54 protein-coding genes, 1 other RNA gene, 1 pseudogene and 1 riboswitch are annotated in these 57,671 nt (G+C 52.2%); of the genes and pseudogenes, 22 read left to right on the plus strand and 34 right to left on the minus strand.

The genetic code is table 11. The features are described from left to right. Positions 1-265: 265 nt before the first annotated feature. The 17 genes from TJ79_RS12020 to rpoE all read right to left on the minus strand — a co-directional run bounded on the left by TJ79_RS12020 (position 266) and on the right by rpoE (position 17,274). Complete coding sequence (locus TJ79_RS12020) at positions 266-529, minus strand: pro-sigmaK processing inhibitor BofA family protein (protein WP_040950561.1); 264 nt, start codon at positions 527-529, stop codon at positions 266-268. After that, a complete protein-coding gene (locus TJ79_RS12025) occupies positions 529-789 on the minus strand; it encodes a DUF2508 family protein (protein WP_052339525.1) in 261 nt (86 codons plus the stop codon). The genes TJ79_RS12020 and TJ79_RS12025 overlap by 1 nt, the downstream gene beginning before the upstream one ends. 234 nt (positions 790-1,023) lie before the next feature. Then, positions 1,024-2,454, minus strand: a complete 1,431-nt coding sequence (locus tag TJ79_RS12030) for an MFS transporter (RefSeq protein WP_040950562.1) — start codon at positions 2,452-2,454, stop codon at positions 1,024-1,026. A 122-nt stretch (positions 2,455-2,576) separates the two neighbouring features. After that, on the minus strand, positions 2,577-3,119 hold the full coding sequence (locus tag TJ79_RS12035) for a TetR/AcrR family transcriptional regulator (protein ID WP_238322983.1): 543 nt from the start codon (positions 3,117-3,119) through the stop codon (positions 2,577-2,579). A gap of 153 nt (positions 3,120-3,272) precedes the next feature. Next, positions 3,273-3,872: a recombination mediator RecR gene (gene recR, locus TJ79_RS12040; protein ID WP_040950564.1), complete on the minus strand. Its 600-nt coding sequence runs from the start codon at positions 3,870-3,872 to the stop codon at positions 3,273-3,275. A 46-nt stretch (positions 3,873-3,918) separates the two neighbouring features. After that, the gene (locus tag TJ79_RS12045) at positions 3,919-4,230 is read right to left on the minus strand and encodes a YbaB/EbfC family nucleoid-associated protein (protein WP_040950565.1); all 312 of its coding nucleotides are present in this window, start codon (positions 4,228-4,230) and stop codon (positions 3,919-3,921) included. 21 nt (positions 4,231-4,251) lie between these two features. Beyond that, positions 4,252-6,066 carry a DNA polymerase III subunit gamma/tau gene (dnaX, locus tag TJ79_RS12050; RefSeq protein ID WP_040950566.1) on the minus strand — a complete coding sequence of 605 codons (1,815 nt, stop codon included), beginning with the start codon at positions 6,064-6,066 and terminating at the stop codon, positions 4,252-4,254. A 309-nt stretch (positions 6,067-6,375) separates the two neighbouring features. After that, positions 6,376-7,809, minus strand: coding sequence for a PAS domain-containing sensor histidine kinase (locus TJ79_RS12055; RefSeq protein ID WP_238322985.1), 1,434 nt, complete (start codon positions 7,807-7,809; stop codon positions 6,376-6,378). Positions 7,810-8,139: 330 nt separating this feature from the next. Further along, positions 8,140-8,406: signal recognition particle sRNA large type (gene ffs / locus TJ79_RS26665), an RNA gene on the minus strand. Positions 8,407-8,540: 134 nt separating this feature from the next. Beyond that, positions 8,541-8,738 (minus strand): 50S ribosomal protein L31, encoded by a 198-nt coding sequence (gene rpmE / locus TJ79_RS12060; protein ID WP_040950567.1) that lies wholly within the window; start codon positions 8,736-8,738, stop codon positions 8,541-8,543. 141 nt (positions 8,739-8,879) lie between these two features. Next, the gene (locus tag TJ79_RS12065) at positions 8,880-10,172 is read right to left on the minus strand and encodes a radical SAM family protein (protein ID WP_040950568.1); all 1,293 of its coding nucleotides are present in this window, start codon (positions 10,170-10,172) and stop codon (positions 8,880-8,882) included. A gap of 27 nt (positions 10,173-10,199) precedes the next feature. Beyond that, positions 10,200-11,510 (minus strand): transcription termination factor Rho, encoded by a 1,311-nt coding sequence (gene rho, locus TJ79_RS12070; protein ID WP_052339526.1) that lies wholly within the window; start codon positions 11,508-11,510, stop codon positions 10,200-10,202. Positions 11,511-11,556: 46 nt separating this feature from the next. Continuing rightward, positions 11,557-12,807, minus strand: coding sequence for a UDP-N-acetylglucosamine 1-carboxyvinyltransferase (locus TJ79_RS12075; RefSeq protein WP_040950569.1), 1,251 nt, complete (start codon positions 12,805-12,807; stop codon positions 11,557-11,559). Between the two features lie 317 nt (positions 12,808-13,124). Then, a complete protein-coding gene (gene fba / locus TJ79_RS12080) occupies positions 13,125-13,979 on the minus strand; it encodes a class II fructose-1,6-bisphosphate aldolase (RefSeq protein ID WP_040950570.1) in 855 nt (284 codons plus the stop codon). A gap of 323 nt (positions 13,980-14,302) precedes the next feature. After that, a complete protein-coding gene (locus TJ79_RS12085) occupies positions 14,303-14,686 on the minus strand; it encodes a response regulator (protein ID WP_040950571.1) in 384 nt (127 codons plus the stop codon). Between the two features lie 130 nt (positions 14,687-14,816). Next, on the minus strand, positions 14,817-16,418 hold the full coding sequence (locus TJ79_RS12090) for a CTP synthase (protein ID WP_040950572.1): 1,602 nt from the start codon (positions 16,416-16,418) through the stop codon (positions 14,817-14,819). A 274-nt stretch (positions 16,419-16,692) separates the two neighbouring features. After that, positions 16,693-17,274, minus strand: coding sequence for a DNA-directed RNA polymerase subunit delta (gene rpoE, locus TJ79_RS12095; protein WP_420319387.1), 582 nt, complete (start codon positions 17,272-17,274; stop codon positions 16,693-16,695). A gap of 315 nt (positions 17,275-17,589) precedes the next feature. On the opposite strand from rpoE, the gene TJ79_RS12100 reads away from it, so the two are divergent. Beyond that, on the plus strand, positions 17,590-18,699 hold the full coding sequence (locus TJ79_RS12100; RefSeq protein ID WP_238322986.1) for a S8 family peptidase: 1,110 nt from the start codon (positions 17,590-17,592) through the stop codon (positions 18,697-18,699). Positions 18,700-18,727: 28 nt separating this feature from the next. Here TJ79_RS12100 and TJ79_RS12105 read toward each other — a convergent pair whose 3' ends face one another. Then, positions 18,728-19,138, minus strand: coding sequence for a YwiB family protein (locus TJ79_RS12105; protein ID WP_040950573.1), 411 nt, complete (start codon positions 19,136-19,138; stop codon positions 18,728-18,730). 243 nt (positions 19,139-19,381) lie between these two features. On the opposite strand from TJ79_RS12105, the gene TJ79_RS12110 reads away from it, so the two are divergent. After that, on the plus strand, positions 19,382-21,445 hold the full coding sequence (locus TJ79_RS12110) for a transglycosylase domain-containing protein (RefSeq protein ID WP_040950574.1): 2,064 nt from the start codon (positions 19,382-19,384) through the stop codon (positions 21,443-21,445). On the opposite strand, the gene TJ79_RS12115 is transcribed toward TJ79_RS12110, so the two are convergent. Further along, positions 21,423-22,337 carry a LysR family transcriptional regulator gene (locus TJ79_RS12115; RefSeq protein WP_040950635.1) on the minus strand — a complete coding sequence of 305 codons (915 nt, stop codon included), beginning with the start codon at positions 22,335-22,337 and terminating at the stop codon, positions 21,423-21,425. The genes TJ79_RS12110 and TJ79_RS12115 overlap by 23 nt on opposite strands. Before the next feature lie 144 nt (positions 22,338-22,481). Continuing rightward, positions 22,482-22,964, minus strand: a complete 483-nt coding sequence (locus TJ79_RS12120) for a glutathione peroxidase (RefSeq protein ID WP_040950575.1) — start codon at positions 22,962-22,964, stop codon at positions 22,482-22,484. Positions 22,965-23,051: 87 nt separating this feature from the next. Here TJ79_RS12120 and thrC point away from each other — a divergent pair, with 87 nt between their 5' ends. Then, positions 23,052-24,272 (plus strand): threonine synthase, encoded by a 1,221-nt coding sequence (gene thrC, locus TJ79_RS12125; RefSeq protein WP_052339528.1) that lies wholly within the window; start codon positions 23,052-23,054, stop codon positions 24,270-24,272. A gap of 167 nt (positions 24,273-24,439) precedes the next feature. Here the strand turns inward: thrC and TJ79_RS12130 are convergent, their stop codons facing one another. Together TJ79_RS12130 and TJ79_RS12135 are read right to left on the minus strand one after the other, a co-directional pair. Then, complete coding sequence (locus TJ79_RS12130) at positions 24,440-25,276, minus strand: MBL fold metallo-hydrolase (RefSeq protein ID WP_040950576.1); 837 nt, start codon at positions 25,274-25,276, stop codon at positions 24,440-24,442. Positions 25,277-25,580: 304 nt separating this feature from the next. Then, a complete protein-coding gene (locus TJ79_RS12135; RefSeq protein ID WP_040950577.1) occupies positions 25,581-27,137 on the minus strand; it encodes an ABC-F family ATP-binding cassette domain-containing protein in 1,557 nt (518 codons plus the stop codon). A 153-nt stretch (positions 27,138-27,290) separates the two neighbouring features. Between TJ79_RS12135 and TJ79_RS12140 the strand changes: the two genes are divergently transcribed. The 3 genes from TJ79_RS12140 to TJ79_RS12150 all read left to right on the plus strand — a co-directional run bounded on the left by TJ79_RS12140 (position 27,291) and on the right by TJ79_RS12150 (position 28,758). Beyond that, on the plus strand, positions 27,291-27,824 hold the full coding sequence (locus tag TJ79_RS12140) for a YfiT family bacillithiol transferase (RefSeq protein WP_040950578.1): 534 nt from the start codon (positions 27,291-27,293) through the stop codon (positions 27,822-27,824). After that, positions 27,821-28,369, plus strand: coding sequence for a GNAT family N-acetyltransferase (locus tag TJ79_RS12145; RefSeq protein WP_040950579.1), 549 nt, complete (start codon positions 27,821-27,823; stop codon positions 28,367-28,369). The genes TJ79_RS12140 and TJ79_RS12145 overlap by 4 nt, the downstream gene beginning before the upstream one ends. A gap of 65 nt (positions 28,370-28,434) precedes the next feature. Further along, positions 28,435-28,758 (plus strand): magnetosome magnetite crystal formation protein family, encoded by a 324-nt coding sequence (locus TJ79_RS12150; protein WP_420319388.1) that lies wholly within the window; start codon positions 28,435-28,437, stop codon positions 28,756-28,758. A gap of 82 nt (positions 28,759-28,840) precedes the next feature. On the opposite strand, the gene TJ79_RS12155 is transcribed toward TJ79_RS12150, so the two are convergent. Then, positions 28,841-29,335, minus strand: coding sequence for a YwhD family protein (locus TJ79_RS12155; RefSeq protein ID WP_081756883.1), 495 nt, complete (start codon positions 29,333-29,335; stop codon positions 28,841-28,843). Positions 29,336-29,512: 177 nt separating this feature from the next. Between TJ79_RS12155 and TJ79_RS12160 the strand changes: the two genes are divergently transcribed. Both TJ79_RS12160 and TJ79_RS12165 read left to right on the plus strand, forming a co-directional pair. Beyond that, a complete protein-coding gene (locus TJ79_RS12160; RefSeq protein WP_052339529.1) occupies positions 29,513-31,516 on the plus strand; it encodes a M1 family metallopeptidase in 2,004 nt (667 codons plus the stop codon). Between the two features lie 13 nt (positions 31,517-31,529). After that, a complete protein-coding gene (locus TJ79_RS12165; RefSeq protein ID WP_040950582.1) occupies positions 31,530-32,351 on the plus strand; it encodes a hypothetical protein in 822 nt (273 codons plus the stop codon). A 79-nt stretch (positions 32,352-32,430) separates the two neighbouring features. On the opposite strand, the gene TJ79_RS12170 is transcribed toward TJ79_RS12165, so the two are convergent. The 3 genes from TJ79_RS12170 to TJ79_RS12180 all read right to left on the minus strand — a co-directional run bounded on the left by TJ79_RS12170 (position 32,431) and on the right by TJ79_RS12180 (position 35,495). Next, entirely contained in the window at positions 32,431-33,513 is a 1,083-nt protein-coding gene (locus tag TJ79_RS12170) for a DUF4179 domain-containing protein (RefSeq protein WP_040950583.1), read from the minus strand. Beyond that, on the minus strand, positions 33,510-34,055 hold the full coding sequence (locus tag TJ79_RS12175; protein ID WP_040950584.1) for a sigma-70 family RNA polymerase sigma factor: 546 nt from the start codon (positions 34,053-34,055) through the stop codon (positions 33,510-33,512). The genes TJ79_RS12170 and TJ79_RS12175 overlap by 4 nt, the downstream gene beginning before the upstream one ends. 204 nt (positions 34,056-34,259) lie before the next feature. Continuing rightward, positions 34,260-35,495: a multidrug effflux MFS transporter gene (locus TJ79_RS12180; RefSeq protein WP_040950638.1), complete on the minus strand. Its 1,236-nt coding sequence runs from the start codon at positions 35,493-35,495 to the stop codon at positions 34,260-34,262. Positions 35,496-35,750: 255 nt separating this feature from the next. Then, positions 35,751-35,887: riboswitch (cyclic di-AMP (ydaO/yuaA leader) on the plus strand. Positions 35,888-35,892: 5 nt separating this feature from the next. On the opposite strand from TJ79_RS12180, the gene TJ79_RS12185 reads away from it, so the two are divergent. Both TJ79_RS12185 and TJ79_RS12190 read left to right on the plus strand, forming a co-directional pair. Beyond that, positions 35,893-36,369 carry a C40 family peptidase gene (locus tag TJ79_RS12185; protein WP_040950585.1) on the plus strand — a complete coding sequence of 159 codons (477 nt, stop codon included), beginning with the start codon at positions 35,893-35,895 and terminating at the stop codon, positions 36,367-36,369. A gap of 96 nt (positions 36,370-36,465) precedes the next feature. Then, positions 36,466-37,941 (plus strand): PAS domain-containing sensor histidine kinase, encoded by a 1,476-nt coding sequence (locus TJ79_RS12190; protein WP_081756876.1) that lies wholly within the window; start codon positions 36,466-36,468, stop codon positions 37,939-37,941. Between the two features lie 53 nt (positions 37,942-37,994). On the opposite strand, the gene TJ79_RS12195 is transcribed toward TJ79_RS12190, so the two are convergent. Together TJ79_RS12195 and TJ79_RS12200 are read right to left on the minus strand one after the other, a co-directional pair. Beyond that, positions 37,995-38,978: an aldo/keto reductase gene (locus tag TJ79_RS12195; RefSeq protein WP_040950586.1), complete on the minus strand. Its 984-nt coding sequence runs from the start codon at positions 38,976-38,978 to the stop codon at positions 37,995-37,997. 84 nt (positions 38,979-39,062) lie between these two features. Next, on the minus strand, positions 39,063-39,911 hold the full coding sequence (locus TJ79_RS12200; RefSeq protein ID WP_052339531.1) for a hypothetical protein: 849 nt from the start codon (positions 39,909-39,911) through the stop codon (positions 39,063-39,065). Between the two features lie 201 nt (positions 39,912-40,112). Here TJ79_RS12200 and TJ79_RS12205 point away from each other — a divergent pair, with 201 nt between their 5' ends. From TJ79_RS12205 to TJ79_RS12245, 9 genes and pseudogenes are all read left to right on the plus strand, one after another. Beyond that, positions 40,113-40,415, plus strand: coding sequence for a hypothetical protein (locus TJ79_RS12205; RefSeq protein ID WP_040950587.1), 303 nt, complete (start codon positions 40,113-40,115; stop codon positions 40,413-40,415). Between the two features lie 167 nt (positions 40,416-40,582). Further along, positions 40,583-41,656, plus strand: a complete 1,074-nt coding sequence (locus TJ79_RS12210) for a radical SAM/SPASM domain-containing protein (RefSeq protein ID WP_052339532.1) — start codon at positions 40,583-40,585, stop codon at positions 41,654-41,656. A gap of 44 nt (positions 41,657-41,700) precedes the next feature. Further along, on the plus strand, positions 41,701-42,285 hold the full coding sequence (locus tag TJ79_RS12215) for a TetR/AcrR family transcriptional regulator (protein ID WP_040950588.1): 585 nt from the start codon (positions 41,701-41,703) through the stop codon (positions 42,283-42,285). Beyond that, positions 42,282-42,620, plus strand: a complete 339-nt coding sequence (locus TJ79_RS12220; RefSeq protein ID WP_040950589.1) for an MGMT family protein — start codon at positions 42,282-42,284, stop codon at positions 42,618-42,620. The genes TJ79_RS12215 and TJ79_RS12220 overlap by 4 nt, the downstream gene beginning before the upstream one ends. A 149-nt stretch (positions 42,621-42,769) precedes the next feature. Continuing rightward, the gene (locus TJ79_RS12225; protein ID WP_040950590.1) at positions 42,770-43,573 is read left to right on the plus strand and encodes a Cof-type HAD-IIB family hydrolase; all 804 of its coding nucleotides are present in this window, start codon (positions 42,770-42,772) and stop codon (positions 43,571-43,573) included. Between the two features lie 199 nt (positions 43,574-43,772). After that, entirely contained in the window at positions 43,773-44,336 is a 564-nt protein-coding gene (locus tag TJ79_RS12230; protein WP_040950591.1) for a C40 family peptidase, read from the plus strand. A 90-nt stretch (positions 44,337-44,426) separates the two neighbouring features. After that, positions 44,427-45,189, plus strand: a pseudogene (locus TJ79_RS12235) (exodeoxyribonuclease III). A gap of 123 nt (positions 45,190-45,312) precedes the next feature. Continuing rightward, complete coding sequence (locus TJ79_RS12240; RefSeq protein ID WP_040950592.1) at positions 45,313-47,037, plus strand: methyl-accepting chemotaxis protein; 1,725 nt, start codon at positions 45,313-45,315, stop codon at positions 47,035-47,037. A 153-nt stretch (positions 47,038-47,190) separates the two neighbouring features. Further along, positions 47,191-47,949: a YheC/YheD family protein gene (locus tag TJ79_RS12245; RefSeq protein ID WP_040950593.1), complete on the plus strand. Its 759-nt coding sequence runs from the start codon at positions 47,191-47,193 to the stop codon at positions 47,947-47,949. A 153-nt stretch (positions 47,950-48,102) separates the two neighbouring features. Here the strand turns inward: TJ79_RS12245 and efeB are convergent, their stop codons facing one another. The 3 genes from efeB to TJ79_RS12260 are packed head-to-tail and all read right to left on the minus strand — an operon-like array spanning position 48,103 to position 52,088. Continuing rightward, positions 48,103-49,350: an iron uptake transporter deferrochelatase/peroxidase subunit gene (efeB, locus tag TJ79_RS12250; protein WP_040950594.1), complete on the minus strand. Its 1,248-nt coding sequence runs from the start codon at positions 49,348-49,350 to the stop codon at positions 48,103-48,105. A 21-nt stretch (positions 49,351-49,371) separates the two neighbouring features. Continuing rightward, positions 49,372-50,577: an iron uptake system protein EfeO gene (efeO, locus tag TJ79_RS12255; RefSeq protein ID WP_040950595.1), complete on the minus strand. Its 1,206-nt coding sequence runs from the start codon at positions 50,575-50,577 to the stop codon at positions 49,372-49,374. A gap of 20 nt (positions 50,578-50,597) precedes the next feature. Next, positions 50,598-52,088, minus strand: a complete 1,491-nt coding sequence (locus tag TJ79_RS12260) for an FTR1 family iron permease (RefSeq protein ID WP_162162949.1) — start codon at positions 52,086-52,088, stop codon at positions 50,598-50,600. A gap of 210 nt (positions 52,089-52,298) precedes the next feature. On the opposite strand from TJ79_RS12260, the gene TJ79_RS12265 reads away from it, so the two are divergent. Together TJ79_RS12265 and TJ79_RS12270 are read left to right on the plus strand one after the other, a co-directional pair. Further along, positions 52,299-52,715, plus strand: coding sequence for a hypothetical protein (locus TJ79_RS12265; protein ID WP_052339534.1), 417 nt, complete (start codon positions 52,299-52,301; stop codon positions 52,713-52,715). 87 nt (positions 52,716-52,802) lie between these two features. Next, positions 52,803-53,234: a hypothetical protein gene (locus TJ79_RS12270; RefSeq protein WP_040950596.1), complete on the plus strand. Its 432-nt coding sequence runs from the start codon at positions 52,803-52,805 to the stop codon at positions 53,232-53,234. A 73-nt stretch (positions 53,235-53,307) separates the two neighbouring features. Here the strand turns inward: TJ79_RS12270 and TJ79_RS12275 are convergent, their stop codons facing one another. The 3 genes from TJ79_RS12275 to thrS all read right to left on the minus strand — a co-directional run bounded on the left by TJ79_RS12275 (position 53,308) and on the right by thrS (position 57,346). Further along, a complete protein-coding gene (locus TJ79_RS12275; RefSeq protein ID WP_040950644.1) occupies positions 53,308-53,952 on the minus strand; it encodes a hypothetical protein in 645 nt (214 codons plus the stop codon). Between the two features lie 52 nt (positions 53,953-54,004). Then, the gene (locus TJ79_RS28445; RefSeq protein ID WP_081756878.1) at positions 54,005-55,336 is read right to left on the minus strand and encodes a CTP synthase C-terminal region-related (seleno)protein; all 1,332 of its coding nucleotides are present in this window, start codon (positions 55,334-55,336) and stop codon (positions 54,005-54,007) included. A 99-nt stretch (positions 55,337-55,435) separates the two neighbouring features. After that, a complete protein-coding gene (thrS, locus tag TJ79_RS12290; protein WP_040950597.1) occupies positions 55,436-57,346 on the minus strand; it encodes a threonine--tRNA ligase in 1,911 nt (636 codons plus the stop codon). A gap of 23 nt (positions 57,347-57,369) precedes the next feature. On the opposite strand from thrS, the gene TJ79_RS28145 reads away from it, so the two are divergent. Continuing rightward, a complete protein-coding gene (locus TJ79_RS28145; protein WP_238322987.1) occupies positions 57,370-57,522 on the plus strand; it encodes a hypothetical protein in 153 nt (50 codons plus the stop codon). Positions 57,523-57,671: the final 149 nt, after the last annotated feature.

Consider the following 57,671-nt stretch of genomic DNA (forward strand, 5'->3'; position numbering starts at 1 on the left):
ATTGTTCAGTTTTCAAAGGACCAAGTGTTGCTTTTTTCTTCTTCCGAACCAATGTGTTTCTCTCGGCCGGAATTAGAATATATCATGTTTTCGACCCTTTTGACAAGCTGTAATTTTTTCCAGCCGGTCGATTTCTTAATGAAATTTAATTGCTCTCATCATTAAGTTTTTTAAGGGCGAGATCTAATGTATCACGTTTCTCAAAACGAATCAACTACAATTTCTTCCACCTGAACTATCATAGTTTGATTTACTCTTTATATGTTCAAACAATCCACATTTTCGCACAAACCAATAACGCCAGCCCAGGAACGCCAAGAAAGCCTACTACCGCCACTGTCCCACCGTTAATCGGCAGATGAAAATGGTGTGCGACCCCGAACCGGTTTACCCCGTACAGCAACAAAGCGGCGACGACGATATGGAGCCCCACCTTGGCCAATCCATGAATCGATTGCCTGTTTTTAATTAAGATAGCCAAGAGAATCAAAAGCGATCCGGCAAAAACAATCCATATCCCCGTCCGCATTATGCCCACTCCAAGCTTGCCCAGTAAGGTGTGTTATCCCAGTCCATACGCTTTGCCTGCTGAAGCAATAGAGCGTACTTTTTCTCGGCAGCCGCCAAGGCGAAAATGGAAAAATCCACTTCCTCTCCTGATTCGCTGCCCCATTCAAAGCGGGCCCTGGCCGTTTCCCATAGCATATGCGCCTGACGGATTTCCTGGAGCAGCTCCAGTTTGTCCGGTTCGAGACTATTCATGATGATCTGCTTCCTGCGTTGAAACATGGTTCGTCCCCTCCTCCACTCTATTTCTAGATATAGTCGGGAACTCCGATTTTAGAACATGCCAATAGAATAAGAGGGGGATCAATTTAGAGACAAGCAAGTGGACACGGACTCGCTGAATCTATCCCTTGTTTAGCCGTCGCTGGTCGTAACAGACAATAAGGTCGCTCGGGAATAGTTCCGGGCGACCCTTTTTGCATTTCATATTTAGGTTACCTTACGATAATTTTTCTTTCACTGACTTACTGCATTTTCGGCACTGGGCTCAATCGTTTCCATGGTTTTCACCCTTGATTTGGATCTTCCGACAAATAAAAGAACGACAATCAATGCCAATGTTAGCATGCCTGCGCCGGATAACAGAGATGGAACTATATGATCCGCGAATCGATCCGGGCTTGTAATAGCCGAACCTGACTCGAAAATAAGGGTGCAGATCGCAATGCCGAAAACTCCGCCAAGCTCACGGGTTGCATTGCTTACGCCACTGGCCTCTCCCGCTGAAGAATCCGGTACGGAGGCAAGCACTCCATGAGCAAGAGGAGTAAAGCTTAGCCCCATTCCTGTACCCGCGATGATCATAAACGGCACGATATAAAGAAAGGGGAAATCCGCACCGCATGTCCCGATTACCAACGAAAAGCCGACAAGCCCAATGGCCTGCATGAATAATCCAGCCGAGAGAATGAAACGGGTGCCCAAGCGCGTGACCAAAAGACCTGCCAGCGGAGCCGCAATCATTGTGCATCCCGTCCATGCCATTTCCCGGGCGCCTGCACCCAGAGCCGAGTATCCCTGAGCCTGCTGCAAGAAAAGCGTAAGCAGAAAGATCGAGCCAAATATCCCTCCATTAAGCAGGAACCCTGTCATCATGAAGGCGGAATAGTCCCTTTTTCGAAACAGATTAAGCTGGACGAGAGGCTGCTTGCACATCCGTTCCCAGATAATGAACAGCACAAGGAGAATGATCCCGCCGGTGATGGAACCCAAAATGAAAAAGTCGCTCCAGCCATCCTTGTTTCCGTTTTGCAGGCCATAGATAATGCCGAATAGCCCTATAGCAAGAAGCAGAATGCCGAGTAAATCGACAGGTTGTTTCTCCCCTTTCATCTCCGGTAGCCATTTGAGTCCGAAAAGGAATGCCAAGACTCCCACAGGAACGTTAATCCAGAAAATCAATTGCCATGGAGCCCCCTCCAATATCAACCCGCCGATTAGCGGGCCGACAGATAACCCCAGTCCCGATATTCCCGACCAGATGCCCATGGCAGCAGCCCGCTTATCTTCGGGAAATGCACTGCTTACCAGGGTCAAGCTTAATGGAACAATCGAAGCGCCACCGATACCTTGCACCACCCGGGAAAAGATGAGCTGCATCGAATTAGTGCTGAGTCCCGAAAAAGCCGAACCTAGGGTAAACAGGATTACGCCCGTTAAAAAAATTTTCTTCCGCCCGAACCTTTCCCCCAGCAGACTGGATGGAATAAGCAGCACGGCAAAAGCAAGCGTGTATGCGTTCGTAAACCATTGCAGATCCGTTATCCCCGTTTCAAAGGATTTCTGAATCGACGGCAGTGCTACACCCAGCACCAGATTATCCAACATAGCCATAAACAGGGTGGCGCACGTGATGATCAACAGCCTCACTCGCGAAACAGTAAACATAGAATCACTCTCCACTTTGTTTATTTATTGATAAATAAATATAAATCCAAAAAAGAAGGCAAGGTTCACTAGTCAGCAGCGATACCTTGCCAGTAAAAACCCGACACGTTTATGTCCCTCGCTCAGCTATGATCTGGATCCTTATCAGAATCCCAAGGAAGCAGCTTCGGCATGTTCAAAGTTTCCGACATGGAAATAAGAAGGCCTATCGCAATAAAATTCCCAGCCATGTATCCCGGATTTAGAAACCCTGCATCCGAAAAACGGGTTTTCACGCGCTCAAAGACCGCATCGAACTCGTCTTTCACAAGCTCCCGGACAGCAGGTTCAGGCGTTGTGTAGGCCATCATAACGAGTAGAATTTCATTACGGTTGGTAGCAAGAAGACCCGAGAATGCATCTCCTAATGCTTCCACCAGTTTGTCTGCGGGTGCCTCCAACGCGGAGAACGTGTGGAGAACCCGCTCCGAGGCCCGCCGAAGAACGGCTAGATACAGTTCCTCTTTCGATCTAAAAAAGTGGAATACATAGGGCTGCGTCACCCCAATCGCGTTAGCCACTTGAGCCGTCGTCGTTTTATAGTACCCGTTCTCCGCAAATAACGCAGCTGCGGTATCGATGATCTGTTCTTTGCGGTTTGCGGCGACGTCATCTCTGCTGCTCAATTTCATATCACCTTACTCATTCGAAATTTATTTATCAATAAATAAATATCATTTTCTTTTCCCCATGTCAACCATTTTCTGGATCAAAACACAAAAAAAGATCGCCAATATCCTGGCCTAGCAGACAGGGTAACCGGCGGTCTTCTTTTTCATTCAGTTCAGCTCTCGTCGTCCTTCAAGAGCTTTGGTCAGCGTTACTTCATCGGCATACTCCAGATCGCCGCCTACAGGCAATCCATGGGCAATACGGGTTACTTTCAAGCCAAAAGGTTTCACGAGCCGCGATAAGTACATCGCCGTCGCTTCCCCTTCGATATTCGGATTGGTGGCAAGAATCAACTCCTGCACCCGATCGTCACTAAGCCGCTTGAGCAGTTCGGCAATGTAAATTTCATCCGGACCGATACCTTCCATGGGAGAGATCGCGCCATGCAGAACATGATAATAACCGTGAAATTCCTTCGTCCGCTCCATCGCCACCAGATCCTTCGGTTCTTGGACGACACAGATGACGGATGCATCGCGGCTTTTATCCTGGCAAACCCGGCATGGGTCCATATCAGTGATATTGCAGCAAACGGAGCAGTAATGCAGGTTCCGCTTGACGCTGATCAGCGCTTTGGCGAAATCCATCACATCTTCTTCCTTCATCCGCAGCACCTGAAAAGCCAGTCGGCTGGCGGTTTTGGGACCGATGCCCGGCAAACGGGTGAAGGCGTCGATCAGCTTCGCTATAGGTTCAGGATAATACAAGTGTCAGCCCTCTTTCCCATTGCAGCCTAAGCGGCATTTCCGTCAATTAAAACAATCCCGGGATTTTCATACCGCCGGTCAACTTGCCCATATCGTTATTCGCCAACTCATCCGCCTTACTCAACGCGTCATTGACTGCGGTTAACACTAGATCCTGCAGCATTTCCACATCATCAGGGTCCACCGCTTCCGGCTTAATGATAATGCTGGTGATTTTCTTGTGCCCATTGCAGGAAACCGTAACTACTCCGCCTCCAGCGGTTCCTTCCAACACTTTCGTTCCCAATTCCTCTTGGGCTTTCATCATTTGCTCCTGCATTTTCTTAACTTGCTTCATCATTTGATTCATATTGTTCATTGTCCATCTCTCCTTAGTTGATTATTGGTCTTCCTTGATTTTAACTAAATCTTCTCCAAACAGGCGAATGGCTTCATCTACCCATTCCTCGCGGGGAGCGGGCTCTTCTGGCTCTAACCGCAAGATTTCAGCTTCCGGCTTCTTCGCCGCCTCCGAGCCTCCCTCCAGCGCGTCCTGCCATTCATTCGCCATCGTCGTGGCTAGTGTAATCGCATGACCCAAAACCTCATGCATCGCCTGCTCAATGAGCTGCTTGTTTGCCGGTTTCTCCGTCGTTTCCCGATGCATGGCGCTGGTAAAAGCAAGAAGCAGTGTATCCTGATCAAAAGCGGCAGGAGTGCCGTTCACTAGCCAGGCATGGACAGTAATCTTCTTGTCCTTAACCTGAGCGAGCACTTGGCTCCATTTCGTTTTGATTTGGCGGAACAGTTCGGAATCCTGCTGACTGATAAACCGATCCAGCTTGGTCCGGCCTTTTAAAAGCGATACGCCTCCTGTAGAAGTCGCTCCTCCACTAGAGGCAGCCAGCCTGCTAGGTGACGCCAAGGACGATCCGTCAGAAGAAAACGCTGAGGGTTGGGCCGGGGCAGCTACTCCCCGCTCCATCAGCTTGGAAAGCTGCTGTTCCATCTGAGCCATCCGCTTTTGCAGCCGGGCCAGTTCACCCGCATCCGCTGCGGTTGCTGAAGAACCTTCTGCCCCGGACGGCTTTGTCTCCCCAATGATGCGAACAGCAAGCCCTTCAGCATCGTCCGACAAGCTGCACGCCTTCAAGACCGCCACCTCAAAAAGCGTCCGCGGTTGCGTAGAATACTTCATCTCCGATTGATAATGATTGAGGACATCAATAATCCGGAATAAAGCATCCGCTGTAAATCCAGCCGCTGTCTTCCGGTAATGGTCGGGATTGAGAATCCGCTCTGTAATCGCAGAAGACTCGGGAATCATGCGAATCATCAGAAGATCGCGAAAGAAATACAGAAGGCTCTCCATGCATTTATCCGGGCTTTTCCCCTCCTGCATGAACCCATCTACCGATTCCAGTGCCGCCCCCATATCCTTTTGCAAGAGCGCCTCCGCCAATTTGCCGAACTGCTCCGCTGCAACGCCCCCGGTTACCGAGATCACGTTCTCGTAGGTAACCTGGTTACCGGAGAATGAAGCGACTTGGTCCAACAGGCTGAGTGCATCCCGCATGCCGCCCTCCGAAAGGCGGGCAATCATCTGCAGCCCCTCTGGCTCAACTGTTATGCCTTCCTCCCGGCACACCCGTTCCAAATGGGAGATTTGTTCCTCGAGCGGTACCCGACGAAAATCAAAACGCTGGCAACGGGAAACAATCGTGGCAGGTAAACGGTGAGGTTCCGTTGTGGCCAGAATAAACATAGCATGCTCCGGAGGCTCCTCCAGCGTTTTCAGCAATGCATTGAAGGCTTCCGTAGTCAGCATATGAACTTCGTCGATAATATAAACCTTGCGCCGCACTTCCGTGGGAGCGTATTTTACTTTATCCCGAAGATCACGGATCTCGTCAACGCCCCGGTTAGAGGCGGCATCGATCTCAATGACATCGACGACCGAACCTTCCGTCATTCGGCGGCAAGCTTCGCACTCGTTGCAAGGCTCTGGAGCCGGCCCCCGCTCGCAGTTGACGGCTTTTGCGAGCATGCGGGCCGCGCTCGTCTTCCCGGTCCCCCGAGGGCCGCTGAACAGATAAGCGTGACTGATCCGGTTTTCCCGCAAGGCGTTTTGAAGCGTCCGTACAATCGGACCCTGACCGGCGATATCGCCAAAGGTCTGGGGCCTCCACCTTCTATATAATGCAATATGTGCCATCTTTCCCTCGCTTTCCTGAAGTACCCTTCCCATTGAAGAGTAGGTTTCAGGCGACTGCTGTTCTTCTCATATTCACTAACGCCTGCAACTGCGGCCTATGTGTCTAAGAATCCCCTTCATTAATGGATTCTATTATACTATACTCCACAACCCAATGAAACCGACTCTCCCTTTCTACTCCATAGATGCTTTTTACCAAGGATAAACCGCTGACGCCTTCCTATAAATACTTAATGCGAAAAAAAACAGCCCGCTTCCGGGCTGCTATTCAATCTTGATATGAAAATGGAAATTGGGGCACACATGCTATTAAGGATACGGCAACGATACGGTAAATGTCGTTCCAAAACCTTTTGAACTGACGCGGATCACCCCGCCCATATCATGAATGATCCGTTGGCATACAGAAAGTCCCAATCCGGTACCGTCCTGCTTCGTCGTGAAGAATGGATCAAAAATTTTATCGATGAGAAAATGGGGAATACCTGGGCCGGTATCGTGAATTTCGATCAGCACGCATCTTTCCTCGCCATCCCATTTTTCCGTAATCGTTAGGGTTCCGCTGTCACCCATCGCTTCGATGCCGTTTTTGGAAATATTCAAAAAAACTTGCATCAGGAGTTCCTTATCCGCGATCACTTGAGGCAAGTCCGCACACGGTTCAAAATTGACCACGACACGGTGTAAAATCGCTTCATTATGGATGATGGGCAAAATTTCACGGACGGCGGCACCGATGTCCATAGGGATGTATTTGACATCGCGGCGTTTGCTGAGAAGCAGAAATTCGCTGACCAAATCATTAATCCGGCTGAGTTCCGTCAGCATAATTTCCACAAACGTCTGCTCTTTCTCCATTTTCTTATCGATAAACGTCGTACGTAGGATTTGTAGAAAACCTTTTATCGAGGTCAGAGGGTTGCGAATTTCATGGGCTGTTCCGGCGGCAATCTGCCCGATCATCGCCAGGCGGTCACTGCGCTTCACCTGCTCTTCCAAGGAACGCAAGTTGGTTACGTCTTTAAACAGCAGATATGCTCCCACCGTCTCGCCATTTCGATCCTTTAACAAACTGGAATCCAGCAGCAGTTCAAAACGGTCATCCCCGGAGATCCACGAAACCGCATGATTGCGCATAACGATCCCGTCAAAAATCGAACGATTGACCAACTGGTGCTCAGCAGGCAAAAAAGAGAAAACATCATCCATGGGGCGGCCCAGCGCCCGATCCCGTTCGAGTCCGAGAATACGGCAGGCCGTATCGCTAATATCCACCAAGGCGAATGAAGTATCGATGAGAATAACGCCAAGATTGACATCCTTCACAAACGTACCGGCGAATTGCTGAAGCAGGTTCAAGTCCATCTCGTGGCACAGATTTTCAAATACGTAAAACTGATACCTTCCTCTCGCTTCCCCTTGTGAAAAAATATCAAAAGCCATGCATCGGCACGCAACGGGTTCTCCTATCATGCACCTTAACTGAACCTCGTGCCCTAGGGGTATAGAGAGCATTTCGTCTCCAAAACTGGGAAAATCCGCACCTGAAACAAACACCTGATCGGCCCGTTGTCCGTTTAAAAATCCAATGTCGTAGCCCAGGAAGAGACACAGCGACGGGCTTGCGGCAATGGTCCATCCATCCTCATCAACCAGCAGCATCGACTGTTGGTTACAGGAGTTAATATATCCAATCAAGGGGTCCAACTGTAACGTCAGAATATGATCAAGCGGTGACGGCAACGGGTTTACCTCCCCAAGAAACGAAAAGATCTCTCTTGCCTTTTTTTCGAAATTTCCGGTAAACAACACTTAACATGTATAAAATTCTCCTTTCTCTTGCAATTTCCTCCCCTCTCTCAACTTATTTCTTTATTTAGCAAATAATAACAAAATAACACCCTCAGCATTAGACATACTGAAAGGTGTTATGGTTCCTACAATTATTTAAATAAGAAAACCATCTTTCGACGTACATTCAAAGAAGATAGACCGCGTTTAGCGGACGTTTTTCTTGTGATATCAGGAAGATTCTACACCGAAGTTTATACTTTCTGATATCATCATAAAGTGCCGTGCACCTGTCATTGATCGTTGCGATCCAAGCGGAACACTTACCGTTAGCTCGAGCTAGGCTTCCCCTCGGCACATGGATCGTTTCGCTTACGGCTGCTTCCTTCCGGACCTGACCGGGTTCACGAATACCCATTGCGAAGGACCCGGCTGTCAACACTACGTATAAGCGTCGGACCTTACATCGACAAGACCTCTGACAGGAATTCAATCCCGCTATAGCGGATTGCGGGTTACAGGGCACCGCTACCTCCCCATCTAGCACGGTAAAAAATATTATACAACACGAGAGCCCCATACCGCAACCGTCACCAAAAACTGTCACAGCTGAAGCCCTGAAATTCGCGACGGAGAAATAAAAAACCTTCCCAGGCGATTGCCGAAGGAAGGTTTTAATGGGATTAGATACCGTATTTCTTCTTGAACTTGTCCACACGGCCGCCGGCGTCGATAAACTTTTGCTTGCCCGTGAAGAACGGGTGGCAGTTGGAGCAAATTTCAACGCGCACGTTCGGCTTAACGGAACCTGCTTCAAAGGTGTTGCCGCAAGCGCAGGTAACGGTCGTCACTTGATACTTCGGATGAATGCCTTCTTTCATTTCTTTCACCTCTTTTGCCCTGGATCTTTGTTAGCGACCCAGAGTTGTCTGGACACATAACGGGATTATATCACAGGAAAATAACTTATTGCAAGAATAAAGAACTGCACTTTCCAAATCCCGCAGTGGAAAGTTTATCAATTAGCGGCTTGAGCGGTTGCCGGAACGAAGATCGGCCGCCATTTTTCGTAATAGACCAGAAGGCGTATGGGTATAGGACCCGATGGCAACATCCGGCAGTTCCTCCCGGTATATATCGATCATCTGCTTCATCCCGATGATTTCGCCTTTTGCCGGCGGGATGAGCTTCAGATAGCTTTCCGGGTCAATATTCAAATTGCGCATTTGAATGAGTTTGACGCCGGTTCGACGAATGAAGCCAATCATGGCCTCGATTTCCTCCTCCCGGTCGGTTACACCAGGGAAAATCAAGTAATTAATGGAAGTGACAACGCCTTTATCCGCAGCATAGCGAGTAGACTTTTCTACATTTTGCAGCGTATAACGGCGGGGCCGATAGTAGGCGTTATAATGATCATCCAGCGCGCTAATGGTACTGACCCGCATCAGTTGCAAGCCTGCATCCACGATGCCGCGAATATGATCTGTCAACCCTGCGTTGGTATTTATATTAATGTAACCATTATCCGTCTGTTCGCGCACACGGCGGATCGCCTCAATGATGAGAGGAGCCTGAGTGGAAGGCTCACCTTCACAGCCCTGACCGAAGCTGATGATCGCCTCCGGCGTCTTCAAATGCTCGAGCATGATCTGCACCACTTCGTCCGCGGTCGGACGGAATTGCAGCCGGGTTTGGGGAGCCGGAAATTCACTGTCGTCTGGCTGCTCGGATATGCAGCCAAAACAGCCAGCATTGCAGGAATAAGAGACGGGAACCGCACCCTCCAAACGCTGGAGGAAGGTATTGGACGCGGTCAAACACTCGTAGCCGAGAGCGCAATGGGACAAATGCTGATAAAGCCGGTTGTCCGGATAACGTTCCGTCAGCAACTTAACCCCCGCTTCCAGCTTATCCGTATCGCAATTCAGCGGGTTCCATGGTTCCGGATCATCGCTTTCTCGGGCAGCGACATAAAATCCGCCGTCCTTCCAAACAACGGCGGTATAACCGAAGAGCGGCAGAACGGAACTTTTGTCCGCTTTGATATACCCCGGCAGCAATAAGCGAGTGAAGCCTTGGGGCAGCAGAGCGCCAACCGCTTCATACTCACCGGGAAGCAGCATCATTTCACCGCTTTCCGGATCCATACAGGCAGGCCGCGTCCCCGGCAGCCCAACGAGGGTCGCTCCCTCCGGCAGGGGAATAAGCTCATCTTCCATAATTTCCGCGATCATATCCGCGCTTCGGCCCAAACCGTAATAGTCGGGATGGTCATAAACCCTCCCTTGTCCATCTGCGTATACCAGATTCATGATTCATCCCCCTTCAAAGGTGTCGGTTCAAGGTACGGCAGGTGTTCTAGGCTTGCGAACGACCGGCTGAGCCGGTGTCTTTTTGGCCGATGTCTCTAAAGAATCGAGAAACTCCTGGTTGGTCTTGGCATCTCCCAGCTTTTTCAGGAAGCCTTCGGTGAACTCATGGGATTCCTGCATATTTTTACGCAGCGCCCACACCTTCTCCAATTCTTCCCGGGTCAGCAGCATCTCTTCGCGGCGGGTGCCCGACCTGCGGATATCGATGGCCGGGAAAATGCGCCGTTCCGCCAGCTTGCGGTCAAGATGCAGCTCCAGATTACCGGTACCTTTAAATTCCTCATAAATGACGTCGTCCATACGCGAGCCCGTTTCAATCAAAGCTGTTGCCAGGATGGTCAAGCTGCCGCCTTCTTCAATATTCCGGGCAGCCCCAAAAAACCGTTTTGGCCGGTGGAATGCACCTGGGTCAATACCGCCGGACAACGTCCGTCCTGAAGGAGGAATGACCAGATTATACGCCCGAGCCAAGCGGGTAATGCTGTCCAGCAGGATAACGACATCCTTCTTGTGCTCGACTAAACGCTGGGCACGCTCCAATACAAGCTCCGCAACTTTGATATGATTTTCTGGCAACTCGTCGAAGGTTGACGCCACCACTTCGCCCCGCACAGAGCGCTGCATATCGGTCACTTCTTCTGGCCGCTCGTCAATCAATAAAACAAACAGCTCGATTTCCGGATAGTTATCCGAGATGCTGTTGGCGATTTCTTTCAGGAGCAGCGTCTTCCCTGCTTTCGGAGGTGCAACGATAAGTCCACGCTGTCCTAATCCGACGGGGCTCAAAAGATCCATGACACGGGTGGAAAGGCGGGAGGGGCTTGTCTCCAAAACCATTTTCTTCTGAGGATAAAGCGGAGTAAGAGCCGGGAAATGCAGGCGTTCCGCAGCGGTTTCCGGCTTTTCGCCGTTTACCGCTTCCACCTGCAGGAGCCCGAAGTACCGTTCATTCTCTTTAGGCGGCCGGCATTTGCCGGATACCATGTCGCCGGACCGCAAATCGAACTTGCGGATCTGCGACGCCGAAATATAGATGTCTTCCGAACTGGGCAAATAATTAATGGGACGAAGGAAGCCAAAGCCTTCGGAAAGGATCTCCAGGACACCTTGCATAAACATCAGGCCGCCCTTTTCCGCCTGGGCACGTAGGATGGCAAAGATCAGTTCCTTCTTCTTCATCTGCCCGTAATAGGGAATCTGGTGTAGCTTGGCCAGCTTATAAAGCTCCGTCAGCTTCAGCCCTTCCAGTTGGGCCAGCTGCAAATCGTTTTGACTCATTACACCACCACACTTAATTAATATTTTTTACTTTCTATTCTATCCACTATTTCCGCCATATTTCGGCGCCCATGCGAGATAAATTTTCAACGAGACGATCATAGCCCCGGTCGATATACTCCACGCCGGAAATTTCCGTAATCCCGCCCGATGTAACCGTCAAGGCGGCGACGACAAGAGCCGCTCCGGCCCTGAGATCCGTCGCTCTTACATCGGCAGCGTAAAGAGGACCGCCCTCCACGATGGCCGATCGGCCTTCCAGTTTGATATTAGCCCCCATACGAGTCAATTCTGGCACATATTTAAACCGGCTGCTGTAAACATAATCCGTCAGGATGCTGGTTCCTCTCGATTGCGTGAGCAAGCTGCACATCGGCGACTGAATATCCGTGGCAAAACCCGGGTAAACTAGAGCCCTGACATCCACCGGCTCATATTCCGGCCGTCCGATAACCCGAATCGCTTCATCCTGTTCCTCAATATGCACGCCCATTTCCAGAAGCTTGGCCGATATCGCCTCCAAATGCTTCGGGATGACGTTATCCACCAAAACATCTCCCCGCGTAGCGGCGGCAGCAATCATATACGTGCCGGCCTGTATCCGGTCGGGAATGATGGAATGGCGGCAGCCATGCATTTCGTTTACGCCTTCAATACGGATGGTTTCTGTTCCTACACCGATAATTTTGGCGCCCATGGAATTAAGCAGGGTTGCCACATCTATAATTTCAGGCTCTTTCGCCGCATTTTCGATAATTGTGACGCCTTTGGCGCGGGACGCCGCAAGCATGATGTTAATGGTTGCTCCGACGCTAACAACGTCGAGATAGATTTTGGCTCCCCGAAGTTCGGTAGCGCGGATGTGAATCGCCCCAGCCTCATTGCTAACTCTAGCACCCAAAGCCTCAAATCCTTTGATATGCTGATCGATAGGACGAGGTTCAAAATTACAGCCACCCGGAAGCCCGATAACGGCTTCGCCAAAGCGGCCTAATAGTGCGCCCATCAAATAATAGGAAGCCCGAAGTTTCTTGACATTTCCGTTAGGCATATGCACGGAGCGCAAGGCAGAAGGATCAATGATCATCTGATCATCCTTCCGTTCTACGGTTGCATTCAACTCTTCCAACAATTCCGTATAAATCGCGACGTCGCTTAAATCCGGCAAATTATCCAGGATAACCGTAGATTCCGCAAGGATGGCGGCAGGAATCAGCGCAACTGCGCTGTTCTTGGCTCCACTGATCGTAACTGTCCCGGAAAGAGGTTTGCCTCCCGCTATCAATAGTTTTTCCATCGAATCGAGCGTCCTCCTAAAGTGGCGCTGCCCAAGGATAAACGGCTACCGCAGTCCATAAAAGACGAGCAACGTTTACCGTAGCGGCATAAGGCTAAGTAAAGTGAAACTTATACTTTCTTATAGAGAGAAAAGCTTTAGCCGCCCCTGACAAGGGGCGGCATTGTTTCCCCGTAGCTGCCGGCATGCCGGCTTACGTTTGTATTATAAGCACTTGCGAATAATGCAGGTTGATGAAGGAAAAAACACCGGGTTCCGATGTTTTTCCATAAGCGTTTCTTTTATGTTATAAAACTTCCGGCAAAATTATGACGACCTTAGGCTTTGCCTACGCTGCCGAACAGTTCGATCTTGCCTTTAACCACTTCAACCATGGCGTTGCGTGCCGGGGTCAGGTATTTGCGAGGATCATATACCTTCGCGTCTTTGCCCAGAACTTCACGGATAGCGGCGGTAGCAGCCACTTGGTTTTCGGTGTTGACGTTGATCTTGGTTGCGCCGGCTTTGATGGCGTTCTTGATCATGTCGTCCGGTACGCCGGATCCGCCGTGCAGCACGATGGAGATCGGCATAGCAGCAGCTACTTCTTCGATGATGTTGTAGTGGATGTGCGGTTCGCCGGCATACATGCCGTGAGCGGTACCAACAGCGATAGCCAGAGCGTCAACGCCGGTTTCTTCGTAGAAACGGATGGCTTCAGCCGGCTTAGCCAAGCTTGCGTTTTCTTCGTCAACGGAGAGATCGTCTTCCGTGCCGCCGATGGTGCCAAGCTCGCCTTCAACGGATACGCCCATAGCGTGAGCTACTTTAACGATTTCCTTGGTCAGACGGATATTGTCTTCGAAAGAGTGGTGGGAACCGTCGAACATTACGGAGCTGAAGCCAGCGCGAATACATTTCATCGCAACGTCAAAGTTGCTGCCGTGGTCCAAGTGCAGGGCAATGGGAAGGCCCGTTTGCTTAGCAGCCGCTTCAGCAAGAGCAACCGTGTATTCAATCCCCATGTATTTCAAGGCGCCTTCGCTAACCCCGAAAATAAACGGAGAGTTCAGTTCTTTGGCAGCTTGCGCGATCGCTTGGGCAAACTCCAGGTTGTTCATGTTAAATTGACCTACTGCGTATTTTCCTGCTTTCGCTTGCGGCAGGAATTCGTTCATTGAAACGAGTGGCATGATCTCATCCTCCTGATTTTGCTTTTTATCATATAGTTGGCGCGTCCCGCGAACAGTTTCCCATAGATCCGTTCCGCGGCTCGGTCAGACTTGTCTATTATAGCATAGCCATAGGACAAGCAAAAGAAACAATCACATGAAATCATATCGAGCCTGGTTCACGCCAAGAAAAACTCTATCGACGTACATTCAAAGAAGACAGACCGCGTGAAGCGGTCATTTATTTTGCGATATCTGGAAGCCATATCTTCGAAGCTTAGCTTATACTTTCTGATAGCTAATAAAAAAGCCTCCGGCTACTGCCGAAGACTGAATGAAAAGCCCTATGATGCGGAGGAAGAAGGAGCATTCAAATGGAAATTTACGGCGGCGCGCAATTCATCAATGTCGAAGGGTTTGGTAAAATGCATGAGGGCGCCTAGATCAGTCGCTTCCTTGATCATATCGAGTTCGCCGTAAGCGGTCATCATGATGACATTCAGTGTCGGATCATGCATCTTGATGTGCTTCAATATCTCCAGACCGTCCATCCCCGGTATCTTCATATCCAAAAGAACCAGATCGGGCGAATCCCTCTTCACGATTTCGATGGCCATCTTCCCGTTCGATGCTTGAAAGGTTTCATAGCCCTCGCTTTTGAAAACCTCCATCAGAAGCACCCTTATTCCATTCTGGTCATCCACAATCAATAGCTTCTTCTTTTCCAACCTTCGCCCTCCTCCAGCAAGGAATTCAATCCCAGCGCTTTCATCTGGGTATTCGACAAGCGGCCATGAATTCCTTCCACAATTTGGGAGCCAGAGCGATTTTATGAGATTTTTTTATCGATTTGAACGATTACTTGTCTTGTTTGAATGCAGCTCCGACAAATTCACGGAACAGCGGCTGCGGACGGTTCGGGCGGGAAGTGAATTCCGGATGGAACTGCACAGCCAAGAACCACGGGTGATCCGGAAGCTCGATCATTTCCACGAGACGGCCATCGGGCGATGTACCGCTGATGATGAAGCCAGCATTTTCGAATTGCTCCCGGTATTGGTTGTTGAACTCATACCGGTGGCGATGACGTTCGTATACCAACTCATCTTTATAGCATTGTTCCGCCAAAGTTCCGGGAGCAACTTTACAAGGATAGAGACCGAGACGCATCGTTCCACCCATGTTTTCGATGTCCTTTTGCTCCGGCAACAAGTCGATGACCGGGTAGTTCGTGGCCGGATTGATCTCGGAGCTGTTGGCGCCGTCCATGCCCAGGATGCCGCGGGCAAACTCGACAGTGGCCACTTGCATGCCCAAGCAGATGCCGAAGAACGGCACTTTCTTTTCCCGGGCATATTTAATGGCGATAATTTTCCCTTCGATTCCCCGATCGCCAAAACCGCCTGGAACGAGGACGCCTTGCACGCCGCCGAGGAGTTCGTCTACGTTGTGCTCATAGACATCTTCTGCGTTCACCCAACGGATGTCTACTTCCGTGTTATGATCAAAGCCGGCGTGGGCCAAAGCCTCGACAATACTGAGATAAGCGTCATGCAGCGCTACATATTTGCCGACTATGGCAATTTCCGTACGGTGCTCCAGCTTTTTCACCCGGGCGACCATGGCTTCCCAATCGGACAAGTCCAGCTCCTTGGCGTTCAGTTGCAAATGCTTGATGGCGATTTCGTCCAGCTTTTGATCGCGCATCATCATCGGCAGTTCGTACAACGTTTCAGCGTCCAGCGCTTCCACCACGCTACCGGCGTCGATATCACAGAAAAGAGCGATTTTCTTTTTCATATCTTCCGTTAACGGTTTTTCCGTACGGCAGACGATGACATTCGGTTGAATACCGATGCTGCGCAGTTCCTTGACGCTGTGCTGGGTCGGCTTCGTTTTCACTTCGCCCGCCGCCTTCAAATAAGGAATCAGCGTAACGTGGATATACATGACGTTTTCCCGGCCGATATCGCTCTTGATTTGACGAATCGCTTCCAGGAAAGGCAAGCTTTCGATATCGCCAACAGTGCCACCGATTTCCGTGATGACTACGTCGGAGCCGGCTTCTCGCCCAGCCCGATAAACGCGCTCTTTAATCTCGTTGGTGATGTGTGGAATGACTTGCACGGTGCCGCCAAGATACTCTCCCCGGCGCTCTTTCGTAATGACAGAAGAATAGATTTTGCCCGTGGTGACGTTGCTGTTCTTCGAAAGATTGATGTCAATGAAGCGTTCATAATGGCCCAAGTCCAAATCCGTTTCCGCGCCATCGTCCGTTACGAATACTTCCCCGTGCTGATAAGGACTCATGGTTCCCGGGTCTACGTTTAGATACGGATCAAATTTCTGAATGGTTACTTTCAGTCCCCGATCCTTAAGCAGCCGGCCCAAGGATGCCGCCGTTATTCCTTTACCCAGCGAAGAAACAACCCCGCCTGTCACAAAAATGTATTTCGTCATTACAAAATAACCTCCCGTACGTATTCGTGGATAGCGGCTTTGTTTGTGCACCGTTTACTTTACAAGGAAAAACGGCTTGCGCCGTCAAACTCAAAGAATCAGGTTTCCCTAATATCCGGCAATTATAAATTGCCAGAAAAACAAAAAAGTGACACCCGTAGAAACGGGGCACTTTTCATTATAAGTATTCGGTTCGTTGTTCATACGTTTAGCCCATGCAATAGTTTACATTGTTGCCTATGCACTGTCAAGGGTACAAATCAGGAAGAAAAAATCAATCTTCATCCTCTTCGTCGCCTTCGAACAAATCCTCTTCTTCTTCCTCTTCTTCGGCTTCATCCGTCGCTTCTTCATCCAGATCGACGTCTTCCGCTTCCTCATCGTCTTCTTCACCCGGGAAGAATTCCTCTTCTTCTTCTTCTTCCTCTTCAGCGCTTTCGCGGTCCTCGTCAAAGGAATCGAATTCATCTTCCTCGCCGCTGAAGGAGTCTTCTTCTTCCGGAAATGTTTCTTCTTCGTCGAGGTCGTCTTCCTCGTCGTTTATGATGCGAGGCCGTTTGCCGCCCAAGGCATCGTCCGCTTTATTGTCTACAGGATACCAGCGTTTCAGTCCCCACAGATTGTTGCCGACGCAAGCAAAGCGTCCGTCTACGTTGATTTCGGTATACAACTGGGCGATAACGCCACGGATCTCATCATCGGAAAACCCTTTATACTTCGCAACCTCAACCATCAAATCCCGATAGTAAAAAGGCGTGTTGGCTGCTTTCAATACGAGGAATGCCAGATCAACCATCGGCATTTCCCTGGTTTGTTCCATGGGAATATTCAGATCTTTATATTTTGGTTCGCTCAACGAGAACACATCCCCTCAGATCATTTCATGACAGCAAAATCTTGCCCATTATCAACATATAGTTAAACCTATTTTAGGAAAAAAAGCAAGAACGGACAAGCCAGCTCAAAAGGAAAGCGGGGAAAGACTCCCCGCAGCGACTGTATCCTCTCGGACGGACCGAAGCCCGCGGCATGTAACGAAGGGTCCGAGATTCCCCTCCCTATATCTTATGCGTTGCCTTTCTCAACGCGACGGGAAAGCGTCCAAATCATTGCAATAAGGGCAATCATCTCAATCCATAGTCGATTTTCGGACATACGATGTATGCAGAATATGCGCATCATTTTAGCTTCCGCCCATCTTGTGCCGGCAGCAAAGGGAGGGGAGATTCCAGTGTCCGAAAAGGAACGGATCTGCTACATCAGGGAGAAGCTCCTTGATATCCGGAATTCTGCATGCTCCTTCGAGAGCGGCCTGTTGCATGCAGTCACAGGCGACTTCGATGCATCGGAAATGAACGCCTTGCCCCAGTCGCCGCTATGGCCAAACCGCGAGTTTCCCTTACCCTATCCCTTGCAATCGTCATCCTTCGTCATTCCTCCGGAAGGCCGCTGGGTTCCTTGGGGAATCGACGAAATCAAGGCGCCTTCCGTTTGGAAAAAAACAGCCGGTCGATCCGTCAAAATTGCGGTAATCGACACCGGCATCGACTTCAACCATCCGGATCTGAAAAATGCGGCGGTCGGCGGAATCAACCTGGTCAACCGTCATCTGCCGCCGATAGACGATAATGGCCACGGCACGCATATCGCCGGCACCATCGCCGCCGCCAACCGCAGATCCGGCATCACGGGTGTTGCCCCACAAGCTCTTATTTATGCCGTCAAAGCCTTTGACTATAACGGCACCGCTTACGTCTCCGATATCATTCAAGGCATCGAATGGTGTGTTCGCAACCAAATCGATATTATCAATATGAGCTTTGGCATGAAATCGGGTAGTCCGGCTCTGGAAAGTGCTATTCGTTCCGCTTATACCGCCGGAACCGTCATTGTCGCCTCATCCGGCAATGAAGGCAAAACCGCTGAGATCGATTATCCCGCCCGTTATCGCCATGTCATTGCCGTAGGAGCAACAACAAAACAGCGCAAGGTCGCGCCTTTCAGCAACCGAGGCAAACGAATCGACATCTATGCGCCTGGCGACCGAATCGTATCCACCTGGCCCAACAACCGGTACCACGAACTGAGCGGAACCTCGATGTCCACCTCTCATGTATCCGGCGTCATCGCACTCTTGCTCGCCCTCAGACCGAATTTGAAGCCCCGTTCCATCAAACAATTGCTTATGAAGAATGCAACAGCCGTCACCATCAAAAAACGTCCAGCCACAGCAGGCGAAGTCAACGCTCAACTGTGTCTAAACGCTTTGCTTTCCAAATAGATAGACCCGTTCACATGATATCCCTCTTTCAAGCGGGCTGGATTTGAATGTCCAATAGGAAAAATCCAGCCCGCTCCCCTGCCAAATGCATCTCATAAGACCAACGGATCCGGCCCACCCCTTCGTCCAGTTCCACCTGAACATCCTCGGTCCGGGTCGTCAATTGAAGATTGCCCTGCGGCGTCCGGTAGTAGCCGGGACGCGTTTCGCCGACGGCGAAGGTTTGCTCCGACTCCACATTCCCCTGGCGCAAAATCCGGATTTCCTCCGGACTGATCTTCAGCAGCGTAATCGTCCTGCCTATTCCCGGTTCATCCTCTTCGTAGCGGAAATATTGGCTCGCCCCTCGTACATAGCGGACTCCGGCAACCGTTTGCCGGATGGTTTCGTCCCCGTTGTTGCTGACGATCCGGAGTTTGACAGGTAATTTATCAAGCATGTTGGTTCATCTCCCATCCGGACTAATCCAGGCTCTTTCTGATCACCTGTATTATAGTCAAAGCCCGTAAAAATGCAAGAAAAGATGAGGGGGCGAACAAGCGCCTGAATATACTTCGCCAACTTTTTCCATACTAATAAAGTGGCAAACTTTTAATTTGGATGAAGTAAAAAACGCGGCGGCATTCGGGCTTCGGCTGGACATGCAAGGGGTCGTCAGGAGGGATGTATCATCGGCAACGATATGCGGCAGCGGCTGCTGGAGGAGGAAAAGAAATCCTCCTTTCTCATTCGGCGGATGATCGATATCAAGCGGTTTATCGTCTTTCTCTTTTCCGCGGCACTTGTGCTGGCGGCGGTTCTTGTGCTGGCTTTTCTCTATTTGCGCTCCCAGCCTCTGCCAGCTTCCTCCGTCCTGCAGAGTTCGCAAATCTTCGATGCAAACGGCACGCTCATCTCATCATTGGAAACCGGCCGCAATCAACAAGCCATCTCCTTGGATAAAATATCTCCTTATCTGATAAAAGCGACGTTGGACATCGAAGACCATCGGTTCTACGAACACCCTGGTATCGATCCGAAAGGATTGCTCCGGGCTGTCGTCACGGATGTCCGGCACCTCTCCATGGAGCAAGGCGCCAGCACAATCACCCAACAGCTGGCCCGAAATCTCTATTTAAGCCATGAGCGCACATGGACACGTAAAGTCAAAGAAGCGATATACGCCATTCAATTGGAGCTGCAATACAGCAAAAATCAGATCCTGGAACGCTATCTCAACCAGATTTATTTCGGCCATTCCGCTTATGGCGTTGAAGCAGCGGCGCAAATGTTTTACGGAAAACACGCGTCGGACCTGTCGTTAGCGGAAGCTACCTTAATGGCGGGCGTACCGAAGGGGCCCAAATATTATTCCCCTTACCTTAATATGGTCAATGCCAAGAGCCGGCAAAAGAACGTGCTCGACGCCATGGTCCGGTACGGCGATATCACCCGGCAGCAGGCTGATGAGGCCTACGCCGAAGATGTGCCTATCATCCCGGAAGAAAGCAGCAAGCAGCAGGCGGCAGCGCCTTATTTTCGCGACTATGTCCGTCAAATCGTTACTGAAAAGCTGCAGATCAGCGAACCCGTTTATGACAGCGGCGGGCTGAAAATCTATACCACCCTGGACCTCAGCGCTCAAAAAATTGCCGAAGACGAAGTAACCAAGCAGCTTGGAACATCCGACGGTCTGCAGGCGGCTCTCATCGCACTCGATCCCCGCACGGGTTATATCAAGGCGATGGTGGGAGGCAAGAATTATGCCGACAACCAATTTAACCGGGTATTCGCCGAATCCCGGCAGCCTGGTTCTTCCTTTAAGCCTATCGTCTACTTAAGCGCCCTGAGCGAAAATGTCTCGCCACTGAAAACCTATATGGACGAGCCGACGAATTTCCCCTATGACGACGGCAAAAAGACGTACACGCCCAACAACTACGGCAACGAGTACAGCTATGAAATGATGGATATGCGCAAAGCCATCTCGCTATCCAGCAACATATACGCCGTGCACACCCTAATGGATGTCGGGCCGGAAAAAGTCATCGACACCGCCCGTCGCCTCGGCATCACCAGCCATCTCGACCCACTCCCATCCTTGGCGCTGGGGACTTATCCTGTTAGCCCTTATGAGATGGCAGCTGCGTTTGCCAGCATCGCTAATCAAGGAGTGCGAGTCGAGCCCACCGCCGTGCTGCGCATCGAGGACAGCCGGGGCCATGTGATTTACCGCGCCCACCCGGAAAGCCACCGGGCAGCGGAGCCGGCTCAGGCATACGTACTGACCAGCCTGATGGAAAGTATTTTCGAGGAAGGCGGCACCGGCTACCGGGTTTCGAGCTTACTCAAGCGCACCGTCGCCGGCAAAACCGGAACTACCGATTCGGACGCCTGGATGGTCGGGTTCACCCCCGAGCTAGCCACGGCAGTCTGGGTCGGCTACGACCGCGGCCGCACCATCACTCCGGTGGAAGCCCATAAGGCCGCGCCTATTTTTGCCGGCTTCACGGAGCGAACTCTTGCCGATCTGCCGCCTGAACCTTTCGAAATACCGGAAGGCGTCGTGACGGTCTACGTCGATCCAGTCAGCGGCAAACTGGCGGGAAGCGGCTGCTCGGAATCCAAGCTGGAAGCATTCATCGCCGGGACAGAGCCGACGGAATATTGCTCCGATGGATCAGGCAGGCCGCCTTCCCCGCAAGGGGGGGCTCAATCCGGCCACAGCAACTGGTGGGAAGACCTCAAACGTTGGTGGAACGAATAAGCTTTCCCGCCCACTCTTTGCAGCAAGCCAAGAAGGCTTCTGCTGCCGGAGAAAGGAAATCGTCGTCTTTGCGGATATAGATCGATAAGGGGTGGGCCATCTCCACCCCTTTTACTTTGACTGCCGCAACCTGTTTGCCGGACAGGAAGTCCCAAGCCTCTAAACGGGAAACATAAGCCGCTCCGTATCCGGCGGCAACCGCCCGGATGATTTCCCTGAGCCCATTAAACTGAAGGCCGATTTCCGGTTCAGGCAGTCCGCGCGTCCAGCAAAGAGAAAACAGCCTTTCCCGGGCTGAGCTTCCCGGCTCCCGCAGGACAAAGGGCATTTTCAGGATTTGTTCGAGAGAAACCTCTTGCCCTGCCCAAGGGTGGCTGACTGGAACGACGAAAATCATTTCATCGGTCAACAGCAGAGTATGGCGGTATTCGGGCATCTCATGCAGAACGCCGCCGACAAATGCGATGTCCGCTTTATAGTTGTCTAGCCGAGAAAATACATCTCTCGTATTACCTGTATCCATGGTGATGGTTATGCCGGGATGATCCATTTTGAAACGAGCCAGCCAGCCCGGAAGCAAAACCGTCGCTGGAAGATAGGTCGCCGCAATCTGCAGCCTGCCTTGTTTTCCCGCCAGCCAATCCGACATCCTCCGTTCCGTCTCCTGTTCCACCGCCAACAACCTGCGCCCTTCCTCCGCCAGCAGTTCCCCTGCCTCCGTCAAGAGGATCCCTCTTCCTTTCGGCGCCAAAAGCCGCACTCCCAGCTCCTTCTCCAAATTCCGCACCTGGACCGTTACCGCCGGCTGACTCAGTAGTAATTCCTCTGCAGCCCGGGTCACGCTGCCTTTTTCAGCGACTCGGCAATAGATTTTCAATGCGTGTAGATTCACGATGATCAGCCCCTGTAATTCATTATTATTTTTAATGAAAAAAAGCAAAAAGATATATTTGTTTTATGATTATCTCCGGTCTATTCTAACAGAAAAGACCCGCATCCGCAGTAACGGATGGGGTCGATCGGCGCCGATTGCGAATTATTTTTGCAGCAGCTTCTCGATGTCCGCTTGAATTTGTTCAGGTGTGACGGTAGGGGCAAACCGTTTCACAACGCGGCCGTTCCGGTCAATGAGAAACTTGGTGAAATTCCACTTGATGGCTTTTGAACCAAGGAACCCTTTCGCTTCACGAGTCAGGTATTTGTATAACGGATGGGCTCCGGCGCCATTCACGTCAATTTTGGCATACAGAGGGAAGGTAACGCCATGGTTTAATTCGCAAGCTTTGGCAATTTCATCATTGTCGCCAAGCTCCTGGTTCATAAACTGACTGCTGGGAAACCCGAGAACGGCAAAGCCGCGGCCGCGGTATTTCTCGTACAGTTCCTCCAACCCTTTGAACTGGGGGGCGAAGCCGCATTTCGTCGCCGTATTAACGATCAACAGCACCGATCCCTTATAGGGAGCCAGTGTTTCCCGTTCACCACGGATGGTTTTCACTTCAATATCGTATAAAGACAATCTCCAGGCACCTCCTCATACATCGTTCTTGTCTCTCTATTCTACCATGCTCATTTATCCACTCCAAAAAATCAGGAGGCTTTTCTTATGAAAATCGCTTGTTATGACTGCGGGCGAGAGTTCCCCGTCGACTCTTTCCCCGTACGCTGCGGATGCGGCGGCTTATTGACAGTCCACCAGACCTTTCACAGCGTGGACGCCGAGAAACTGAAAGCAACATTCCACGAACGCCTGCAGGAAAGAGGAACGTCCTACGCTAGTGGAGTATGGCGCTATAAGGAACTGATTTGCCCGGATTTGCCGGACTCGTTTATCGTAACGAAATATGAAGGCAACACGGGCTTATATGCCGCCCAAGCCGCTCGCGACTATGCCGGTTTGCGGCAGGTATGGCTCAAAGCCCAAAGCGAGAATCCCAGCGGCTCGTTCAAAGACAACGGGATGACCGTCGCCGTCTCTTTCGGTCGGTTTACGGGCAGCACCAGCTTCGCCTGTTCCTCTACCGGCAACACTTCCTCCTCCCTAGCCATGTACGCCGCCGTGGCAGGCTGCAGGTCCGTGGTTCTTGTTCCGGAGCATGACGTATCCATCAGCAAAGTACTGCAGACTGCCGCATACGGAGCGGAGATCATCCGTTTTCCCGGCACTTACGATGATGGAATCCGCTTTTTGGAGAAACGCGGGGCGGAGCTGGGGTTATATGTGTGCAACTCCGTCAACCCCTTCCGCATCGAGGGACAGAAGAGCATCGCGTTCGAGCTTGCTCAAGACCTCAGTTGGTCGCTTCCGGATTGGATTGTCGTTCCCGGGGGCGCACTCAGCAATGTATCCGCCCTGGGTAAAGCCCTACGGGAGCTGAAGGAGTTGGGCTTCATCGATAAACTACCCCAGGTGGCCGTGATCCAGGCGGAGGGCGCATCACCGTTTCACCGCATGGTGAATTCCGGCCTGCCGGAGCTGGCGCCGGAACCGACTCCTCGCACCATCGCCTCCGCCCTCAACATCGGCAATCCGCCCAGTTGGCGGAAGGCACTGCAGGTGCTCCAAGAGACGCAAGGCATCACCGCATCGGTCTCGGATGCGGAAATCATGGCGGCTAAAGCGGTCATCGACAGGAGCGGCATCGGCTGCGAACCGGCTTCCGCCGCCGCTTTGGCGGGATTGCGCAAGCTCGTCCTCGCCGGAACAATCCACAAGGAGGAAACGGCAGCCTGCATTCTCACCGGGAATATGCTAAAGGATACGGATGCGCTCAAAGGGTATTTATCCTCCTCCACTGTTCAAAAAGAACGGAGGATCGAAGCCTGAGGTCTCCCCAAAATAAGTAGCTCGGAATGCTTCCAGCAGCATAACTGTACAAAAAAAACCAAGGAGCCTAGCGATCCTTTCTCGCCTAGCTCCCTGGTTTTTGGCATTCTCTATTGCATTTCTTTCAGTAAGCTCACGAAAAATCATTTATACCGTCTATGCCATCATCATCCGGCGCTTCGTTCAGACGCCAGCTCATTTTCCATCAACTTCCGGTTACTCTCATGTGAATCTTTCATACCCAAAGGAAACCGGCAATCTTCAATAAGCCTGTCGATTTTATCCGTGTCGCCCTCAAGTATCGCTTCCCGCATCGAGTGAATATACGCCAACGCATGCTCCTGGCGCTGTTTGATTTCTTCCTGACTAAGGGTATAGCCCCCATGCCCCGGAACAAGCATCTCAATAGTATGTTGATCCAAAATGGTATCCACCTTCTCCATCGTAGCTTCATAGGACTTACTGCTGGTATAAATGAAAGGAAACTCTAAGTCAGACAAATAGTCTCCTGCAAGCAAAACTCCAAGCGGCTCCACCACAATCATGATCCCGTCATCCGTATGGCCCGGGGAGGTATAAAACACGAGCCGCAAACCTCCGATTTCCAGAGACTCGCCATCCTTCTCCACAGCATAATCAACCGGCGGAAATTCCAGCCGATAATCCCGCTGCAGGTAAAACTGGTCATCAAACGCTCGGCACATATCTACCTTTTCCATCTTCGCTTCCGGAGAGAGCTCCGCAAAGGCCCGGCTGGCTATCACCTTAGCTCCCGGGAAAGCCCCGTAGCCAATGATGTGGTCGTAATCCGAATGGGTAAACAAAAGAACGAGCTTCCGATTCTTCAAGGATGCGTAAACGTATCTCCGAATTTCCTCGACCTCATGAGGCAGCCAATTCGGATCCACGACCAGCACCGCTTCGTCGCTCTGAATGACTGCGGATGTGGTCTCATACAGCAGACTGCGAAACAAAGTAACGGATTCGTCTTCCCACACGATCATGTTTCAGCCATCCCTTCTGTCCTGACCCTCACTTTTCGATCATTTTAGCAACGGCGATATCTGTTGTCAATATTCTTAACATGTCAAACCATTAACCTCTTAAACATTTTGCCAATTTGTTATTTCAATGTCACATTATATTACATAAATCTGCATTTTCCGATCTATTATACCTATTGCAATAATAAAAATAAGTGATTTCTGTCATCTTAGCGAGAAAGAAGGTGGATTGTATGGTAAACACCCAAAAAAACGGTTTGGAAGCCGGCAAGGCTCCAAACCGCCATTCTTACCCATCATCCGTTTAAAAGACTTTCGTCGTCCAGGATTCGCAGTTCCATACCTCGGTGGCAACCTCCCGATAAAACTCCGGCTCGTGGCTGATCAGCAGAATGCTGCCTTTATACGCCTGGAGCGCCCGCTTCAGCTCTTCCTTGGCGTCGACATCCAGATGGTTCGTCGGTTCGTCCAGCACTAACAGGTTGGTTTCCTGATTGATCAGCTTGCACAGGCGGACCTTGGCTTTTTCGCCGCCGCTCAGCACCTCGATCTTGCTTTCGATATGCTTGGTGGTCAGACCGCACTTGGCCAATGCCGCCCGTACTTCAAATTGGCTGAAGGACGGAAACTCTTGCCACACTTCCTCAATGCAGGTGTTGTAATTCGTCCCCTTGACTTCCTGCTCAAAATAGCCGACGTACTGATAGTCGCCCCGCTCTACCGAACCAGACAGCGGCTTGATCTCTCCCAAAATGCTGCGCAGCAGGGTGGTTTTGCCGATGCCGTTGGCGCCGGTGAGGGCGATCTTCTGTCCCCGCTCCATCTGCAGGTTCAGCGGACGGGATAGCGGCTCGTTGTAGCCGATAACCAAATCCTTCGTTTCAAAAATCATCCGAGAAGACGCACGGGCTTCCTTGAAGTTAAATACCGGCTTCGGCTTTTCTTTGGCCAGCTCGATGATCTCCATGCTGTCCAGTTTCTTTTGCCGGGACATGGCCATGTTGCGGGTAGATACCCGCGCTTTATTCCGCGCCACGAAGTCCTTCAAATCGGCAATCTCCTGCTGCTGGCGCTTGAAGGCGGACTCCAACTGTGACTGTTTCGCTTCATGTTGCTGGAGAAAGTTGTCATAGTCGCCGACGTAGCGGTTCAGCTCCTGATTGCCCATGTGATAGATCAGGTTGATCACGCTGTTCAAGAACGGAATATCGTGGGAGATCAGCACAAAGGCATTCTCGTATTCCTGCAAGTAACGCTTCAACCACTCGATGTGCTGTTCATCCAAATAGTTGGTCGGTTCGTCCAACAACAGGATGTCCGGCTTTTCCAAGAGCAGCTTGGCAAGCAGGATCTTGGTCCGCTGGCCGCCGCTCAAGTCGTGAACGTCCCGATCCAGGCCAATTTCGTCCAAGCCGAGGCCCCGAGCCACTTCCTCCACCTTGGCATCGATGGTATAAAAATCGTTGCTGGACAGCGTATCCTGAAGCACGCCGACTTCCTCCAGCAGCTTCTCCATCTCGTCCGGATCGGCGGAAGCCATCTGCTCATACAAGCGGTTGATCTCCGCTTCCATGTCAAACAAGTAACGGAAAGCCGTCCGCAACGCGTCGCGGATGGACTGTCCCTTCTGCAGCACGGCGTGCTGGTCCAGATAGCCGATGCGGACGTTTTTCGCCCATTCGATCTTGCCGGCGTCCGGCTCCAGTTTGCCGGTGATGATGTTCATGAACGTGGATTTTCCCTCGCCATTGGCGCCGATCAGCCCAATGTGCTCCCCCTTCAGCAGCCGGAAGCTCACATCATTGAAAATCGCCCGGTCCCCGAAGCCGTGGCTGACGTTTTTTACTGTTAAAATACTCATTTATCGCACCTTTTCGGATAATATAGTCGGATTCCATTTTCCTTACTGATTATAGACGGAGGGGGCGGTAAAACTCAAGCCCGTTTCCCTGTACTCGCCATGCTCTACCATTTGCTATATGATGGAAGGTAGTAGACAAAGGAGGTATTTTACGTGAACGTGAACCTGAGTTATCCGATTGGCCGCTTCACCCCGCCTGATGTGATTTCCGAGGAGCAGATCAACGAATGGATTCGGGAGATTGCCGATCTGCCAATGGTTTTGCGGCGCACCGTGGAATCGTTGTCTGTCGAACAACTGGACACCCCGTACCGGGAAGGGGGATGGACGATCCGTCAAGTCGTTCATCACTTGGCGGAGAGCCATTTGAATAGTTTTATCCGCTTCAAGCTGGCTTTAACGGAAGAGAACCCGACGATCAAGCCTTATGACGAACAGCGCTGGGCTGAGCTTCCCGATACCAAAAACATGCCCATCGAGGCTTCTTTGACCCTGCTCACCGGCCTGCACCAACGCTGGGTATTTTTACTGGCTACCTTAGCCCCTGAGGATTTACAAAAAACGTTCTACCACCCGGAGTCAAAAGAAACGGTGAAGCTAGCTAAAAATGTCGGAATCTACGCCTGGCACGGCCGTCACCATCTCGCCCACATTACCGGTCTCCTCGAAAGAATGGGCTGGGTATGACCGATTTATCGCATAAAACAGATCCGGAACACTCCAAGCAATCGGATGACGAGCATAAACCGCATCACCATGGCCTGAGTCTGGCGGAAATACCGGAAGTGGTCACCGAGAAGGAACTGTCTATCCTCAACTCCGATGCTTTTTATAATCAATCCGTTTACGATACCGACAGCTTAACCGTTGAAGAGATCCAAAAGGACAAACAGGAAGGGCAGGAATGCGGAGCCAAACGCTATTTTCTCAAGGATGGGAAGGAAGCCATTGGGATCCTCGAATACTTGCAAGATTATCCGAGCGACGGATATATGTGGATCGGCTTGCTGCAGATTCGCAAGGAGGATCAAGGGAAAGGCTACGGCCTTCGGGCTTTAGAACTTTTTTACGAGAGGCTTGAGAAGAAAACGGTCGCCATCCAACTTGGCGTCGTCACCGGCAATGAGCCGGGGCACCGCTTTTGGCGGAAAAACGGCTTTGTCTATCTCCGCACCGTTCCATATGGTGAAAAGAAAGAAGCCGCGGTGTACGAAAAACGCCTGTCCGATTAGATTTACCGATAGTATTACGATTCTAAAAATGGTAAAATATTTATATAAAAATGATTATCGAAAGGGTGATCATTATAGACGCGGAAAAAGCAGATATTGAAAAGAACAGGGGAATAGCCATTGTTGCGTACATTATCTTCTTCGTCCCTCTGCTTGCTGCCAGAGACTCGAAATTTGCGATGTATCATGCGAATCAGGGCTTGCTTCTGTTTCTAGCCGCAGTTGCCATTAATATCGTAGGGGCGATTATCCCCATTCTCGGATGGCTGATCATTTCTCCCCTGGGGAATCTTGCGGTGCTCGTATTTGCCATTATCGGCATCATGAATGCGGCGAAGGGAGAGCAAAAACCGCTGCCCTTCATCGGAGGCTTTCAAATTTTGAAATAAACAAGCATAACGGCAGCCCTTCCAATCTTGCTCTGGAAGGGCTGCCGTTTGTGAGGATAAATGTTTGTATGACCGAATTTAGTTATTCCTCCAGCGCTTTCTTCACTTCTTCTGGCGTATGGGCCCACCACTCCGGATTGAATTCGGAGAGCAGCTTCTTTAGCGCCATTTTCTCCGAGTCATTCAAGTTTTCCACGAGAATCTTGCGCTTCATCGCCCGATCCATCCGGTTGACGTGGTCGGCAAGGATTTTCCAACCCCGCTTCGCTTCCGTATCGACGAGCATCTCGCAGGCTGCCAATCCGCCGTAAAATTGCCCCTCCTCGTCCCGGTCCACCGCTACCCAAACGATAAAGCAGCGCCGTCCGTTGGGCACGTCCTCTTTTTCGCCCGAGAATTTGATGCCCTTCTCGATTTTGCTCTTGGCATGCAGCGTCCCGTTATCGAGATATGCCTCCCCTTGGTCAATGACAACCCCCGACACGTTACTCAAGTCGATGGCTCCAGCCCCGAAGCCTTTATGATTGACTTTGCTGCTTACTATGTTAAGCGAGATCTTTTTCCCCTTGTTCTCCAGTTCCAACCCGAAAGCCCCCTTCTGTCAAAAATCGCAGCGATATTCATTCTCACTCATCTTACCATACCATCCCCATTGCGGTAAAAGCGAGTGGACACGCCTTACCTGTCCTAAACTCCGGCGGACAAACATATACATCCTTTAGACTGTCTGTCCGACGATCCGGAGGGGAAGCAAATGAAACGAAAGTGGACTGAGCGATGGGCGCTTTGGGCGCTGGCCGCATGCGCCGTCCTGATCACCGCCGCCGCCGCGGCAAAATGGGCTGGTTGGTTTCCTGCCGGAAAGCACGTGCAGGTAGCCTCGCTCTCCCAGAAAACCATCATAGCCGGCGAGCCGGCTCCGCTGGACAACGTTCCAGTTGTGCCTGAATCTCCCGCCGCCCTCAGCAAACGCTTGGTGGAGTACCACATCTCCGTGTCTCTCGACCCGGACAAAAAAGAACTCCAAGGTACCCAATCCGTCACCTGGGAGAATCCGGGGAGCCGTCCGGTTTCCGAGCTTTATTTTCACCTGTATCCCAATGCCTTTGAGTCGGACAAAACCACCTTCAACCGGGAATCGGGAGGAAAGCTGCGGCAGGATGAAAAAAAGCCGAACAACACCGGTAACATGACCGTGACCGGCATTCGTTCCGAGCAAGGGGAAGATCTGTCGCGCCTCACTGAATTTGTCCGTCCCGATGACGGCAATTCGCAGGACCATACCTTGATGAAGCTGCGTCTCTTAACGCCGGTACCCGCCGGAGGCAAGATTACGCTGAACCTGGACTTTCTGGTCAAGCTGCCCTTTGTCTATGCGCGCATGGGCTATGCAGATGACAACTTTTATATGGCGGGGCAGTGGTTTCCGAAAATCGCCGTCTACGAGCCCGCCGGTACCCGCGGCCGCACCGAGGAAGGCTGGAACCTGCACCAGTATCACGGCAATTCCGAGTTTTACGCAGACTTTGGCATTTACGACGTGAAGATCAAGGTGCCAGCGGGATATACGGTAGCCGCCACCGGTTTCCCTTCCAAAATCCAAGCCGGCCCTTCCTCCACGAAAATTTACCGCTATTACGCCGACGACGTGCACGACTTCGCCTGGGCGGCTTCTCCCCATTTTATCTATTATGAAGAAAGCTTTTCCGCCCCTCAGATTCCCGGCGTGAAAATCAAGCTTTATCTCGATCCAGCCCATAAAGATTTGAAAAATCGCTATCTCTTAGCCGCCAAAAAGGCGTTGACCCGCTACAGCGAATGGTATGGTGCGTACCCCTACTCCACCCTCTCCATCGTCGTGCCTCCGGCTGGCGGCAACGGGGCCGGCGGCATGGAATATCCGACGCTGATTACGGCGTGGGCCGCGGATGATAAACAGCCATCTCTAGAGCTGGAGCGCGTTATCGTCCATGAAATCGGCCATCAATGGTGGTACGGCATGGTCGCATCCAACGAGTTTGAAGAGGCATGGCTGGACGAGGGCTTTACTTCCTACGCCGAAGATATGGTGATGCAAAAGGAATATGGCTCCGCATCCATTCTGCCTTTGGAAGCCAGCTACGTCACCTCACCGGAACCGCTGAAGAAGCTTTCCTGGGATTACGGCAGCCATAGCGTTTATGCCGACAATGTGTACACCCGCGCCAAACTGGTGCTGAACGCCATCGAACGCCAAGCCGGGGAACCGGCGATGAAAAAAATCCTCCGGACCTACTTTCAAAAATGGAAGTTCCGCCACCCTTCCACGGAAGACTTTCAGCGCACAGTGGAAAGCGTAACCGGACAAAGCTGGAGCGACTTTTTCAACCAATATGTGTATAACGGCCTCATGTCCGATTATTCTGTGGATGGAATCCGCATCAACAAAAAGACGGTAGATGGCGCTACCGTTTATGACAGCCGCGTCCTGATCCGCAAGCTGGGCGGCCAGACGTCAGCCGTGCCTGTGCGTTTTCACTTCAAGGACGGCTCCACGAAGGATGAAATGGGCGATGGCAAAGCTAGCGAGGTCCAATACAAGTTCAACGGATCGTCCCCTGTCGATTGGGTGCAGATTGATCCGAAGCATACCCTTGTTCTGGAAAACCGCCACATGAACAATTACCTGAAGGCCGAAGCTGATCCGGTCTGGAGCGTCCGGTTGAACACCGGCGTACATAAAATTTTGGAGGCCCTGATTTCCTGGGTCGCCTGGTGAGGAGAGATGGCCGATGCTGACATCGCTTAAAGACGGATGGAAAGCGGCATGGTCCCAAGGCTTTCTGCTCGTCTTCCTATTTGTATACCGGCTGGCATGGGCGATCGCCCTTTACCGCTGTATCCAGTCGATCGTCGTTCCGCTCCTGCAGCGGTTTCCCACAGAAAAAGGTTCTCAGGAGCAGGCGCGGCTTTTCCTTGCCGAAGCGGAATTCCGTTTGACCAAAACCGATATCAGCCACTCGTATCTGCTGCTGTTCCTCATTCTGCTGCTCATTCGAGCCGCCCTCACGCCGCTATTGAATGCAGGCATCTTTTACTCCTTACGCCATACGAAACTGAATACGGGCTACCGTTTTTTTAAAGGGATGAAATCATTGGCGCTGCCCTTTTACCTTTTCTATCTGGCTCAACTCATCCTGCTTCTCCCCGCCGTTTTCTATGTATGGCCCGACGTGAAAGCCGCTTTGGCGTCCTATAACCCCGACTCCTTCATCAATAGCGGCTTGCTGCTGAAGCTTGGCGGCTTGCTGGCTTACAGCTACGTACTCCGCCTTCTCTTCTTGCACTTGCAGTTGGGTAAAACCGCCGAGGCTCCACTTCTAGGCACATTCGCACGTTCGCTTCTGCGCCTCCCCTTCATTCTGGCCATTGCCCTGATCATCCTGCTCTTGTCCACTTTAATGGGCGGCGCCGTAATGGCCATCACCCTGTGGAAGGCGAGCCTGTGGACGTTGATCCTCTACCAAGCGTACAATTTTGTCCGGACTTACATGTCCCTGTGGGGCCTCACCGCCCAACAGAAGATTTTCGAGACTGGCACACTGAATAAATAAACGAATCAAAAAAATAACGGTATCAAGGGAGAGAGCCACCACCATCCCCTTGATACCGTTATTCGTCTATAACGCGGCTTTACCGCTGATTCAGCTTGATGCGTATGGGCTTGGAATCGGGAGAGCCGTTATCCTTGAGGACAAGGGTCAAATCATGGGACTCGGAAAAGTAGCTGCTTTCAAAAGACAGCAGCGGATAACCGTCTTGAGCGGAAGCTGCATTCAACCGGTATTTAACGCCTTTTTCGTCTTCTAGGTATGGATGGAGGTCCTCGATCCAATTGTTATTGTACTCACCCCCGTCAAACACCATCATTGTCACCGTGGGGGTTATCTCGATGTTTTTCAGAGAGAAGGTTTCGGTTCCGTTCTTTGCCATAACGTCCGGATAGATTTTGGGAGCTAACTTTTTCAGGCCGCTTAGATCAAGCTGCAGCGACCAATTTCCGGCAACGGTATATGGGGCCCTGCCATATTTTTTGTAGGTCGCGTCTTGCTTGTCCGCCTCCGTCACCTGTTGCGGAACCCTTTTGGCAATGAACAGTTGGTAATCGTCTATCTCGTCAGTGGTAACCGTAACCTTGTCGGGCATGGCTTCCTTATCCAAATCCCATCTGTACTGGGCAATTCCCTCCATCGTTTTGGTTTGTGCGAAATGAGGGTTATCGGGATCAACGGTAAAATCCATCTGCTCTTCTTTGCCGTTGTAGTTTATTAGCATCCGCCGGGGGATCAGATTCGCAAAACTCTCATGCCCTTCTTCAATCGTTACCTTGTAAGAAAGGGTGATCATTTTCTCGTCCGCGACGATATCCTGCACTGCAAAGGTCACACCATTATCGGTTACTTGCACGGCGTTCTGGAAGACATAGTCGTTTTTAATGGCTGCGTCCAACCCTTTGTCACTCCAGGATGCGACGACAAGAGGAGACAGAACGGGCAGTCGTTCCGTTACGGCATTGGCAATAGCAGGCGAGATATTCATCATGGCGACAAAGGCAGCCAGAAGCGCCGCCGCTGTCGATATCGACCGCATGGCCATTCTAAGGTGGTTTCTCCGCTTTATCTTAGGCTCCGCACGGCTAATCCCCTTCCGGATGGCATCCGTCAATTCGAAAGGGACTTCGATCCCATGGAAGCGGTCCTCATTGATATTGTTCATCCCACATCCTCCTTTAACTTTCTTCGTAAAAACAGGAGCGCCCGGTGGAGATAGGTTTTGACTGTGCCTTCTGGCAGTTCCAACACTTGAGCCGTCTCCTTGATGGTCATTCCTTTGAAGTATTTCAAAATAATAACCGACTTTAGTTGGGCGTTTTCCAGACAATCAATCGCATCATACAAGTCCATGCGCTCGTCCAAGAACAAATCCGGGTCGTCCGGAATGTTATCCAAGGGGTTGGAGCCGTCTTCTCTTTCCGGAAGCAGCACGACCTTTTGTTTTTTTCGCAGAAAATCCTTGCAGCAGTTGATCAAAATCCGCATCGTCCACGTGTTGAAATACTTATCGTTTTTAAGCGTATGTAGGGAGGAATACGTTTTGAAAACCGCTTCACTGACAATATCCAAAGCGTCGTTTTTATTCTTCACATATAAAAAAGCCATCTTGTAGAGGTTGATCTTCGATTCGCCGATAAGGTCTTCAAACGCCTTTCCATCGCCTTTCTTAGCCCGCTTGATAAGCTTGATTTTTTCGCTGTCCATGGCACTCTCCTTGCGTGGTAGTGAAAGGCAACGTTACCTGTTTTGTGATCACCCTCGTTAGACATAGAAAACCTCAAAACGGTTTTGATGGCTGTTACTTCTTTCACTTTGCGGGAGTCACCCGACATTTCCATGAACGCGTCCGCACAAAAAAGGAGCCGAATGATTCGGCTCCTTCGTGTTTCCCATTGTATACAAAGCGGCTTATCCCGCTTCCCGTCCGTTTCTCTTAACCAATAGAGCATAAACCAACAGGGAACCGACATCGAAAAAGGCAATGACGGCGCCCATAGGCACCGCTGTTCCGCTACCGCCCAATCCGACGAGAGGCGCCGCTAGTCCCCCAATGATATAGGAGAGTAAGCCAAGCAGAGCCGAGGCGCTCCCGGCAGAGCGTCCGTAGTTTTGCAGCGCAAGCGACGTTCCGCTGGTCGAAACGATGCCGACGCTGGATACTACGATGAATAGGGAAGGTAAAATGCCGGCAAGCCCGACTCCGAGCAAGATCACGGTCAGTAGGGCAACTCCGCCCAAAGAAGCAAGGATGAGACCGACTACGAACAGTTGACCTTCCCCAAAGCGTCCCACCAACCGTCCGGTCAATTGCCCGGCTATGATGATGCCGAGCCCGTTGATGGCGAAGAGAAGGCTGAAAAGCTGAGGTGAGACGCCGAATAGATCCTGAAGCACAAAAGGCGAACCCGAGATATAGGCGAACATAGCCGCAACGACAAAGCCTTGAGCTAAGGCCAGACCCATAAACTTCCGGTCTCCCACCAGCTTGCCGAAGGTTTGCACGGTGTTCTGCAAGCCCCCTTTTGCCCGGTCCCGGACCGGCAGAGTCTCGGGCAGCGAGAGCAGGACAGCGAGAAGCATGGCCACTCCGACCAGTGTGAGGATGACGAACACTCCACGCCAAGAGGTGGCCTTCAAGATCTGCCCGCCCAATATAGGAGCCAGTATAGGCGCGGCGCCGTTGACAAGCATCAGCATGGAGAAGAATTTGGTCAATTCTTTGCCCGAGTAGAGGTCACGGACAACAGCCCGGGAGATGACGATTCCCGCTGCACCAGCCGCCCCTTGAAAAAAGCGTAGAACAATGAGCATCCAGACAGACGGGGCGAAGGCGCAAAGCACCGAAGCCGCAGCGTACACCACCATGCCAACAAGAAGCGGCAGCCGGCGCCCCCGCACGTCACTGAGCGGCCCCGCCAAGAGCTGTCCGAGAGACAGGCCAAGCAAACATGCAGTCAGTGTAAGCTGCGTCAATGAGGTGCCGACATTCAGCTCATCCGCCATTTTGGGGAGAGCCGGCAAGTACATATCCAGCGAAAGCGGCCCGAACGCGGACAAAGCGCCTAAAATGACGGTCATTCGGATTCGGCGCGACCGGGCAAGGGAAAGAGAGGAATCCCTCTCTTGGGCGGTTTGGCTATTCATGGGTGAATTTTCAGACCTTTCTTGCATCTATTTCGATAAACTTTCGTTTCCAAGTAACCTTTCCTGGACAGCGATTTCGGGTTAGTTTAAAACAGCTGCCCCCCCTTGTCAAGAATTTCAACCTGAATTCAGCAGAATGCGTGTCCAATCCCGCATTTTTCTCACAATTTTCATAGTTGAACCGCACAATTTTATTTTTTTCGGAGATTAGGAGGAAAGTAGAAGCTTTTGCAGAATAGAATATTTTGTGTTAAAAAACGTCATACGCCGAATTTCCGCTTTCGCGGAAAACGGGGGAACCATTTTGGGTGAATTGGCCTAGCTGTCATGGGCCATAGGGAACCTTCAACCGAACCCTCAAGCTAACCTCGTAGGCTCAGGAAGGAGTTTACCGTTTTTGAAAAAGCTTATTGTGTTTGTCCTCTGTCTCACCTTCTCTTTCGGTATCTTAGCAGAAAGCGCTTTCGCGGCGTCTTCCTTGGAGACCAAGGTGAACAGCCTGATCGGAACCGACTATGTTTATGGCGGCACCACCACCAAAGGTTTCGATTGCTCCGGTTTTACCATGTACGTGTTCAACCAGTTTGGTATTGATTTGAACCACAGCTCCAGAGCCCAGTCCGAGGATGGTACTGCCGTCTCCAAAAAGAACCTGCGCGCAGGCGATCTTGTCTTCTTCGACACGGACGGAGCCGTAACATCCGGCGGAATTTCTCATGTTGGCATTTATCTCGGCGACGGCGTTTTCGTTCATGCTTCCACCAATAAAGGCGTGATCAAAAACAAGCTGAGCGAGGACTACTACGCAAAGCGGTATGTTACCGCCCGCCGTATCCTGTCCGACGATCAATACGAGAAAATCGCAACCGAATAATCCGCATTTTTCAGAATAAGGTCATCCGGCAGACATGTCTTCCGGTGACCTTTTTTCTTTATTTGTACTTGCTCCTTTACTCCTACTGTGGCAAGGATGGTGGTTTTTCTGAAATCGACCTATCCGTTTGACAGAACCGTTCTGATCAATGCCTTTAAATGCGCGTCCATCGGTATGGCTGTCCTATCTCTTAAAGGACACTGGCTTAACGTGAACCCGGCCTTTTGCCGCATACTCGGATATACAGAAGAGGAACTGCTGGAGCTGAACTTCGCAGATATCACTCACCCGGACGATCTCACTTCGGATTTGGACATGTTTAACCGCCTCATTACAGGAGAACTGCAAAAGTATGAACTTGAAAAACGGTATATCCATAAAACCGGACGTATCTTGCAAATCGCTTTATCGGTATCCATCGTACTTAACAAGTTCCAAACGCCACTCTATGTCATCACTCAAGTTCAGGATATAACCGAAAGAAAAAGAGAGGAACGCGAGCGTACCGCCGCTCTCGTCAATCAATTGAAATCCTCGAGAGAGTCGTTTTTGATCCTGCTCAATCAGGTTCCGGACGCGGCGATTATTCTCGATGATGCCGTTTGCGTTTACGCCAACGAAGCAGCTTCCGCTTTTCTCGGCGGTGGCAATCCCGATTTTCTGCCCGGGCGCTCCATTTACGATATCGTCCTCCCCTCCCATCATCAGGCAGTAAAGGAGCACCTGGCCAACCAGCAAGTCAGCATCTGGAGCCAATCCTCCATCGAATATCGGGTAACCGGCTATGCCGGGGAAGAATACGATGTCGAAGCGCTAGCGTTTCCCGTCCTCTTCAATGACAGGCCAGCCGTCAACCTGCTCTTGCGGGATATGGCCGAGCACAAACTATCCCGTTCGGCTCTGATCGAGTCGGAGAAGCTTTCTACCGTAGGACTGCTTTCCGCAGGGATCGCCCATGAAATCCGCAATCCTCTAACCTCTTTGAAAGGCTTCCTCAAGCTGCTGCGTACCCAAGTCGAGAATTACCGGTATATCTCCATTATGGAATCCGAGCTGGAACGGATCGAATCCACGGTAAACGAACTGCTTTTTCTGGCAAAACCGAAGCTGCAGTCGTATTCATCCGTGGAAATTTTTCAATTGTTAACGGAAGTGATCCTCTTTCTCGAACCCCATGCCCATCTGCTTGATGTCATCATCACAGGGCCGCCCGCAAGCGAAGAGCGTTATGTCTGGGGCGACCGAAATCATTTGAAGCAAGTCTTTCTCAACCTGATCAAAAACGGGATGGAAGCTTCCCCTTCCGGAGGACAACTTACCCTAAACGCCAGCGTAGCGGATGGTTGGATCAAAGTAACCGTCTCCGATCAAGGCAGCGGCATCCCGAAAGAGATCCGCAATAAGCTGGGGCAGCCCTTCGTCTCCACCAAAGAAAACGGAAACGGCTTGGGGCTGATGATCTGCCACAACATCGTGAAGAACCATAACGGCAGCTTGCTCATCACCAGCGGAAAAGAACTCGGAACCCAGGCAACGGTCGCTCTCCCCCTTTACCAACCGTCTGCTTCTTGATATAGGAGCAAAAAATCCCCACTCCGCATGATGCCGAAGTGGGGATTTCCATTTTAGTAGGAACCGCGAATATGCTCCTTTACCTGTTCCTGATAGTAAGCCCGCAGCCGCTCCAGTTCCTCTGGATTAAAGGGTTTGGTTGTGGCTGCGCCCAAGTTGTCTTCCACCTGTTTCACATTTTTAAAGCCGGGAATCACACAGGTGATGTTGGGATCATCGAGAATCCAGCGCATCGCTGCTTGCGCCATGCTGCCTCGGCCTTCCGCGATCCACGACAGGCCCTGTGCCAGCTCCACACCCTTCGCAAAAGGCAAACCGGCGAAGGTCTCGCCTACATTGAATTGTTCGCCATTGGCATTGAAGTTCCGATGGTCGCTGGACTCGAAAGTGCTCATCTTCGTAAACTTGCCCGTGAGCAGACCGCTGGCCAGCGGCAGCCGCACCAATATCCCCGCCCCGGCCCTTTTGGTCTCAGGGAACAACTCCTCCGCGGGTTTTTGCCGGAACAGGTTGAAGATCACCTGCAGTGCTTTGACCCCAGGCGCTTTCAGGCTAATCAAACCTTCCTCGACGGATTCGACGCTGACGCCGTAATGGCGGATTTTGCCCTCCTGCTGCAGCTTGTCCAGCACTTCAAATACCGCGCCATCCTTCAGCACCGAAAGAGGCGGACAATGAATCTGGTAAAGATCGATTCTCTCCCGTTTGAGCCGCTTCAGGCTGTTTTCGCAATATTGACGCACCGTTTCCGCCGAGTAATTGGCAGGGTCATGAATATCCCCGGACCGGCAAAACTTGGTCGCGATATGAATCTCATCCTCTTTCCCTTTGGTGGCTTTCGCCAACAGTTCTTCGGCGTGGCCGGAGCCGTACACATCGGCGGTGTCGAAGAAGTTAACCCCCGCGTCCATCGCTGCCGCTAGCCCATCCAGCCCTTCCGTATCGCGAGTTTGCCCCCAATCGCCGCCGATGGCCCACGTTCCGAAGCTGATCTCGCTAACGGTAAGCTCTGTATCTCCCAACTGCCGATAGTTCATGTTGTGCATCTCCTTTGAATGATCTTTTGGTTTATCGCCCTGCTCGAGGCATGCGTGCATTTTCCGTCCTTCGTTATCGACGCCTTAGTCCAGTCCGGCTGAGCCAACGACGGTGGCGACTTCGGCGGGACGGCGGGTAAAAGACCCCTTTTCCCAGTCTCTGCGGACCTGCATATACTGTCCTTTTTCCATGTCATAGTAGATGTTGAGGAAAGAAGCGTCGCCTACCTTGCGATACCGGATAAACGGCCGGGAATCGGCCGAATAGATATCCCGCTCGATGAGCTTAAACCCGTCCCGCTCCACGGTAAAGATCGCGTACATGCTGCCGTTGCTTCCCGACCACTGGCCGACGGCGAAATCCGGCTGTCCGTCCCCGTTATAATCGTCAAAAGGCAGCGGAAGGACCGGCTGTTTGCGGAAACTTATATCCTGACCGAATGCGTTGCTAAGGGAGATGCGGCCTAACTCCTTACCTTCCGCGCCGGTTAACACCGCATCGAAATGACCGTGGCGAAAAGTGCCTTCAAAAGGCCCCGGCTCCGTGTCCGTCACTTCCTTGCCCGCGGTAAACCAGATGCGGACGGTCTCCGCTTTGCCGTCCCCGTCGGCATCGGCTTGTCCCTCAGCGATGACAAGAGGGGCTGCAAGCTCCACCGTAACGGGAGTGGCGACGGTCATAAGCGTCGAATCGAGCTGAACGGATGCCGACGCGGTTGGCGAAGCGGTTGAACCCGCTAACGTAGGAGCTGCCGTCTTCAAGTTAGCTGCCACAGCCGTCGCTTCTGCAACCGCCGTGTCCTCCGGTGTGCTTGTCTGCGCTCCAGTCAAGCTTTCCACCCGATCGCCGGTTCCTCCTCCACATGCGGTTAATGCCATAAACAATCCTGCCGCTCCCAGAATGACAGCTGCGTTAATCTTCCGTTTCCGCAAGACATATCTCTCCTTAGGCTTGCCTTCTCCCTTCAAAAGTAGCCTGCCGGTCGGCTGCTGTCAAGATTAACCGGCGGCCTCCAGCCATGGAAAAACACCGACGTTACTCGTTACTCCCCCTATCTCTCTTTCATTGGTGCACCCGCAGAATGTCTTGCTATAATGGAAAATACGACAGACATCAGGCAAGGAGCAGCGAACATGGCATTCGGCATTTCACGGGAAGAATTGAATGAGTGGAAGCGCAGGGTTGAAGCAGGCGAAATCGCCTACTTAACCCACTACTGGATCGAACCGCGTTTTCCCGGCATTACGACCGTTACAAAAGTAGGCTGCAGCCGGTTGGAAAAGCTGTCCGCATGGTGCATCGACAACGGGCTTCCGCCCCGCTATATCCATCGGCGCTCGCCTTTCCCCCATTTCGATCTCATCGGGCCGAAGCAAGGGGAGATCTTGCGGCGGGAAGGGCTATGGGAACAGGTGGAACGCTTTGGCATCCAGTAGATAAATCCAACGCAGGGCTAATAAAAGCGTCCAATCCTCGATTGGGCGCTTTACGCATCTCCTCGTTTATTCTCGGTTTCGCCATTGCTTTTTCGGTTCTCCCGGCATACACTTAGCTTAAACTGAATGGCATTCAGTTTTATAATTGTGAAATGGAGCCGATGCCCATGTTCGACAGCTTTGGAGAGCAATTGCGTCTCACCGTAACCCAATCCGTGCGGCTATTGAAACAGACTCCCTACTCTGCCGCCGCTCTGGCCCGAATCGCCGCTCACGGCAAAAAAGCTGCCTCCGAACGGGCCCGACATCTGGAAGAGGGAGTGCAAGTCCCCCCCATCCTCATCCTGAGCACCACCGCAGCCTGCAACCTCAACTGCGCGGGCTGTTATTCGCGGCAAACGGCACATATGCCGGGCACCGATCTTCCGCCAGATGCCATACACCGGCTGGTGGATGAGGCGGCAGAAATCGGTGTCGCCGTTCTCATGCTCGCCGGTGGAGAGCCGCTGCTTGCGCCGGAATGGCTGCATGCGGCTGCACGCCATCCCGGCCTGCTAACGCTGCTCTTCACCAACGGCACCCTTCTGGACGACGCCCGCGCCCGCTGGCTGGCGGAGCACCGCCATATTCTGCCGGTATTCAGCCTGGAAGGCACCGAGGTTCATACCGATCTGCGCCGGGGCGAAGGGGTTCATGCCGCCGTCCAGGAAGCGATCCTACGGTTGACGCGGTATTCCGTCCCCTTTGGCGTCTCCATCACCACCACCGCCGAAAACCTGGAATTCGTCACGTCCCCGGCTTTTCTGGAGGAAAACTTTCTCTCCGCATGCCGGCTGTTCTTGTACGTGGAATACGTTCCGGCTGCACCGAACACCCTTCACCTCGTCTTGGATAAACAGCAAAAACAGCAGCTCACGGAGCACTGCCGGGCAAATGGCAAGCGATACCCCGCCCTCTTTCTCCCCTTCCCCGGGGACGAAGCTTTGCATGACGGTTGTCTCGCCGCCGGCAGAGGGTTTGTCTATATGAGTCCATCCGGCGATCTGCAGCCCTGCCCGTTCGCTCCTTTTTCCGACCGGAACATAAGCGGCACAAGCCTGCTCACTGCCTTGCGATCGCCGCTGCTCCGCCGCATCCGGGCCCAGCATCACACGCTGCGCGAAGGCGTCGGAGGCTGTGCCCTGCGGTCTAACGCCGACTGGGTCGCCCAAGCGCTTGAAGAGAAAGGAGTGGACAACTAATTAGAACCGCACAACCGGCAAAAGAAACCATCATCCGAATTACCATGGAAATGCTTCAGGAAGGCATGCAGCCGAATGAAATCACAATCAAACAAATCATGGAACGGGCCGATGTTGGAATGGGCACCGTCAACTATCATTTTGGCTCCAAGGAAAATTTGATGAATCTCGTCATCCGCCGTTACATCTCCTCCATTCTGCCGGAGACTCCCAGAATATTCGGGCAGTATGCCGATCTCCCGCCGCTTCAACAATTTCGTGCGGGAGTGAAGGATATCATGACCATCATTGCCCGAGAACCGGAAATTGCCCGGCAGGCGTTCATGCAGGATATGACCGCAGGATTTGAGGGCGATGCCACTTCAGAGACGATTCAGGCGCTCCTCGCTCCCCTTCGTTCTGCGCTGGGTGACGAAGACGAAACCCGGCTTTGGCTGCGGCTTCACCTCCTGGTGGTTGGCTTGGAGGCGACGGTTTTGCGCAGCGAAATAGTGCGTAAAGCCAGCGGCTTGCATTTTGAAGACGACGGGGAGCGCGAAGAGATACTGGACGCCATTCTGGATATGGTTCTCGCCCCAGCTGTTACAAGAAATGTCCATGACGGGCGGAAAGGAGCAGGCAGCGTATGACCCCTTTTACTGAACAAGTCATCCAAATCATCAGAGGGATACCCGCGGGAAAAGTCATGACCTATGGTCAAGTTGCCGCCCTTGCCGGCAGTCCCCGGGGAGCGCGGCAGGTCGTGCGCATCCTCCATTCCATGAGCGAAAAATATGCGCTGCCCTGGCACCGGATCGTAAACGCCAAAGGGCAAATCGCACTTCAGGAGGAAGACGCGGTTTTGACCCAATGCATGCTTTTGGAAAATGATGGATTGGAAATCGGACCTGGCAACCGCATTTCTCTGGAAATCTACCAATACAGACTGGCCGAAGACGCGTTTGACGGCTACAATAGACACTAACCCAAGGAAAACGGATGCGACGCCTCCAAAGGCCGAGCGACGTTTAACGTAGCGTAATCAGGCTTTTATAGTGACAAACTTATACTTTCTAATGAAATGAAAAAGAGAACCGCCGCACACCCTTGTGACGGCCGTATGGGAGAGAGAGCATGTACAAACTTATTGCAATCGACATCGACGATACCTTGATCAACGATGAAAAAGCCGTAACCCCTGCCACGAAAAAAGCGCTGGAGGAAGCCGTCGAAGCTGGCATCATCGTCACCTTGGCGACAGGCCGCGCCTACGCGTCCGCACAAGCCATTGCCCGCCAAATCGGGCTCAATGTTCCGATCATCACCTATCAAGGCGCACTGATCAAAAACTTGCTGGACGAGCAGGTGCTCTACGAGCGCTATGTCCCGAAGGAAGCGGCCGAAAAGCTGCTGCAGTACTGCGTGGAACACGACCTGCATTTGCAAACCTATATCGATGACAAGCTGTATACCCGGGAAGACAACGAAAAAATCGTCGCCTACTGCGCCTTGAACCGGACACCCTACTACATCGAGCCGGACTTTGCCAAAGTCATCGCAAAGCCTACGCCCAAGCTGCTCATCATCGACGAGCCGGCGCTTCTCGACGAAATCGCCCCCATCTTGCGGGAACTACTGGGTCCCAAAGTGCATATCACCAAATCCAAGCCGAACTTCTTGGAGATCATGCACCACGAAGGAACCAAAGGCCATGCTTTGGTCCACTTGGCGCAGCATTTTGGCTGCTCCATGGATGAAACCATCGCCGCCGGGGACTCCTGGAACGATCACGAAATGCTGGAGGCTGCAGGTCTCGGGGTCGCCATGGGCAACGCCATCCCTGCCCTTAAGGAAATCGCCGATTACGTGACGGCGTCAAACAACGAGGACGGCATTAAACAAGTGATCGACAAATTCATCTTCAACCGAGGCGAATAAAAAACAGCTTTCTTTTACAAAAAAAGGATTTCATCCGCATTCATGGAATAAAAATAATTACAACCTGCGTCTATCGGATCTTCTGGTCCAGTGTACACCCCAGACCTTCGTCCAAGTCCGGATATGGGCTTCCGTACGTTCCCCAATGCATGCTTGGAACTTATTCTTGAGTTAGTGCAAGATAAGGAGGGGCTCTGAGATGGCGGATCAAGATCATTCCATATACGTGCTGTTGACCGATACCGGGACATGGTTTACGAAGGTGATCGGCTTATACACGAAAGCCAACTGGAACCATGCTTCCATTGCCTTTGACGCCGAACTGCGTGATGTGTACAGCTTTGGCCGTAAGCACCCCGCCAATCCTTTGAGCGGAGGATTCGTAAAAGAAAACCTCCACACCGGCATCCTGTTTCAAAGTGCCTCCTGCGCCATTTACCGGTGTCCGGTCAGCCAGAGCCAGTACAACCGCATACGGGAATGCATCCGTATGTTCGAACAAAACCGGGACATTTACAAATACAATCTTCTTGGTTTGATCGGTTTGATGCTGAACATTGCGTATGAGCGAAAGAACGCTTTTTTTTGCACCCAATTCGTCGCCATGGTGATGGGCAACAGCGGCATTCCTTTATCCGAAAAACCGTACCCGTTCGTTACTCCGGTGGACATCTTAAACTCAAGAGTGCTGCAGCCTGTCTATCAAGGTTCGCTCCAAACCTACGTAAACAAGGAAGCTGCCGACGTACTTATGTACGGGTAGCTTCTTTTTTTATCTCTATATATAATAGAAAAGACGGACAAGCGTTCGTACGAACGAACCGATTATGGGAGTTACTGGAGGCAACCGATGATCAAACTGGTATCATGGAACGTCAACGGATTACGGGCCTGCGTCAACAAAGGCTTTAACGACTACTTTGCGGAAACGGATGCGGATATATTTTGCGTGCAGGAGACAAAGCTTCAGGAAGGCCAAATCTGCCTGGACCAGGGCGAGGAATCCCGGCAATATTGGAATTATGCCATCAAGAAAGGCTATTCCGGGACCGCCGTGTTTACAAAAATACAGCCCCTCTCTGTGCGGTACGGCATGGAAGAGGATGAAGAGCCCGAAGGCCGCATCATTACGTTGGAATTTGAAAGCTTTTATCTGGTTAATGTTTATACCCCAAACGCCAAGCGAGATCTAGCCCGGTTGCCCTACCGGGTAGAATGGGAGGACCGGTTCCGCAGCTACTTGCTCCAATTGGATGCAAAGAAGCCCGTGATCGCCTGCGGCGATTTGAATGTCGCCCATGAGGAGATCGACATCAAAAACGCCCGCTCCAACCGGGGCAACTCCGGGTTCACCGACGAGGAGCGCGGTAAGATGACTGAGCTGCTGGGTGCCGGTTTCATCGATACGTTCCGCCATTTTTATCCCGAAAAAGACGACGCCTTTACTTGGTGGTCCAACATGCCGGGCGTGCGGGAGAGGAACGTTGGCTGGCGCATCGACTATTTCATCGCCTCTGCCCGTCTAGCTCCCGCACTCCATAGACGCCGGGATTGACAGCAATATTTTGGGGAGCGATCATTGTCCGATTGTGCTGAAGCTAAATGTCGAACGCTGACGTATTTTCCATGTAGATATTGTGAATTTACAATCTTTTAACAATCCCGGTCATGTAAATTAATGAAGCGCCACTAGTCTGTAGGTGGCGCTTCATATTTTTTACATATTGGGGGAGACGGTCTTGACCATCATAAAAAGAATAACCCGCCTTACTCTGACTGGCCGGCTCGTGGCGGGGTTCGCTACGATACTGGCAGTCTTCATCCTTGTCGCTGTCTTCAACCTGCAGCAGATGGAGCAAATTCGCAAGCAGATGGCGATCCAGAATGATACGACCGACTTGAAGCAGACTGCTCTGGCTTTTAAAGTACTCGTACAAGAAATGAAAGATGCTTCATCCGGATACATGATCTCAGGTGATGAAGCTTTCAAAACCAAATTCGAGAAAGATCGGGTGGAGTATAAAGCCATTCTCGACAAGATCAGCAGCCACGCCGTTACGAAGGAGCAATTTCAGGCCCGCAGCCGGATGATCATCGCATCCGACGGATTTCTCGAAACCTACGACCGAGCCGTCAATCTGATGAAACAGAGCAATTACTCCGAAGCCGACTTGAAACAAAACATTCAGTTCATCTACGACGAATCCGACGAGATGAAAACCGATATTTTCAAAGCTGTCGACCAGTTTTATCAAGATTTCAGCAAAGCTCAGGAAGCCGCCGTGGCCAACTCTCTTTCCCGTATGGACCGCACCGTGACTGTGATGACCGTGGCACCTTTCCTTGTTCTTTTGATCAGCATCGCCGTCGCTTTCCTGCTCGCCCGTTCGGTTCTTGTGCCCGTACGTCGCCTGGGAACTGCCGTTCAACAAATTGCGGCAGGGGATTTGAGCCACCGTATCGACTCCAAGGACGAGGATGAACTGGGTAAATTAAGCGGCGGCTTTGATCAAATGGCAGATCGGGTGGAGGCGATGATCGGCGAGGTACGGAGCATTGCCGCCTCCCTCTCGGACTCCTCTTCCTCCTATCGCGAATCTTCCCGGGATACGGCGGACGCCAGCGGGCGAATCGCCAGCACCATTCAAAACGTTTCCGCATCGGCAAACAGCCAGGCAGTTTTGGCGGAACGCAGCGCGGCGCTCCTCACGGATTTGAACGCCGATCTGCAAGGCATCGGTGCCTCTGCCGATGAAATGCAGCTCATGAGCAGTTCAGCTCAGGAAAGCGCAGATCTGTGCGAAGCCTCAGTTCAAGAACTCGGAAAAGCCGCCAGCAAATCGGAGGAATTGATTGAAAAGGCGGTTACGGCCATGCGCCATCTGGCGGCGAGCACTGGAAAGATCGGCTCCATCAACGCGGCGATAGCGGATATATCCTCGCAAACGAGCCTGCTCGCTTTGAATGCCGCCATTGAAGCGGCTACCGCCGGACAATACGGGCTTGGCTTCTCCGTCATCGCCGGTGAAGTACGCAAGCTGTCGGGACAAGCCCATGAATCGGCTAAACAAATCGCCGCTCTTGTACAGGCCCTCGGAGAACAAACCACCGTTGCTGAGCGGGATCTGCTGGAAGCTCGAACCGGCCTCTATGAACAGAACAGCCGGGTCGCCCTGACAAACACCGCCTTCCACGCCATCTCGGAAGCTTTGACGGAGATTGCCACCCACGTGCCAGCCGTACATGGGCGAATCAGCGAAGCCAACCGCAAAAGCACCGGCCTCGCCGAAGCGGTTGAAGAGGTCGCAGCGGCGGCTGAAGAGACGGCTGCTGGCTCCGAGGAAATCACCCACGCCGCCATCCGGCAAAACGAAGCCGTCCAGCAAATCGCCGACGAAGCGGAACATCTGCATGCTCTGTCCGCAAGCCTCTACACCGAGATCGGTAAGTTCCGTACCGCATAGTATCCATCTGCCGCCCTATCTACTGGCCCGTCGAGCCGACTTCCCCGCCTAAAGGGAAAGTCCCGCTTTTGCCTCTAGGCATGAACGGTGCCGAGCATCCCCCTTTCTACATATTCTAGGATTCTAGGAGAATAGAAAGGCGGGAATCGTTTCGTGGTCAACTACCAAAGCCGTACCATAACCAGCAAATGGACCAAAACCGAGTGGCTGCTACAGAACCCTTCGTTAAGCAAATACGTGCCGAAAACAGAGCTTTTTACTAGAGATACGCTGCGCTCCATGCTGGCTGAATACCCTGTCGTTTACTTCAAGCCTACCAATGGTTCGGGGGGACACCGCATCATCCGCATCAAGCGGCTGGCGAAGGGGTATTCGACCCAACACCTGTACACGCTGACACGCCATTCCAATCAGAATAGGCTATTCAATCATCTGGATCGCTTTTCCAAAGGGCAATCCTATTTGCTGCAAGCGGGAATCCAACTGGCTACCTCGGCGGGAAAGCCTTTCGACATCCGCGTCATGGCACAAAAAAACAACGCCGGGACATGGGTAGGCACCGCCATATTCGTGAAGGTCGGAAGACCGGGCAAGGTCGCCACTAATTATCATCAAGGAGGAACGATCGCCCTTCTCCGACCGACGCTGAAGAGCGCCGGATATTCGCAGCAGCAAACCAAATTCACGGAAGACCTCCTGAAGCAACTCGGGGTGGACGTCGGCTACCAATTCGACCTTTTCCGCAAAGGGTTCCGCGAGCTGGGTCTGGACGTAGCCCTTGATTCTACAGGAAAGCCTTGGATCTTGGAGGTCAACACAAGCCCACAAATCTTTCCCTTGAAGGTAAAGCCCTTTAGGCCGATGTACCGAAAAATTCTCTCCTATGCCAAAGATTACGGAAGAACGAAATAGATACGCCTCGCTTCCCGGCCGTTCGGTCGGCCGGGCAATGAGGCAAGGATCATCGGAAACACCAGCGCAAATATAAAAAAAGAAGCTGCCTCAGCGTCAAATGCCCACGCGTGGAACAACCCCTCTGCAACGATATGCCTTACCTGATATGTCTTACCCTTCAAATATCCGCTGACCAATATATTCCCCTTGGCGCAAACCGCCGGGACAAGCGAACATGCCGCTGGCAATATGGGCCGTATATTCGTTGAGTTTATCCTTACTCTGCATCATGCGAAGCATCGGGATGAATTGCTCCTCCGGGTTGCGCTGATAGCTGAGAAACAGCAGCCCCGCGTCCACGTTGCCGGTCCGGAGATCTACGCTTCCCGTATAGGAGTAAGCTCTGCGGTGAATGCGTTGCCCAGTTTGCTTGGCCAAGCTGACATGGGAATCGGCGGGCAGCCGACTCACGTTTACCGGATCAAACTCCCCTGTGGAGCCGTATGCCGCACCTGACTCTTTATAGCGGCCAAAGGTATCTTCTTGATCCGAGTAGGAGGTACGGTCCCACACCTCCAGCAGCATGCGGATCTTTCGGTAAGCAAGGTAGCTTCCTCCGGCCATCCACGCCGGCTCTCCCGCCCCCGTCCATACGACATCCTCATACCCGGATGATGTCTGATGCTCTGCATTGGCCGTGCCATCCTTGAAGCCAAACAAGTTGCGGGGGGTTTTGCCGCTGCCGCCGCTGATAAAACCCTCCTCCATCCACTTCAGTGATGCATAGCCTGTTGACAGCCGGATGAAGTTACGAACGGCATGGAACGCCACCTGCTGGTCCTCGGCGCACACCTGAATGCAGATGTCGCCGCCGGACCGGTCGGCATCCAAAAAATCCTTGGACATCCGAGGGATGTCCTGCAGATAGCGGGCCGCTTGTTTGCCGATACCGAACCGGTCCTTGCCTTCTGATAAGAAGAAAGAAGGTCCGAAACCGAAGGTTGTCGTCAGCTTTGCCGCAGGAAGATCCAGCGTTTCCCCCGTATCGGCGGGAGGCACCAGCCGGTTGCTGCCGGTAATCGCCGTACCGCCGCGGGTCGAAAGATCCGCGAACTTGGTCCATTCCCGCAAAAGCTTGATCACCGATGCCCGGTCGCTTGCGGTTATCCGAAAGCTGGCCAGATACAGATACGTTTGCTGCGGGGTAATGATACCCGCCTGATGAGCGCCATACATCGAAATCGTATCCTCTGATCCGGCAACATCAGCCTGCGCTTTTTTCGCCGGTGTCATCAGCCCGAGGATAGCCCCCGTCCCCGTTGCCCCGATTGCCAATCCAGTCCCTGCCGCAGCCGACAGCTTGAGAAACTCCCGGCGGGAAATCCGGCTGGCCTTACTCGCTTCTTGTTGATTCTCCATTTCCCGCTCCCCTTCCATCTATTAAAAAATACTTGCCGTCTGCGACATCAGATTGGACAATTGCGAGAGCTGCTCGCTGATCTCCCGAATCTGCTCTGTCGTCAGCTTGTCATAAGCGACGTATTTTCCGTTTTCCTGATACTTAAGCAGCGTCTCTTCCATCGTTTGAAACGCCTTGTCGAGCTGTACGCCTAGGTCGGCATTTTTCTCGTTCAGCTCGGGAATAATTGCAAGATAAACCGTTTTGGAGCCATTCACGTTAGCCGCCAAATCCACCAGATCGGTTTTGGAAAAGACCTCTTCTTCACCGGTAATTTTCGAAGTAGCCGCTTCGTTGAGCAGTTCCATGGCTCCCGCCACCATCGTCTTCGGCTCCAGCTTCAAGTCCACAATTTTCTGCTGCAGCTCTTCCGTATCCTTGATCAACTGATCAGCGTATTTTTCCTGACCGGCCAGAGATTTGTCCACCCACAGCGCTTTTTCGATGCGGTGATAACCGGTCCAGTCCGCCTCGTTCTCCATATCCGCCAAACGGGCGTCGATGCGGGGATCGAGGTCGCCGAAGCTCTCGGCAATAGGCTCAATGGTTTCAAAATGAACCCGGGCAACCGTGTAAATTTCCTTCGCCTTCTCGATATCGCCAGCTTTTACGGCAGCGGCGAATGCTTTCGTTTGGACAGCCAACTGCTCGGCCTGCTGATCGACAAAAGCTTTATAGCTGGCCACGGCTTGCAGCATCACATCCGAAGCGCTGGCGCTCGACGGTTTGGCGTTTTGCAGCTTGGTCAGAGCGTCTTGCAGGCTGTCCGCAGTCGTTTTGAGTGCGGCAAAATCCACTTTATCGTAAGCCGAGGCGGAATAGATCGGCATTTCGTATTTTTCCACCTCGGTATACTCCAGCGGAAATGCTTGCCGAACGGCATTTTCATAAGAAAGCCACAGATCGTTGATGGACTTGCCCAACTCTTTAACCGCAGCTCCATCCTCTTTCGCGATGGCGTCCTGAAGCTTTTTCGTCTCTTCTTGCAGCTTGGCGGTCCCTTGCTTGATGGTATCCTGATCGCCCGTTGCCGTTGCGGTCGCCCCCGCCTCCGTCTGCTGCCCCGCCGGAGCGGTTCCGGCAGCTGTTTCACTGCTCTTTTCGCCGCAACCTCCAAGAATGACAACGGACGACAGCGTTAAAGCAATAAAGGATGATGACCATTTCTTGGACATAATCTTCAACATAATCAATGATTCCCCCTAAATTATTGAGTGTTTTGCGACGCTGTTCCCGCGATGCCTCGCGCCACCGTGCGCTTTTTTGCAAGAGGATAAATCAGAACTGCCCCTATGCCAGCCAGCGCTAAAGCAAGCTGCGGAAGGGTGCTATACCAGGATGGATACAGACTGACCGATGCGAAATCGGGCAAATACTCAGAAACTGTGGAAGGCAATATCCCTGCCATTTGCAGGCTATGTATGCCGGAACCCATAAACTTGAAGCAAAGGTAAAACACAATGACACTGGATACCAGGAAGAACGGACGGATAGGCAGCTTCGTACCGGCCTTCACCATCACGAAAGCGCAGACGGCAAGGACCCCAAAGCCTGCCGCAATCCCACCTGCCAGCTCAATGCCCGGCATTTTTCCCGCCATGCCGATGAGAAAAACAACCGTCTCCAGCCCTTCCCGCACAATCGCGAAGTAGGCCAGGATGCCGAGTGAAATCATCTTCCCGCTGGACATGGCATCGCGGCTTTTCGCTGCCAGATAGCGATTCCAGCGCTGCACATCGGAATTGCGGTGCAACCAGTAGCTGATATAAAGCAGCATGCAGCTGGCGAACACCCCCGTCCAGCCGTTAATCAAAGCATTGTTGCGGCCGAAGGCGCTGGCGCTGAAGAGGAACGCCACGAGAAGGCCCGCGCCGATGCAAGTCGCAAGCCCCGCTGCGGAACCGCCAACTACCCAAAGCTTGGCTGACCGGGAATTCGCCTTCTTACCGTACATAAGAAGAGAACCGACCACGAGAACCGCCTCAAGGCCTTCGCGAATGGGAATCAGAGCGGCATCCCACCAGGAATACGTCGCTCCTGCCAAAGGCAGCAGTTCGTTTACCATCCGGTTGGCGACTTGCCCGGCTTTTTGCCAGTCTCCCTCTCCGGACAAATAGGCGTCCAGAAGCACCAGATCGCGTTCCGTATGGTTATATACCGATTGCGACTGGCTAACGACATCGCCTTCCACGGACAGCCATTGCTGCTGCAGCTGTTTGACGGCCTGTTTCGCATCGACGTTCTTGTCCCCGATGAGATCGCCAACATGGCGCAGCTTCAGGATGTATGCATCCAAGGTCATGCGCTGCTTGCCGTCATTGCCGGTGTACGCCCCATCCCGATAATTCATAAGGGAAAACTGCAAAGTCGAAGCCAGCTCCGCTGCCGCCTTGCCATCCTGATTCAAGAGGGCTAAGGACAACCCGGCAATCTGCCGGTCCACCTCAAGGGCCATGTTGAGAGAATCTTGCTTAATGGCCGGCTTGCTTACACTCCACCACTTTTTCACCGAAGCGAAGTCGGAAGAAGCTTCTTCAATATTCCCGGATTCCAGGCGGTTTTGCATCGCTTCCACTTGGACGAGCACCGTACCAATGTCATTTCCGCTGCCTGCTCCTTCAGCCTCTCCGGCAATAGGGCGGCCCCATAAAAGAAGCAGCAACAGAACGCTTATTCCTACAGCCAGTCTCTTGCTCAAGCCTCTCATCCCGTACTGTTGCACCCTTTCCTATTTGAAAATGATTCTCATTATCGTTTTATTATTATAAAAGTCCGCCTATTCCCTGTCAACGCAATTGGCTCTTGTTTTTCTTTTAAATCTCACGCGCATCAATGTTTGAAAAGCTGTCACGAAACTTTTCATTTTCCAGCTGCGTCTGATAAGATATACACAGGAGGTAAACCATCTATGCCGCGTATCGTCGTCCTGTTTTCTCTATTGATCCTCTTCACCGCTTGCCGGGCGACTAACGATTCCACCGTAAACGGAACTACCGCTCCAAGCGGGACCGCTTCGTTTTCCGAACAACAAGCCGTTTCCATCGTATTAAAGGATCATCCCGAGTATCCCGAGGCCGGTCAAACCAAAGCTATTGAAACGGTGACCGGAGGACTTGCTCCTGGAACTAAAGTAACCGGATCGCTTGCAACGGAAGTGGAGGCTGCTCTCGATCCGCAAACGTATATCGTGACCTTGACTAAAGAATGGAACTTCTCTGTCAACGGGGAAAAACTCATCGGAAAGTGGGTTTATAACGTTACACCCGAGGGAGCCCAAATGCTCTCCAGTGAGGACAATACGGATCTCATTCAGATTGTGAAGTAGTTCGTCTCCCATTCCTTGTAACCATTTCAATCGTTCAATCGTCTTAAGGTGGAATAACAACCACCTATAAATCGGGGAGCGATAGCAATGCGGAACAAAGCTGCATTTTTTGTTATGCCGCTGGTTTTCCTGTTTTTCCTTGCAGGATGCAGAGGGGCGGCAGCCGGGACCAGCTCAGATCTTCATCATAAAAATCTGGGCATCCAAACCGAAGCAACCGGCCGCTTGGATGCGGATATCCAAAACCAGTGGAATGGTTTCGTGGACGGCAAGTATTTGGAAGTTTACGCCGGAGTACGCATGAAGAGTATCGACTCGACGAACCAGGGCCAGCTTATTGTCTATCATGAAGTGCCGAAAGACTCCGGTGAGGCTGGAAATGATGCCTATTTCACTCCCGGTAAACACGGTTGGGTCAAAATCACGGCAGAGAACAAAGGCATCCTGGTGCTAGTCTCCGAAGACGGTACGACGTTTCATTTCGATCTCCGCAAACGAGCCTATACCAACGATAACTAACCAAAAAAGCTGATCCTCCGATCCTTATGGACCGGGAGATCAGCATTTATTGTTATGGATTCTATCATTATAGCTATTTTCGCTTCAACCGCAACCTGATTTTATACAAAAGCCAGGAACGAATTACCGACTCGACGGGATTGTGGCAGGAAACTTTGTCGAGAAAAAAGAAGTCCTGCGGCTCTACGGCGATTTTCGCAATCGGCTTAACAGGAATCGGGCTTGTCCATTCATCGAAAGACAGCAGTGTCGTCTTTGCCCGCTCAAACGAGGCTTCCGGCAGAAAATAAATCATCCCGCCGGTCCAGGGGCGCTGCTCCATCGTCTCCCGGGTCAGTGAGAAAAGGTAATACCCCCGCTTCCGTCCCCTTACCTTGATACACGCGTTGCGGAAGTTCCCCATCAGCTTGCTCCGGTCAAACACGGCGTAAAAGAGCGGCCAAATGCCGTCTTTCGTGGCGAAAACCGCTTCGACATACAGCCCGCTAAAGAGGGTTTGCTTCCTTGTTTCGAATTCCTCAATATCCGGATTATTCGATCCGTGCAGAAGAACCGGTTTTCTCGCAGCGATGTACTGAATGAAGCGGGATTTGGAATAACGGCCGGTATAGCGGATTTCGGCCTGGTCGCGCAAGGCGTCGGCAAACACCGATTCATACTCCGCTGCTTCTTCCACCGAGAAGTCGAGCTGTGGCCCCCTGTAAAACAATACCCCCATGAAAAGTGAAGCAAATCTTCCGATCACATCTTTTCCCCCATGCAAAAAGGTTCTAGTCCTGTCCATCCCATTCCAGCATGAACTGTTCCACATATCCTTCCATAAACCGGTGCCGCTCTTCGGCGATGGCTTTAGCAGTCGCGGTATTGATGCGATCCCTCAGCTTAAAAAGCTTTTCATGGAAATGGTTGATCGCCGTGCTCTTGCCGTGCCGGTACTCCTCACGGGTCATCGTTTCACGAGGCAATATAGTAGGGTCATAAATCGGACGGCCGATATGCCCGGAATACAAAAAAGTCCGGGCGATGGCGATGGCGCCGATGGCATCCAGCCGGTCCGCATCCTGCACGACCATCCCCTCCAGCGTGCGCATGGGCGGGTTCGTTCCGGCATTATAGGAGAGATTCGCGATGATCTCCATGATATGCCGGCGGTCCTCCTCCGTTACAGGCTGGCGGTCCAGCCAATCTTGGACTTTTTGCAATCCACTTTCCTTGGAATCGTTCAGCTTCTCGTCTGCCACGTCATGCAGCAGCGCCGCTGTGACGCAGATGAAACGGTCGGCTCCTTCGGCTGCCGCCAGCTTTTCCGCTGATTGCCGAACCCGATGAATGTGCCACCAATCGTGGCCGGTAGTGTCGGCTTCAAGCTCCGCCCGGGCGAAACGTTCGGCTTCCCGCATGACCGCAACGTTTGCCGCCGCCCGCAAATAAGCCAGAATCAATGGATGAACGATGCCGCGAAGAGCCGAGCGTTCCGGCTGAAACAACGTGCCGACGTAAAAAGAATATCCGGCGAGTTCCATGATGCGCGGCTCGCCCAGGCTCTCCGTTCCGACCGTGCGCAAGCCGGCTTGTTCCAGCATGGGAGCGAACTCCGGGTTCGGCCCGTAATTGCATCTGCCATACTGCTCGGTTACCTGGTCACTGCCATAAGCTGCGGCGACTTTTGAGCCCGGAGAAAGATGAAAGGTATGCACCGTCTCGTTGACGGAGCAGGACAGTGGCGTGATCATCAAGAGGGAGCCGGTCGGATTTTCCTCCGCATGATCCGCGTCCGTCAGCCCCAGCACATTCCGGGCAAACTCCAAAATCATGTGCTGGCAGCCGCCGCAGGTGCCGAGAAACGGCAGCTTCCGCTCACGTGCGTAACGAATGCCGTTAAGCGCCCCGGTCATGCTGGCGTACGGGCTGGCCGGAACCGTCCAGATGGCGTGAAACTTGGCCAGCTTCTCTTCATAATCCCGGTCTAGCTCTGGCGTCGGGATCCATTCGAAATCGGCGGGGTATCCCAGCTCCACTGCCGCCAACCGGATCGCTTCCGGAATGGCTTTGTGCGCCACGACTTGCGGGTTATAATCGCCGATCAATCCGATATGCAGCATCGTTTTCCCAACTTTCCGTTTTTTTATATCCTCGATTATAAACGTACGGAAGGTGGCAAGGATACTTTTATTTCCATGAGCCCCAGGCTTTATCCCGAACTATCCCTCTGCGCTTATTTCCTCAAGCAGATGAGTGATGATTTCCTTCACGGTTTTCGGCCCGAGGTCGACACCTCCGCGCTTACGGACGGAAACCGTCCCCGCCATCTGCTCCTGTTCCCCAAGGACGAGCATATAAGGCACTTTTTCCACTTGCGCCTCGCGGATTTTGTAGCCGAGCTTTTCACTCCGTGGGTCCACTTCCACACGTACGCCCGCTTGCTGGAGCGTTTCCTTAACCTCTAATGCGTATCCGATGAAGCTTTCCGCCACGGGAAGCAGCTTGACCTGCACGGGTGCCAGCCACAAGGGGAATGCGCCGCTGTAATGCTCGGTCAGGATGCCCATGAACCGGTCGATGGAGCCGAAAATCGCACGGTGGATCAAAACGGGACGGTGCTTGCGGCTGTCCTCTCCGATAAAGGAAAGATCGAATTTTTCCGGCATTTGAAAATCAAGCTGAACCGTTCCGCACTGCCAGCTTCGCTTCAAAGCGTCGAGGATATGGAAATCAATCTTCGGCCCGTAAAACGCTCCGTCTCCCTCATTGATGCGGTAATCAACGCCCATCGTGTCCAACACGTTTTGCAGGGCAGCCTCCGCCCGATTCCAAAGTTCGTCCGAGCCCATGGAATCCTCGGGCCGTGTCGACAGCTCGATGCGGTAATCGAAGCCGAACACCTTGTATATACGGTCGATCAAGCCGATAGCCCGGCTCACTTCCTCCTGAATTTGATCCTCCCGCGCGAAAATATGAGCGTCATCCTGGCAAAAAGTCCGCACCCGCATCATCCCGCTGAGCGCCCCGGAAAACTCGTGGCGGTGCACCTGGCCGAACTCCATGAGGCGGATCGGCAGCTCCCGGTAGGAGTGCAGGTTGTTTTTATAGATGAGCATGTGGCCCGGGCAGTTCATCGGCTTCAAGGCGAAGGTCGTTTCGTCCACTTCGGTGAAGTACATGTTGTCCTTGTAATGATCCCAGTGCCCCGACTGCTCCCACATCCGTTTGTTCATCATCAGCGGCGAGCGAACTTCCTCGTACCCCAGTTTGATCTGCATCTCCCGGGAGAAGTTTTCCAGCACGGTCCGAATCGTCATGCCCTTGGGAAGATAAAACGGCATGCCTGGAGCTTCCTCGGAAAACATGAACAAACCCAGTTCCTTGCCTAGCTTGCGGTGGTCGCGCTTTTTCGCTTCCTCCAACAGATGCAGATGCTCCGTGAGCTCCGACTCCTTCGGGAAGGCGGTTCCGTAAATGCGCTGAAGCATTTTATTCGCCGCGTCTCCCCGCCAATACGCACCAGCGACGTGCTGCAGCTTAAAAGCTTTTAGCCTTCCTGTAGAAGGAAGATGAGGCCCGCGGCAAAGGTCGACAAACTCCCCTTGTTCATAGAGCGTAATTTCCGCTTCCTCAGGCAAGTCCCGGATCAGCTCCAGCTTCAGCGAGTCGTCGGTGGACTCGAACAGCCTGATCGCCTCTTCCCGGCTGACAGCGCGCCGTATGATGGGATAATCCATCTGTGCGATGTTCCGCATCTCCTCTTCGATGGCGGCCAAATCATCCGGAGTCAGTGGAGTCTCCATATCGACGTCATAGTAAAATCCGTCGGCAATGACCGGCCCGATCGCCAGCTTTGCCTTGTTTCCATAAATCCGTTTGATCGCCTGAGCCATCAGATGGGCGGCGCTGTGCCGGTAAATGTCCAACCCATCCCTCGTATCCGGGGTTAAAATCTCGACATGATCGCCGTCCGCAATAACGCGGCTCAGGTCCACCGGCGCGCCGTTGATTTTTCCTGCAATGGCAGCCTTTTTCAAGCCAGAACTGATCGACTCCGCCACTTGCCCGACCGTGGTCCCTAGCGGATATTCCTTTCTTTTCCCGTCTGATAGCGTAATCTCGATTCCCACGATAAAACCCTCCTTTGGATTTTTTGAACGCAAAAAAACGCATCTCTCCACCAAGGGACGAGTGCGTTCAGCTCGTGGTTCCACCCTCATTCGATTTGCTGCCGGTTATTCCGGGGAATTCCGCGTACAAGCAAATCCTTATTCGGAATCCGGTAACGGGGATCAAACGGCGGTGATTACTAACGGGCGTCAGCGGACGCTACCGATTCATCATCGCGGCTGCAAAGGGGTAACTTCCTTCTGGCCGCTGTAGAGGCTCTCACCTTTCACCCCATTCTCTGTACAGCCCTTGAAAGAAATCATGTCTTTGGTCATTGCCCTAATA

Source organism: Gorillibacterium massiliense (genome assembly GCF_000455485.1).
Taxonomy (GTDB): Bacteria; Bacillota; Bacilli; order Paenibacillales; family NBRC-103111; genus Gorillibacterium; species Gorillibacterium massiliense.

Excerpts from the sequence above, each read along its gene's own strand:
- TJ79_RS12020 (WP_040950561.1), bottom strand. The coding sequence starts at position 529 with ATGCGGACGGGGATATGGATTGTTTTTGCCGGATCGCTTTTGATTCTC.
- TJ79_RS12025 (WP_052339525.1), bottom strand. The coding sequence starts at position 789 with ATGTTTCAACGCAGGAAGCAGATCATCATGAATAGTCTCGAACCGGAC.
- TJ79_RS12030 (WP_040950562.1), bottom strand. The coding sequence starts at position 2,454 with ATGTTTACTGTTTCGCGAGTGAGGCTGTTGATCATCACGTGCGCCACC.
- TJ79_RS12045 (WP_040950565.1), bottom strand. The coding sequence starts at position 4,230 with ATGAACAATATGAATCAAATGATGAAGCAAGTTAAGAAAATGCAGGAG.
- dnaX (WP_040950566.1), bottom strand. The coding sequence starts at position 6,066 with ATGGCACATATTGCATTATATAGAAGGTGGAGGCCCCAGACCTTTGGC.
- rpmE (WP_040950567.1), bottom strand. The coding sequence starts at position 8,738 with ATGAAAGAAGGCATTCATCCGAAGTATCAAGTGACGACCGTTACCTGC.
- TJ79_RS12065 (WP_040950568.1), bottom strand. The coding sequence starts at position 10,172 with ATGAATCTGGTATACGCAGATGGACAAGGGAGGGTTTATGACCATCCC.
- rho (WP_052339526.1), bottom strand. The coding sequence starts at position 11,510 with ATGAGTCAAAACGATTTGCAGCTGGCCCAACTGGAAGGGCTGAAGCTG.
- TJ79_RS12075 (WP_040950569.1), bottom strand. The coding sequence starts at position 12,807 with ATGGAAAAACTATTGATAGCGGGAGGCAAACCTCTTTCCGGGACAGTT.
- fba (WP_040950570.1), bottom strand. The coding sequence starts at position 13,979 with ATGCCACTCGTTTCAATGAACGAATTCCTGCCGCAAGCGAAAGCAGGA.
- TJ79_RS12090 (WP_040950572.1), bottom strand. The coding sequence starts at position 16,418 with ATGACGAAATACATTTTTGTGACAGGCGGGGTTGTTTCTTCGCTGGGT.
- TJ79_RS12100 (WP_238322986.1), top strand. The coding sequence starts at position 17,590 with ATGCGCATCATTTTAGCTTCCGCCCATCTTGTGCCGGCAGCAAAGGGA.
- TJ79_RS12105 (WP_040950573.1), bottom strand. The coding sequence starts at position 19,138 with ATGCTTGATAAATTACCTGTCAAACTCCGGATCGTCAGCAACAACGGG.
- TJ79_RS12110 (WP_040950574.1), top strand. The coding sequence starts at position 19,382 with ATGCGGCAGCGGCTGCTGGAGGAGGAAAAGAAATCCTCCTTTCTCATT.
- thrC (WP_052339528.1), top strand. The coding sequence starts at position 23,052 with ATGAAAATCGCTTGTTATGACTGCGGGCGAGAGTTCCCCGTCGACTCT.
- TJ79_RS12130 (WP_040950576.1), bottom strand. The coding sequence starts at position 25,276 with ATGATCGTGTGGGAAGACGAATCCGTTACTTTGTTTCGCAGTCTGCTG.
- TJ79_RS12135 (WP_040950577.1), bottom strand. The coding sequence starts at position 27,137 with ATGAGTATTTTAACAGTAAAAAACGTCAGCCACGGCTTCGGGGACCGG.
- TJ79_RS12145 (WP_040950579.1), top strand. The coding sequence starts at position 27,821 with ATGACCGATTTATCGCATAAAACAGATCCGGAACACTCCAAGCAATCG.
- TJ79_RS12160 (WP_052339529.1), top strand. The coding sequence starts at position 29,513 with ATGAAACGAAAGTGGACTGAGCGATGGGCGCTTTGGGCGCTGGCCGCA.
- TJ79_RS12165 (WP_040950582.1), top strand. The coding sequence starts at position 31,530 with ATGCTGACATCGCTTAAAGACGGATGGAAAGCGGCATGGTCCCAAGGC.
- TJ79_RS12170 (WP_040950583.1), bottom strand. The coding sequence starts at position 33,513 with ATGAACAATATCAATGAGGACCGCTTCCATGGGATCGAAGTCCCTTTC.
- TJ79_RS12175 (WP_040950584.1), bottom strand. The coding sequence starts at position 34,055 with ATGGACAGCGAAAAAATCAAGCTTATCAAGCGGGCTAAGAAAGGCGAT.
- TJ79_RS12180 (WP_040950638.1), bottom strand. The coding sequence starts at position 35,495 with ATGAATAGCCAAACCGCCCAAGAGAGGGATTCCTCTCTTTCCCTTGCC.
- TJ79_RS12190 (WP_081756876.1), top strand. The coding sequence starts at position 36,466 with ATGGTGGTTTTTCTGAAATCGACCTATCCGTTTGACAGAACCGTTCTG.
- TJ79_RS12195 (WP_040950586.1), bottom strand. The coding sequence starts at position 38,978 with ATGAACTATCGGCAGTTGGGAGATACAGAGCTTACCGTTAGCGAGATC.
- TJ79_RS12205 (WP_040950587.1), top strand. The coding sequence starts at position 40,113 with ATGGCATTCGGCATTTCACGGGAAGAATTGAATGAGTGGAAGCGCAGG.
- TJ79_RS12210 (WP_052339532.1), top strand. The coding sequence starts at position 40,583 with ATGTTCGACAGCTTTGGAGAGCAATTGCGTCTCACCGTAACCCAATCC.
- TJ79_RS12215 (WP_040950588.1), top strand. The coding sequence starts at position 41,701 with ATGGAAATGCTTCAGGAAGGCATGCAGCCGAATGAAATCACAATCAAA.
- TJ79_RS12220 (WP_040950589.1), top strand. The coding sequence starts at position 42,282 with ATGACCCCTTTTACTGAACAAGTCATCCAAATCATCAGAGGGATACCC.
- TJ79_RS12225 (WP_040950590.1), top strand. The coding sequence starts at position 42,770 with ATGTACAAACTTATTGCAATCGACATCGACGATACCTTGATCAACGAT.
- TJ79_RS12230 (WP_040950591.1), top strand. The coding sequence starts at position 43,773 with ATGGCGGATCAAGATCATTCCATATACGTGCTGTTGACCGATACCGGG.
- efeB (WP_040950594.1), bottom strand. The coding sequence starts at position 49,350 with ATGGAGAATCAACAAGAAGCGAGTAAGGCCAGCCGGATTTCCCGCCGG.
- efeO (WP_040950595.1), bottom strand. The coding sequence starts at position 50,577 with ATGTTGAAGATTATGTCCAAGAAATGGTCATCATCCTTTATTGCTTTA.
- TJ79_RS12265 (WP_052339534.1), top strand. The coding sequence starts at position 52,299 with ATGCCGCGTATCGTCGTCCTGTTTTCTCTATTGATCCTCTTCACCGCT.
- TJ79_RS12270 (WP_040950596.1), top strand. The coding sequence starts at position 52,803 with ATGCGGAACAAAGCTGCATTTTTTGTTATGCCGCTGGTTTTCCTGTTT.
- TJ79_RS12275 (WP_040950644.1), bottom strand. The coding sequence starts at position 53,952 with ATGGGGGTATTGTTTTACAGGGGGCCACAGCTCGACTTCTCGGTGGAA.
- TJ79_RS28445 (WP_081756878.1), bottom strand. The coding sequence starts at position 55,336 with ATGCTGCATATCGGATTGATCGGCGATTATAACCCGCAAGTCGTGGCG.